Below are 57671 nucleotides of genomic sequence, written 5' to 3' on the forward strand. Positions count from 1 at the left end.
AAACAGCGTTTGGTGCTGGTCGCCAACATGCCTTCGGACATAAGTATACCCTCTACGGGACAGGAAGGAAAAAGTCTGACAGAACTCTTTAACAGTAAAGATTTTTCAGCGGCTTCATGGAGAAAAAATTCGCTATCATCATCCGATCCTGCTTTTCCCATGTGGGGGCAGATGAAGGATTCGATCGTTATCAATGAAAGCACGGGAGCTATTACAGTCAATATGTTCCGGGCAATGGCACGGGTAGACGTGGGAGTTGATATGGATATTACAACATCATCACTGGCCGGTGACTTTAAAATCAACGAAGTATATGTATGCAATGCGGCAGACAAGGGTTACCTCACACCGCACAGTGATTATATGAAAGAAAGCGGTATTGACGTTACCACGATAGCAAAGCCAAGGCCACATGCTGACAGGCATGCAGAGCAAAGTTACACTGTAAGCGATCAGCGCAAGCTTCTTGGGGCTATTTATATTCCCGAGTCAGACATCAAATCGTCGACTAATGACCCGGCTTTCCTGGTCGTAAAAGCAACTTACAAGGGACAGGCTAATTGTTATTACCGTATCGACTTTGCCAACAGCGGCAGTTTTATACCGGTTAAAAGAAACCATGCCTACCGTATCAATATTACTAATGTAAAGAGTTACGGTTACGGATCTCCAGAGGAAGCCAAGGATGCAGAACCATCCATCATCGGTAAAGACCTTATTGTGGAGGACGTAAATTCCGAGATCAATGAAATAGCCTACAATGATACCGATATGTTTGGTATCAGTGCCAGTGAAATCCTTTTCGACTGGGACGAGGTACTAGTGGGCAAGAGTATGGAAGCTTCGGCAAAAGATCAATATGAACTCAAGCTATTCACCACTTATGCAAGCTGGACAGCTACCATTGACGGATCACCCTCTTGGTTTACCCTCTACGATGGTTCCAATAAAACCTCGGTAAGTAAAACAGATGTTGCAGGAAAACTTTCCTCGCTCATCATCCGTGTGACGGAGGAGAACCTTAACGGTACGGAGCGCTCAGGAAGTATTACCCTCAAATCGGGCATGCTTACCCTGACAGTCAAGGTACGTCAGAGCGGGGGAGCCAACAGCCACCTGATACGCTTCGGGACAGGCAATACGGCATCCGTCAGGCTTCCTGTGCCCTTTGCCAAAGCAGCCCTGGGAGGAGGGGCGATCAACCCGACCGCTGCCCGCGTCTTATGGTATGAAGCCAAAGGGTCATCACCTGTTACTTTTACGGCCTCGCTTAGTGGCAACTATGTAACCGTAACGGCTACTTCCGATGGTACACAATTCGACGGCAATGCCGTGATTGCCCTGGTACAGGGTAGTGGCATTGGCTGGGTAGGTAGTGATACCCCTATGGAAGTAATCTGGAGCTGGCATGTATGGTCCATGGCGGGCACATCGGATATGGATGCAAGTTTCCACGACCCAAACCGATCTAAACTCATGCGTTCGGTACTGGGTAAATACACGGCAAACAATGGTATGTTCTATCAGTGGGGGCGTAAAGACCCCTTCCCGAAAGAACTAACTGACGCATCGCCAAGAGCAGTCGTGCGTGAGGCCATGACAACAGCCAATACAGAACCCTATGTTATACAGAACCCTACGGTATTCTATACCGGTACCCATTGGCTGACAGGTTCCTTTTCTGCTACACGCTGGACGGCAACAGGAGACAAAAGCAAAGCCGAATACAACGACCCTTGCCCCACCGGATGGCGCATACCCGTAGCCACTGACAGCTACGAGTGGACATTACCTGCTACAATCAACGAGTTCCAGAACGGTATCCTTGATGGCTCAACAGGAATACCGGATACATCGAAGAATTACCTGTGGATCAACTCAGGGACAAACTATCCTTACTGGACGGCAAGCGGCACTACGGTTAACGCTTCTACATCTACAGCTACAACTCCCGGTGCCAATATTCGCTGCGTGAAGGATATCAAACTGGTGAAATAACGGGTGAACGATTAGTGATTAACGATTAACGATTAATGATCATGAATAAAACTAAAATAATATATTCTCTGGCTTCTCTCTTCCTATTCTCGGCTTTGCCCCTGACGGGACAGGCACAGGTGGTGCTCCGGAACAGTGGGGAGATGTACGTGGGAAGAGTTGCTTCTGATACGGCTCTCTATATCATGGGAAACTTCAAGGCATACGACGTATCGGATATTGCACATCCGGGAAAGACCATCCTGACAGGTGATTTTATAAATGATGTGACCGGTACTTCCAAGGTCTTTAATTCCGGCACTCGCGCCGGCACCTTTGAGTTCAGGGGGACAGCGGCACAAACCGTATCCTTTGGGAGCAATGCCAGCAAACAGAACAATTATATACTCTTCCCAAACAACGTTGTTATAAAGAACACTAGTTCAGCGGGAACAGTAACGATTACCCCCTCGGCGGCTGCACAGGTGAAGAACGTGACCTTCCCAAACGGAAGGCTGGTGCTTGATTCAGATACTGTAAACGGAGACAGTAATGAGAGCCGCATAGCCCATTTATGGATAGAAGACGGGGCTTCGGCTATTGCCAATACCAATGCCAAAGCCAATATACAGGTAAACCTTGCCCTGGGCGAACGCCAGGGGCACCTGATTGGCTTTACCTCTCCATTCAAAACCATGTATGCGGATTATTTCTTTTTCCATTTCCTGTCTATCCCCTCGGAAACGGAACTGTTTAAAGGTAATAGTTATGAACTTTGGAACACCAATCCCAAACGCCCCCTGACAGCCGGGACAGGCTACATACTGGGGCAGGAGTTGGTGCCATATACTAACGATACATATTATGGCGCAGCACCCGGAGGTATCCTCCACAGCGACTATAATACCGCCCAGTTGGCAGACGCTGTACAGGATGGTAACTTTACCTTCAACCGTCATACGATTGCCTCAAAAACGATTGGAGCCTTCGTTGGCGAAACAGACCGTTTTACAGGCGAAGAATTGGTAAAAGACGATGTTACCATGACCCTCCAAAAAGGATACAACTACCTGGGGAATCCCTTTATGGTACCCCTTAACCTGGCAGACCTCATTACAACCGACCGCTCAGCATGGGGTATTACCGGCACGGATGTGGCACAGCAATACTATGTATTGTCACCCGGAGCTTACGGAAACAGCACAGACGGAGTTACCTTCAAATTCGGTGCCACCTACCTGGTAGGGCAGACCGAAGGAGCAACGACCCTCCACGAAAGGGGTAACCTTATTGCTCCCATGCAGATGTTCGTACTCAAAAATAATGGTGCGGCTTTAAGTACCTTTAAGATACCCGAAAGCAAACGTACCCACGGTGCAACACTATACCTCAGAAGCAGCAATACGGCATACGAACCCGTAGACGAACTGCTGCTCGAAGCACGCGATATGACAACAGGCGGTTTCGATCGCATGTGTGTAGTCTTCCGTAATGGAGCTACCCTCAAAGCAACCGACACCTACGATGCAGAGAAGCTGTTTAACCGTACCGGCGGCGTAAACCAGCTATACACTCGCTCGGCAGACGGCAAGGAGCTGACAACAAATGTGCTTCCGGCTACTACCACGAAGTTGCAAATGTACTTCGAACCTTCACTCGAAGCACAGGAGGTAGAGCTCGAAGCCAGCCGTCTGGAATCGCTCCGCTCGGTGTATGATGTTACCATAGAAGACAGTAAAACAGGCAAGAAAAGCAGCTTCTTCCGTAGTCCGGTATACCGCTTTACCTCTGCTCCCGGCGATAGCCCTACGCGTTTCGTCCTTCACTTTAGCGGCAATCCTACAGGAACGGAAGAAATAGTTGGTAGCGAACTGTCAGCCTGGTATGAAAACGGCCTTACAAATATTAAAGGCCTTGAGGGAGAAAATCTCTGGATTTACAATGCCCAGGGCTTACTCATAACAAAAGAAAAGGTAATAGCCCCTACTATGCAGATCAAGAGAAGACTGGATACAGGAGTATACTTTATCCGCACAGAGAACAAGTCAGTAAAACTATATGTAAAATAAGGGAATACACAGCATATGAAACGATTAATAATAACAATATTCCTGGCAGCCGTTTTTGCCGGTGCCGCTTCGGCACAGGTGACCATAGGCTCAACTGCCGCACCCGACAAGGCGAAACTGCTACAGATAGACAACTCCGGTGGCCTCGGACTACCAAGGGTAGCCTTAGTATCATCAACAACCTTACAGCCCTTTATCACCGAAACCCTTTCCGCAGACGATAAGAAAGCCCATACCGGACTGATGGTCTACAACCTCACCACAACAAGCCCTTTCAAAAAAGGCATCTATGTATGGGATGGAGAAAAGTGGACAGAAGCAGCCGAAGGAGCCGATAGCGGCTCAGGTGGTGGCAAGAAATGGTTCTACATGCCCGCCTTTAACCTGCCGATGACAAGCGTCGGAACGGGTAAAACTTTCAACCTATACACCGAATACCAGAAACAGTTCACCCAGTCATTGAATACTACGCTATACAAAACCAGCAATTCATCGGTAACGACCGTCCCCGCACCTGAGATCGGCACACTTTACACCCCGACACAACTGGATTATGTAGTCGTAAACTACGATGCCAGCGTGATAACGGTAAACAGCATCAGCCCTACCGGCCTTATGACCTACGAAGTACTCGACACCGACCCATCACCCACTTCGTTTATGACTATCGTTTTTGTAGTTAAAGAATAAATCAAAAATCAGCAATATGAAATACAGAATAATATATATAGCCTGCCTGCTCTCGATTATCGCCCTTTCCGGGCAGGCACAACAAGAGACCTGGACCTGGACCTTTGGGGACGGAGCTGGTTTAACCTGGAATAATATATGTACATTGAATGGACAAGGTGTATACGGCACAACAGAAAATAGTCCTTTAATCATGCCTATACAAGCAAGATCAGGGATGAAGACAAAAGAAGGTTGCTTTACAATCTCGGACCCACAAGGAAATTTACTTTGTTATTCAGATGGTAGTAAGGTGTGGGATAGAACACATGCAATCATGCCGGGTGGCGAAGCAGGCAACTTCTCTGGGGATGAGGACTCTGCTCAGAGTGGAATATTTTTTCCTTACCCAGGTAGTTCAAGTAAATATGTGATGATAACAATATCGCCATATTCTGATAATATTATGATGTATGGGATTATTGATATGAATCCGGCCACAAATGGCGGACATGAAAACGGAGCCGTTACTAGTACGGGTACATTTTCAGGACAGACAGGAAAACTGGGAGAATCTGTAAGTGCTATCCGTCATTCAAATGGTAGCGATTATTGGGTGGTCGCGCCAGGAACAGGAACAGGGACAACCGCTTTCAATGCCTGGCGGGTTACATCTTCCGGGGTGCAAGCCACAAGCCCTGTTAAATCCACGTTGCCCATTAACATTAAATCTTTTACTGATGGTGGAACGTATGGATATGTGAAATTTTCAAAAGATAGCCGTACGATTTTATGGGGTTCAGGTTATGCTACAATAACAGGTGGTTATGGTTGTTTCTTTTTGGGTGATTTTAATCCGTCAACAGGTAGCGTAACTAATATTAAATACAGGACACTAAAAAAAACAATTACACCTACACCGATGGTGCATCAGCCGGTATATTTTTATTCTGCAGAATTCTCGCCTTCCGGAAAATACCTGTACACAACTTCTAATGGTGTCGCTATCTATTCTTCCAGTCAAGATTATTGGGGGCTAATGGAAGTTTTTGATTTTGAAGAATTGAAAAACGACCCCGAAAACGCCATACCTAAAGCGTCTTATACAAGTAATATGTACATGGGAGCTGCTCAACTAACACCTGATGGAAGAATATTCATTTCTGAAAATAAAGAAGGGTTGGATATTATAGAAAATCCGGATGAGGCTGAAAACTTACGAATTTATCATATATCCAACACATCTCTTTTTTCAGATTATATTAGTGCGAGAGCCGCACTACCGAACTTCCTTGCTAATTATTTTTACGATTCCAATTTAATAGGGAATCGGCATTTTTGTCTCAATACCAATCAGTTATTTATCTTAAACATCACAAACACAGGTATTGATTTATCATATACCAAGTGGGATTTCGGAGACGGCAGTTCAATAGAAACTGGCGGTAGCAGTCTCATGCAGTCAAAGCCACATATATATACGGAAAGTGGATCATATACTATTTCTGTAAAATGTTATGATGCCAATGATACGGAAATACCCCATGGCTCTAAAACGCTGCAAATATATGTGGATCACTGCTCCATGCCGGTAAACCCGAATATACACCTGTATTAATGGTTAATTATTAATGATAAAACCATTAACCATTAATAATTAACCATTACAAAAACGTTCTTTGACATATTGGCTTACACCCTGCTGTGTTTCAGCACAATAAGGCTGTGAAGGAAATACAAGTCCTTTCGGATTTCTTGTCTTTCTATAAAAGTGTGTAAGCCAATTAAAAGAAAGCCTTATACGCTTTTTTTACGTGTAATTTTTAAAATAAAATAAATAGATTATGATACAGAAATTGAAACTTGTTTTACTGCTTGTAGCTGTGGCCGGAATAGGATCGGCTTACGGACAGGTAACGGTAGGCTCGGACGTAGCTCCGGCCAAAGCAGCGCTGCTGGAAATCAAAAGCCAGGCAGCCGATGCAACTACGAATGTAACGTCTACCAAGGGAGGCTTGGGTTTGCCAAGAGTGAACTTAGTGTCTACAACTACCTTACAGCCTTTCATCGGTACCAGCGATACGGAATGGAATAGTACCAATCAAGCTGCTACTAAGGCAGCGCATGCCGGACTGGTAGTGTATAACCTTACCACAACAGGCGACTTTAAAAAAGGTGTCTACGTATGGGACGGTGCCAAGTGGGCACAGATAGGAGCCGGAGGAGGTGATGCCACCGCTGCCGAAAAGTACTTCTACATCCCTTCGTTCAACATCCCACTCAAAGCAGTAGGACAAACAGACCAGATAAACCTGTATGCAGAGTATGTAAGACAGTTTACCCAGACAGGTAATACGACCTTTGTAAGCAGTAATGCTTCACTAACAAAAATACCTTCAAAAGCAGCAGGTACGTTATATACAGCAAGTGAACTGGATTATGTAGTAACCTACTACGACCCAAATACAATTGAAAACGTAACTGTTAGCACTGCAGGAAAGCTAAGCTACAAAGTGAAGTCACAAATCACCAGTCCCGCATCATTCCTCAATGTAGTGTTCGTAATCAAATAAAGAAAATATGAAGCGAATTATATATATAACTTGCCTGCTGTTGACAGTCATCTTTGCTTCCCATGCCCAGAAAGAGACCCACAACTGGTATTGGGGGATTGGAGCAGGCTTGACTTGGAATTCGACACGAAGTTTTAACGCTACAGCTGCTATACCCGGAGTGGCAGACTCTACACTAGTTGGACTTCCTGCACTTTTATCCGGAGGTCAAATGAATCAATTGGAAGGTTGCTTTTCTCTGTCTGATTCGGAAGGAAATCTACTAATGTATTCCGATGGTGTGACACTATGGAATAAGAATCATGGAATAATGGCTGATGATTTAAAAGGTCATCTGTCATCACCCCAATCGGGTATTATTTTTCCTTATCCGGGACACCCCAATCAGTATGTAGTTGCTTCTATAGGAGCTCAACCTAATGTAGATCAACTAATACCAATAGTTGCTTACTCAATTGTAGATATGAATCTGAATAGCGGATTAGGGAGCGTAGTTGAAAAAAACATTCAATTATTGAATGGAGACCCGGGAGTGAACGTGCATGGCATGAAAATGAGTTTGTCTGAAAGTATAACAGCGATACCGCATGCAAATAAACAAGATTATTGGGTTATAGTGCCTGGAAGTGGAAAGATGAATGCCTGGTTAGTCACAGCGGATAGTGTACACAAATCAACACCTATAATTAGCACAATTGGACCATCACTTACTTATAATGGTGCAAAAGGATACATAAAGATGACTCCAGACGGTAAACATTTTGCTTGGGGAACTTGGGTAAGTGGTAATTCTTTACTGTTTGGTGATTTTGATAATAATACCGGAATATTCAGTAATAAACATCTCTATAATAGTGCTAATTTCGCACCCTATGGTGTAGAATTTTCCCCGTCCGGAAAATATTTATATGTAATGAATATTGAGATGGGGAGCAAGAAACTACATGTGATTGACATGGAGGCCACTTTGGCTATTCCAGAATCTTATGGCCAATTCATGTACCCTCCTCAAAAGGTTTATGATTTAGATTTGCACGGAGGACTTCAATTAGGAGCTGATGGTAGAATTTATTGCTCATACTTAGCATCTCCGGGAGGGGATGAATCTGCACGAACCCGGGATCTTCATGTGATTGATAATCCTGAAGAATTTGATAATCTGAGAATTTACAAGTTGGAGAATTTTCTTTCGGAAGGGATGCAGTCGGGAATGGGATTGCCTTCATTTTGCGCCAGCTGGTTTTCAGTATCCATACAAGGGCCTAAATCATTCTGTGCAAATACTTCACAGACATTTGAATTAACTGTTAAAGGGAATTACGGGCTGAGTTATACAACATGGGATTTCGGAGACGGAAGCACTCTTATAACAGATAACACAAATACCACAGGTACGCAAACACAACCTCATACCTATGCAACTGCAGGAACCTATACAATTACTGTAAAATCGTTCCAGGCTAACGACACAGAAGTAGCGGACAAACGACAAACCTTAGAGGTAACCGTACTCTCTGCCCCAACTATATTATCCGTCGCTACTTCCGGTGCTTGTGAAACTCCAACTCTGACGGCCTCTTCGAAAGATAACAAAGCTACCTTCAAGTGGTATAGTACATCAACAGGTACAACTGCGGTTCATACGGGGAGTACCTATTCGCCGACCTTTAGTGGGTCAGCATCTTATTGGGTAGAAGCTGTCAACGAAGCAGGCTGCGAATCTTCGCGTGTAAAAGTAGATGTGGGTAATTGTGGATCACTTACAACCTCTTTGACAGGTTCAACCGATCTGATCATCAACAAAGAAGGATCGTATACAGTAACCATCGACGACACGACCGGAGAAGTAAATTCCAGCAAGTGGGATTTCGGTGATGGCAGTGCTTTGGTGGATGGAACAAGTAGCAGTCACTCCAAAAATCATACCTATCCCAAACGGGGTAACTATGTTGTTACAGTATCGTTCTACGATGCCGAGGGTAATAAGATAGGTGAGGAGACACTGCGGGTGAAGGTAGGAAGCGGTATGCTGCCCGTAAACCATAACATATCCGTAATGGGATATTAAAAGAGAAATATAGAATGAATGTAATGCAGCCTGCTACATCAGTTTGTCATAAAACAAATAAAAACCTTTTTCTAAAGGCGGAAGGCTTCAGGTTACTAAACCTGAAAGCCGATGCCTTGTATGCTCCCGCCGGACGGGAATATAACCACCTATTATTGCTTATGGAAGGAAGCCTACAGGTGAGCTGTAACCAGTTTGTACAGCAGATAATACAGGCTAATGAATGTATATTGATACCCCTGGGGGCAAATGTAAAATGCAAAGCATTGTCGGAATGTAAGCTGGTGTGCTTCTCTTTTTACAGCCTTCCGGCAGACTATAATGGTCCCTATATGGCAGATTTGCACCATGCTGCCAGCGAGATGGAATATACCTTAAAACCCATCCCTCTGCGCGAGCCAATGCAGAAATTCCTGACATTGCTATTGGGATACTTTAACGCAGGAATAGACAATTTAGACTTGCAAAGGGTGAAGTATCAGGAGTTTTTCCTCTTGCTACAAGCCTTTTACAGCATACAGGAAGTGGCTGCTCTACTCTATCCGCTGGTAGGTAGCGACCCCACTTTTCGTCTGGAAGTATTGCGCTACTACCGGAAAGTAAACAAGGCTGAAGACCTTGCCGCCTTGCTGGAAATGGAGAGCCGCGCCTTCAGCCGCCGGATCAAGGAAGAGTTCGGACTCTCTCCTTACCAATGGCTACTCAAACAGAAAGCCGGACATATCTACTTCAGCCTGAAAGAAGAAAAAGAGAAGCCCCTGGAAACGATCTGGCTGGAACACGGTTTCCACTATGCCGGACACTTCAGCCGCTTCTGCAAAGAACAGTTCGGGGTTTCCCCGCTAAAAATACGAAATGCCTCACGCCGCAAAGCGTGAAAGAAGATATCTTATCTTTCTTAAGTTAACGCCAAGTTAATTTAAGGTTAGTCTATGGAGAAGGGACGCCTGTGAAGGTATCCCTCTCATTTTTTTTGTAAAGAGATAAAATATCATTCATACGTGCATTATTTACGCTTCTTGTAGTTATCTTTGCAGCAAACCAATTCATGCTGACAATTATGCAATCACTCCATTTAATTAAAAATGATCCCTGGTTATCTCCTTATGCAGCAGCGATTAACGGACGGCATCAATACTACCTTGAACGGAAAAAGTGCCTGACAAATAACGGTAAGCAAACGATAAAGGATTTTGCTTCCGGGCATCTCTACTTCGGATTGCATAAAACACCCTCCGGATGGGTTTTCCGCGAATGGGCACCCAATGCCACAGCTATTTACCTGATAGGTGACTTCAATGGCTGGCAAAAGGATGAACGATATCGCCTGACGCGACTGGAACATGGCAACTGGGAAATCACTCTGGGCGAGGAAATGCTCCGCCACGGAGACTTATTCAAACTGCTGATGGAATGGGACGGCGGATGTGGAGAACGCATCCCGGCCTGGATACGCCGGGTAGTACAGGATGAACACACGAAAGTATTCAGCGCACAGGTATGGAACCCTGAGCATACTTATACCTTTAAACATACGGATTTCAAACCGGACACCTCTCCCCTACTCATTTACGAATGCCATATCGGCATGAGCACAAATGAGGAGAAAGTAGGATCGTACAGCGAGTTTCGCACAAACATACTGCCCCGGATACAGAAAGACGGCTATAATGCCATACAGATCATGGCTATACAAGAGCATCCTTATTACGGATCGTTTGGCTACCATGTGAGTAGTTTCTTTGCCGCCTCTTCCCGCTTCGGCACGCCCGAAGAACTGAAAGAGCTGATAGACGAAGCCCACTCGATGGGTATTGCCGTGATAATGGATATCGTCCACAGCCATGCTGTTAAAAACGAAATAGAAGGCTTGGGGCGCTTCGACGGTTCGTATAATCAGTATTTTTACTCCGGTTCGAGACGCGAACATCCGGCATGGGACTCTCTGTGTTTCGACTATGGAAAGGACGAGGTGCTACATTTCCTGTTGTCTAACTGCAAATTCTGGCTTGAGGAGTATCAGTTTGACGGATTCCGCTTCGACGGGGTTACCTCCATGCTGTACTATAGCCACGGACTGGGTGAAGCCTTTTCCAACTACGGGGATTACTACAACGGCCATCAGGATGGCGATGCCATTATGTATCTTACACTAGCCAACCAACTGATACATGAGGCAAAGCCACACGCCATTACCATTGCCGAAGAAGTAAGCGGTATGCCCGGCCTGGCCGCTAAAATAAGCGACGGAGGCTATGGCTTCGATTACCGTATGGCAATGAATATTCCCGATTACTGGATCAAGACTATAAAGGAAAAGAAAGACGAAGACTGGCACCCTTCGTCCATTTGGTGGGAAACAACCAACCGCCGCGCCGACGAAAAGACAATCAGCTATGCCGAAAGTCACGACCAAGCGCTGGTAGGAGACAAAACCATTATCTTCCGCCTGATTGATGCCGATATGTACTGGCACATGTCTGCCAACGACCATAACTTTGCAGTAGAGCGCGGAATGGCTTTGCACAAAATGATCCGGCTGGTTACGGCAGCTACCATCAATGGCGGCTACCTCAACTTTATGGGCAACGAATTCGGACATCCCGAATGGGTGGACTTCCCACGTGAAGGGAACGGATGGTCGCATAAATATGCCCGCCGCCAATGGGATCTGGTAGACAACCCGGATCTGAAGTATCATTTTCTGGGAGACTTCGACCGCGAAATGATTGAAATTATCAAGAGTGTAAAAGACTTCCAGTCTACCCCCATCCTTAAAATATGGGACAGCGATGGCGACCAGACATTAGCCTTTATGCGTGAGGATTTAGTATTTGTGTTCAACTTCAGCCCCAACCGTTCTTACACGGATTACGGCTTCCTTACCCCTAAAGGCGAATACGAGGTGGTATTGAATACAGACGATCTTCGCTTCGGAGGATTCGGTTTAGCGGATGATAATATCCAACATTTTACTAACTTTGACCCCTTGTATAAAAAAGAGGGAAAAGAGTGGCTGAAACTATACATCCCTGCCCGCAGCGCAGTAGTATTAAGAAAGAAATAAAACTATGTACACATTTAGACCAATATTAAAGAAGATAATCTGGGGTGGATCTGATATCTGCCCCTTTAAGGGAATTACGCCTCTACAAGACGGTATAGGCGAGAGTTGGGAGCTATCGCACGTAGAAGACAATTATTCGGTAGTGGATAATGGCCCGCTGGCTGGCAAAAGCCTGGACGAGCTAATCAATATGTTCGGGAAACAGTTGGTGGGTGGAAAAGTAATGGAGCAGTTTGGACATACATTCCCCTTGCTGATTAAGTTTATTGATGCTAAGGACAACCTGTCTATCCAGGTACACCCCGATGATGAGCTGGCCAAGAAGCGCCACAACTCTTTCGGAAAGACGGAAATGTGGTATGTGATCAATGCTTCTGAAGGAGCTACCCTTTATTCCGGCTTTTCCCAACCGATCCAGGCCGACGAATATGTGAAGCGCGTAGAAGACAACAGCATTATGGAAGTAATGCAGCGCTACGAAGTACAGCCGGGTGATGTCTTTTTCCTTCCCGCCGGACGGGTACATGCCATCGGCGCGGGTTGCTTTATTGCCGAAATCCAGCAGACAAGCAACATTACCTATCGTATTTACGACTATAACCGGAAAGACGCCAACGGCAATGGTCGCGAGCTACATACCGAACTGGCAAAAGACGCGATAGATTATACGTATCATGCTGATTACCGAACGTCTTACGAAACACGCAAAGATGCCCCCGTGCCTTTGGTGGACTGTAAATATTTTACCACCAATTTGCTGGACCTCGATACCGAAATCGTACGGGATTTTTCTTCGTTAGATTCATTTGTAGTCTATATCTGTATGGCCGGAAAAGCCATGCTGCGTGATAACAAAGGAGAAGCTCTAGAGGTACATCAGGGACAAACGGTATTAATTCCTGCCGACACAAAGACTGTAACGATTAATCCTTCACCGGATGCCAAATTTATGGAGACATATATTGGATAATTTTTTGTACTTTTGAAAGCAAAAGAAGAGACTGCCTTATAATACAAAAAGAGAATATCATGAAAAAGATCGCCTTGTTAATGCTATGCTTTGGATTTCTATCGGCTCATGCTCAGTTAAGGAATAATGACGTGTATGAAGAAACAGAGATGAATCACTCTATCGTCAGAGACATCATCCGTATTCCAGATATTGGGGGATATCAGACGCTCAAATGCGACTTTCATACGCATACCGTATTCTCAGACGGCAAGGTATGGCCGGATGTTCGTGTGAATGAAGCCTGGCGGGGAGGACTGGATGCCATTGCCATTACAGACCATATTGAATACCGCCCCCACAAGGATATCGTGAAAGGCGACCTGAATGAATCATTCAAGATTGCCCGGAAACGAGGGGATGAGATCGGTTTTATCGTCATACAGGGAACGGAGATTACCCGCTCCAAACCATTAGGGCACCTTAACGGACTATTCATTTCGGATGCTAATCCGATGGATGTTGAAGACCCACTGGAGGCAATTGATATAGCCATCAAACAAGGAGGCTTTGTGATGTGGAACCATCCGGGCTGGCCCGATGATAAATCAACCCTCTACCCTGTTCATGAGCAACTGATTAAAGAAAAGAAAATCCACGGGATAGAAGTCTTCAATTACATGGAGTATTACCCTGTTGCCTTTGATTGGTGCAAAGAGACAAACCTGGCTTTCATGGGAAATACGGATATCCATGAGTTGATATCCGAGGATTATGGAAGTCATAAGCTGTCCAGGCCGCTTACATTGGTTTTTGCTACGGAATATTCTGAAAAAGGAATCAAGGAAGCCCTGTTTGCCGGACGTTCCGCCGCTTATTTTAACGGACAACTGGCCGGAAAAGCCGAACATCTGACGGCTCTGTTCAAAGCCTCTCTGGTGTGGAAAGTCAAACACGCAGACATGGGGGCCTATGAAGTATCCAATATGTCGGATATTACCTATAGATTTACATGCAATAACAAATTATACATCCTCCCGGCCGGAAAAGCGGTAGGACTCGTGTTGCCTAAAGAAGGAAAGATTACCATATTAAACTGTTATACAGGAATGAACGAACACCTGGAGATTGATTTACCGCTATAAAGTTGCTTATACATGATGAAAAAGTGTTTTACCGTTTTATTGCTTTTACTATTTTTTGCCGGTCATACCCTTGCTCAAAAGGGGGATTGGTATAACGATGAAGGAGAACATACCTATAAAGGAAGCGGAACAAAAGAAAACCCCTTCCTGATATCGTCTGTTTCCGGTTTAACCTTTCTGGCCGACCAGGTAAATATGACACCCGGAAATCCTTATCACGGAGTTTATTTTAAACTGACAGAAGACCTTGATTTGGGAGCGCATTACTGGATTTCGATTGGCTGCGATGCGGCCCACCCGTTTCAGGGTAGTTTCGACGGAAACGGAAAAGTAATACGAAACCTGTATATAAACAATTCCAATTCGGAAGGCTATCCTGCCTCCGGCTTGTTTGGCTACCTGGGCAATGGCGCCCGGATTGAAAACCTCACCATCGAAGGAGGTAAAATCACCGGGGATGCCAGTCAGTCTATTTCGTACACGGGAAGCCTGGCGGGTTATATGTTCTGTAATGCCGTTAACGGAGAAGATTCCATCATTATACGAAATTGTCACAATAAAAACGTCACAATCATCGGCGGGGAAACCGAACATTCCAACACCGGTGGACTTATTGGTGAAGGATATGCTTTCTGCGACGGTGACGGTTCAGTTTATATCCTGATCGACAAATGCTCAAATAATGCCGAGATATCTGCCGGTACTTCCAACCTATCATATACCGGGGGGATTATCGGCAAAGGACGTGGGCATGGCTACTGTGACGGTACAGTGTCTTCCGCTGCTTCCTTTGTTATCACTTCATGTGTTAACAACGGATCTATCAGTGGCGGAAACACCCGGGGTGAGGAAGCTGTTTGTGCTACCGGAGGGGTGTTCGGATATGGAAATGCTTCGGGAGACGGCTATGGCTATAGCGACGGATCCGGCGTATTCACCGCTCATTTATGCGTAAACAACGGATTCGTTAAAGGTGGAAATGCGATCAGTGATAACGCTCTTTCATTTACCGGAGGGATATTTGGGTATGGAGATGGATATGGATATGGCGACAAATCAAGCATCAGCGATAATATTAACGACGGAAACGGATACGGCTCCGGGAAATTCATCATAACCTCCAGCTGTAACCGGGGTATGATAGCCGGAGGAAAGAACAGCGGGAAGAACAGCACGATAGCAACCGGAGGGGTCTTTGGTTTTGCATCCGGTTCTGCATCCGGAGACGAACAGGGAAAAGGCTACGGATATGGTTCTTTCAGCATGAGAAACTGTTATCATGCAGGAGATATCACTGCCGATAGTGGTTGCCTGGGAGGAATGGGAGGCTGGATAAGCACAAACGGAAATGGTCCCAACCACACCGTATCAGCCATCATACAAGACTGTTATGCAGCCGGAACTATCAACAAGAATGAACAACCTTCTGTTGCCATTACCGGAGGAATTGTAGGCCGGATCCATAAAGTGGACGAAGCAAAGACAAGCCCTGTGGTAGACCATTGCCTGGCTGTCCTTTCCTATATGGCAGGAGACCCACCTACAACCTATCGTATTGTAGGACAACTGATGCACGCAGAGACAAGCTCGCGCGTTTTATCAGGGAATTATGCTTATATACCTGAAGGTAATTGGGTAGATATTAATTCGATCCGCAACGGTAGCGAATGGGGTAGCTTTATGGATCTTCCCCCTATGGATTCGTGGAACAAAGCTGAAAATGCCTGGCAATTTCCCCGTTCTAATAATGTAATGCCTCGACTGAGAGGTATCCCGGGGCAAACAAATGTGGCAGTTCCCCAATAAAAAAGGCATCCTTCGGGATGCCCTTATCAGAGACTTTTCTCAACTGTAACTTTAATCTTTATACGTTCTCTATTAACCTGAAGCTCGGAGTCGTACGAATAAGTATGCTTTTCTAACTCTACTTCCTCTACACCGACAAAACCGTCTGCAGGCTTAAAAGTGTACACGCCATTCATAGTTACCGAATCTTTTTTCAACTCACTTATTTCAAAATTCGATGCCTGTTTAGTAATAAATGCACTACCTTCACCGGCTACAGTAACTACAAATTTATATGTATCTCCGCTTCCGATAACGACATTCAGGTCGGCCATCGTCCTAATGTCGCTTCCATCATCATCACATCCTCCTATAAACAAAAACAGGAACAGGATGAAAGGTAGTAATAACAACTTTATTTTACCCATCTGTAACATTGTTTATATATTATAGACGGTACAGCTAGGCAATTTGTTGCATTAATTAATCTTTTTTAAATCAAAACAGATTAAAGTGAGTCCATAAAAGGTTGCTCATGCAGCACGTCCGTAAAAGAAAAACAGAATACCAGCCACAATCAATCCCAGCCCCAATAGTCCATAGAATATACGGGCTCCGCCACGCCCCAGTAAACGGACAACTGTTGCTGCCTTTCGACTATTAAAATACCAGTCAAAATTTAAAAGAGACGACACAAATGAAAATAATCCGGCTAACACAAAGATGGCTAACACTAATAATTCTGAGGTTTCCATAATCTTACTTTATTATTACAGAACGAGAACCGTCCGCTTCCTCTGTAATTGAAACATTCACAACGTCTGCAGGAAGGAAATCGTCAATTTTTTCCGGCCATTCGATAAAGCAGAGCGCTCCGCTATAGAAATAGTCACTTACGCCCAAGTCTTCAGCCTCTGCCGGTTTGTTAATTCTGTAAAAGTCAAAATGATAAATTAATTCTCCGTTTTTCTCGCTACGGTATTCATTAATGATGGCAAAGGTAGGACTATTAATCACATCTTCTACCCCCAACTCTTCACAAATTGCCTTTATAAAGGTGGTTTTACCAGCTCCCATATTCCCATGGAAAGCGAAAACCGTTTTGTCATCCATCTGGACAATAAACTCTTTTGCCGCATCACGGATGGTATCTAAACTTTTAATCTCTATATTAATCATTCATTTATAAACTTAATCGTTCTTATTTGGGCGTCATGGTTATAAACGGCACCATCATCTCTTCCATGGAGACTCCCCCATGCTGGAAGGTGTTTTTATAATAAGAAACGTAATAATTGTAATTATTGGGATACGCAAAGAAGTGTTCGTTCAATGCGAAAATATATTTGCTGCTCAAGTTAGGAGAAGGAAGTCCCACAGTCTCCGGATCCCGTATTTCAAACACCTCTCTGGGATTGTAATTCAGATTTTTCCCTACTTTATACCGTAGATTGGTATTTGTATTTTTATCTCCTATTACTTTAAGCGGCTCGTCTACACGAATCGTACCATGGTCGGTGGTCAGTATCACTTTATAGCCCTTGTCTGCTATGCGACGAAACAGTTCAAGCGTTGTAGAATGCTGGAACCATGACTTGGTCAGGCTTCTGTAGGCTGCTTCGCTCTGTGCCAATTCACGAACCATCTTCATTTCGGTACGGGCATGTGAAAGCATATCTATAAAGTTTATAACAATAACGTTAAGCTGGTTCTGAGTAAGCGAGTTCACACTATTAAGTAGTTTCTCTCCATACTGCGAATCGTTTACCTTATTGTATGAAAATGAATATTTCTTGCGAAACCGATCTATCTGTGTCTGGATAAGCGGTGCTTCATTCAGATTCTTCCCTTCTTCACTTTCTTCGTCTACCCACAAATCTGGGAATAGTTTCTCTATTTGCACGGGCATTAAGCCTGAAAATATAGAATTACGTGCATACTGTGTAGCTGTTGGTAAGATAGCATAGTACATGCTTTCATCGAAGGTAAAGTAGTCTACCAACAAATCTTTTACGACCCTCCACTGGTCAAAGCGGAAATTGTCTATCAATATAAAAAACAGTTTCTCGTCGTTATCCAGGAGGGGAAATACTTTCTTTTTAAAAAGATCCGGACTCATCAGGGGACGGTTGTCGGGCTCCTTAATCCAATTTACATAATTTTTCTTTACAAATTTCCCGAAAGAATTATTTGCTTCTTGTTTCTGCATGCGAAGCATCTCGGACATTTGGGTTTGTCCGCTTTCCAGCTCCAGTTCCCAAAATACAAGTTTCTTATATACATCCATCCAGTCTTCCGGAGTGAGCGAGTCATTAATCTTCATGCCAATCCGGGCAAATTCCTGCTGATAGCTTACAGTTGTTGTTTCGGTGATAAATGTGTTTTTATGCACATTCTTTTTAATGGAAAGAAGAAGCTGGTTCGGGTTCACCGGTTTTATCAGATAATCAGCTATTTTATTGCCTATTGCCTGATTCATGATGCTTTCTTCTTCACTCTTTGTCACCATGACAACCGGGACATTGGGATTGATTTCTTTGATGAATGACAAGGTTTCCAATCCGGTAAGGCCCGGCATATTCTCGTCCAGGAAAATAATATCAAAGTCTTCTTCCTTGCAATAATCCAATGCGTCTTGCCCGCTGATTACCGGCACAACTTCGTATCCTTTATCCTGCAGGAAAAGAATATGGGGCTTCAGTAAATCTATCTCATCATCCGCCCAGAGTATTCTGTCTTTCTTTACCACCATAGTTTGTTTTGCAATAATAACGGATTTAATTCTTTTTCATTGTATAATCCGTAATGCCTAAGGCTTCATACGATTGCAATAAAGCTTCGTCATTATCCGAAATCATCAGCAGAATATCCCCTTCTTTCAATATCGTATCTCCTTTCGGAATAAAATAACGTCCTTCGCGCATGACCATAACCGCCAGTGTATGGTCGGGAAGCGTCAATTCCATCAGCTTGTTGCCATGCTCCAATACAGCTGATGTGACTTCTATTTCACTCATGGCACTTTTAATTCCGTCGGGTAGTTCGATACCGAAAACATCCTTTCGTTCCGGTTCATCAACCATTCCCAAAACTTTAGCAGCTGTCGTTACAGTTGTGCCCTGAATCAAGAGAGAAAGAATCGTAATAAAAAATACGACATTAAAAATCAATCCGGCATGTTCAATCCCGGCCGTTAACGGATACGTAGCAAAAATAATAGGGACAGCACCACGTAATCCGACCCACGATATATAACATTTCCCTTTAAAAGAGAAGTTCTTAAACGGAAGCAAAGAGAGGAATACGCTAACCGGGCGAGCTACAATAATCATAAAGACACCGACCGTTAAACCAATCACCGCAACAGATAACAGTTCATGAGGATTAACCAGTAATCCCAGCGTAAGGAACATCACAATCTGCCATAACCAGGTAAAACCGTCTAGAAAGGTACCGATACTCTTCTTATGTATCAGTTTACTGTTCCCCACCACAAGGCCAGCGATATAAACAGCCAGGTAGCCATTCCCTTTCAGTAAGGTAGTTATCGCAAAAATAAAGAATGTACCGGCCAATAATAATATCGGATACATGGAAGCATTATCCATATTGATATGATTAATAATCCATACCAACAGTCTGCCAAGTAAATAACCGGCAGCAGCCCCCCATACCAACTGTACCACTAAACTTAACACAGCTTCACCCAGGTTCATCCCTCCTGTTTGAATATATGAGATCATCAGCAAGGTGAGCATATATGCCATCGGGTCATTACTACCACTTTCCAACTCCAAGGTAGGGCGTAATTTCTCCTTCAGGTAAATTCCTTTACTACGCAGAATAGAGAATACGGAAGCCGAATCTGTAGATGACATCACCGCTGCCATCAACAGGGACTCAGGAAAGGTTAATATCGGCTGTTTTGTTGCCCAAAGTGCCATATAATAAATAAAGCCTCCGGTAATAAATGTTGTAGCCAATACGCCGAACGTAGCTAAAATAACCCCCTGGGTGGCAATGGGCTTAATGTCGGAAAATTTAGTATCCATCCCCCCGGAAAACAGTATAATAGACAACGCCAACATACCAATAAACTGAGCCGCATTCGGGTTGCTGAATTGAATACCCAGACCATCACTTCCGAATAACATACCGACTCCTAAAAATATAAGCAGAGAAGGAAGTCCTACGCGAAAGCCGGCTTTCCCTGCCACAATACTAAAAAACAAAATAACCGAAACAATCAACAATATTGATTCAGCACTATCAAACAATGCCTGTAAATCTTGCAACATAAATTGGGTAAGTTTTTAGTTCATTTGGTGGTTCAAAGTTAACAAAAATAGAAAAAAGAACGTACTTTTGTTGTCTATAAATTATATTGTAATGACTAAAATATACTTAATTATCAGCCTGACTATACTCTTTTTGGGAACAGGATGTAACAAATGCCAAACACATTTCATTTCAGATGCGCAAATCCGCAAACAAATAATGACTGATCTGCAATCTAAACGTTCTTTATTACCGCATGGTGATCTCTTCACAATATTGGACGAATCAATGACAGCGCAGGAGAATGAAGCCTTGTCTTTTCTCTATGCGTATATGCCCATTGGAGATATAACAGACTACAGTGGAGAATTTTACCTAAAGAACATACGCTCTTCCTTTCAGGCAAAAGAAGAAATGCCTTGGGGTAAGGATATTCCCGAAATGATATTCCGCCATTTTGTTTTACCGGTACGGGTGAATAATGAGAATCTGGACGAAAGTCGCCTGTTGTTTTATAACGAATTGAAAGAACGGGTAAAGGGTTTGTCATTATATGACGCTGTATTAGAAGTGAACCATTGGTGTCATGAGAAGGTGATTTACACTCCCTCCGATGCACGTACCAGCTCACCGCTTGCATCTGTGAGAACCGCATACGGACGTTGCGGAGAAGAGTCTGTTTTTACAGTTGCAGCGCTTCGCGCAGTAGGAATACCCGCCCGCCAGGTTTATACGCCGCGCTGGGCACATACCGATGATAATCATGCTTGGGTAGAGGCCTGGGTAGATGGTAAATGGAATTTCCTGGGAGCTTGCGAACCGGAACCGACACTAAACCTGTCATGGTTTAACGGACCTGCTTACCGAGGCATATTGATGCATACCAAAGCATTCGGCAGCTACCATGGCCCCGAGGAGATTATGACTTCAACAAACTGCTATACGGAGATTAATATAACGAACAATTATGCCCCAACGGCTAAATGCATCGTTTCTGTTGTAAATAAGGCAGGAGAACCCGTTAACGGAGCTGAAGTAGAGTTCAAGTTATATAATTATGCCGAGTTTTATACCGTTGCAAAAAAAGTATCCGATAGCGAAGGTAAGGCTTTCCTGACAGCCGGCAAAGGGGATATGCTTGTTTGGGTTACAAAGGATCATTCTTTTGGTTTCGGGAAAGTATCTTTCGGAAAAGATGAATTAATAAATATTACATTGGACAAGAAACCGGGAGATATCATTGATTTGCCATTAGATATTATTCCTCCGATAGATGGTGTAATTCCAGCCAATGTAACAGACGAACAAAAGGAAGAAAACAGCAAACGTTTACAAGACGAAGATCTTATCCGCAATAACTATGTAGCAACATTTTACACGGAAGAAAAAGCAGTAAAACTTGCCGACGAGCTGGGACTGGACAAGGACAAATTGGTATGGATGATGCAGGGAAGCCGGGGGAACTGGATGGAGATAGAACAATTTTTGCGTTCTTTACCAAGCAAACAACTCCCCTCTGCCATGATGTTACTGGAATCGATATCAGCCAAAGACTTACGCGACACACCCGCTTCTGTTTTAAGCAACCATTTGCTACAAACGAATGAAGAAAACAGCAAACAATTCTACGATTATGTGCAAAATCCCAGAGTTAGTAATGAGTTACTAACGGCCTACAGAGGTTTCTTCAGAGATGCCGTTCCTGCGGATTTAGCTTCACAATACAAAGAAAATCCTGAAAAGCTGGTTGACTGGGTCAAGATGAATATTACAGTAGATGATAATCTTAACCCCCAACAAATACCGGTAATGCCTGTAGGTGTGTGGAATGCCCGCGTGGCCGACACACATTCCCGCAATATATTTTTCGTGGCCGTAGCTCGTAGCCTGGGTATTCCTTCACGTATTGAGCCTGTTGCCGGAAAAGTGCAATATGCAAAAGGTCTCCATTGGGCAGACGTCGATTTTGAAACGGCTTCTTCCATGAATGTTGTACAAGGGAAAGTCGAAGCAAGCTACAAAGCAATAAAAGCACTAGATGATCCTAAATACTACAGGCATTTTACAATCGCAAAAATCCTGCCTGACGGACAATTACAAACATTAAATTTTGAAGATGGAAGCCATGCAGACATGGGCTTGGGAGATAGCTGGAGTCGTTTGCTCAAAAAGCCACTTCCATTGGATAAAGGGCACTATCTGTTGGTTACCGGAAACCGCATGGCTAAAGGTAATGTATTAGTTTCTATCACCTCTTTCAACGTAGAAACCGATAAAACAACAAAGATTGATTTAGCCGTACGTGAAAGCGAAGACGATATACAGGTTATTGGTAATATCGATGCCGAAGCAAAATTCCGTTTGGCTGAGACGGGTGATGCGACAAGTATTTTAGCTACTACCGGACGAGGTTATTTCATTGTAGGAATTCTAGGATCCCGACAAGAACCGACCAATCATGCCATGCGTGACATCGCTACTGTGGCAAAAGATCTTGAAGCATGGAACCGCAGCATGATACTCCTCTTTAAAGATGAACAAGGATGGAAGAACTTTGATACAAAGGAGTTTGGCACCCTCCCCGACACAATCACCTATGGTATTGATATGAATAATAACATCACAAATATGCTGACATCCGCCATGCAATTATCTGATGCTAATACCTTACCGATCTTTGTTATTGCCGATACGTTCGGACGAGTTGTTTTTGTTTCGCAAGGATATACAATCGGATTAGGAGAACAAATGATGCGTGTCATACACAAATTGTAAACGATAAATTGTAAGCAATAAATTGTCTACTATTATTATTTGATTATTTTTGCAGTAACTTACTTATAAAGAAACAGATTATGGCACATCACCAATTGGATGCACTAGATGAAAAGATATTAAAGTTAATCATAAATAATGCCCGTATGCCATTTCTTGAAGTGGCAAGAGAATGTAATGTTTCCGGCGCGGCCATCCATCAACGCATTCAAAAACTGACCAATTTAGGAGTAATAAAAGGTTCGGAGTTTATCATTGACAACACAAAAGTTGGCTATGAAACCTGTGCTTATATGGGATTATTCCTAAGTTCTCCGGGACAGTTTCCTGCTGTGACGGAAGCCTTGCAAAACATCCCTGAAGTGGTTGAATGCCACTATACCACCGGACAATATGATTTGTTTATAAAGATTTACGCAAAAAACAATCAACACTTACTAAGCATCATACACAAAAAACTTCAGCCTCTGGGATTAGCTCGTACCGAATCACTTATTTCATTCAAAGAAGCATTCAGAAAGCAAATACCCATCGACTTGAATGAGGAAGATATAATTGAATAATTGCGAATTAAAATTCGCAATTATTCGGAGTCCGTGGGAATGGTATTACATCACGGATATTAGCCATACCGGTAACAAACAGTAACAAACGCTCAAACCCAAGACCAAAGCCGGAGTGAGGCGCAGTTCCGAAACGGCGTGAATCCAAATACCACCAGATATCTTTTGTAGGAACACCCATATCTTCTGCATGCTTAGACAATTTATCAAAATCTTCTTCACGCTGTGACCCTCCGATAATCTCGCCGATCTTCGGGAATAAAACGTCCATTGCACGTACTGTCTTACCATCATCATTCTGCTTCATATAGAATGATTTGATTTCTTTCGGATAATCTGTTAATATAACCGGGCACTTGAAATGCGCTTCAACCAGATAGCGTTCATGCTCTGCTGCTAAATCTGCTCCCCAGAAAATAGGGAATTCAAATGTATGCCCGTTAGCTACCGCTTCTTCCAGAATCTTTACACCTTCCGTATACGACAGACGGATAAAGTTCTGCTTCAATACAAAATTCAAGCGCTCAATCAGCTCTTTATCAATCATATTGTTCAAGAACTGTATATCATCCATACAGTTATCCAAAGCCCACTGAATACAGTATTTGATGAAATCTTCGGCCAGTTGCATGTTTTCTTCTATTTCATTAAATGCAACTTCCGGTTCAATCATCCAGAATTCAGCCAAATGGCGGGGAGTATTTGAATTCTCAGCCCGGAAAGTCGGCCCGAAAGTATAAATCGCTCCTAAAGCCAAAGCTGCCAGTTCTCCTTCTAACTGTCCGGAAACCGTAAGGCTAGACTGCTTACCAAAGAAATCGTTGGTGTAATCAATAGAGCCGTTTTCGTCTTTCTTCAGATCATATAAGTTCATGGTTGTAACCTGAAACATCTGTCCGGCTCCTTCACAATCCGAAGCTGTCACGATAGGGGTATGGAAATAGAAAAAGCCTCTGTCGTGAAAGAATTTGTGAATAGCAATAGCCATGTGGTGACGAATGCGGAAGATGGCACTAAACGTATTCGTACGAGGACGAAGGTGTGCTATCTCACGAAGAAACTCAAACGAGTGTCCCTTCTTTTGTAACGGATAAGTTGCCGGGTCGGCTGTTCCGTATATCTGAATTTCCTTTGCCTGTATCTCTGCATCTTGCCCTTGTCCCTGAGATTCTACCAATATACCATTTATGCTAACGCAAGCTCCGGTAGTTATCGGTTTCAGAAAATCTTCCCCAAAGGTATCTACATCTACCACAATCTGAACATTATTTATCGTAGACCCGTCATTCAGCGCGATAAAATTAACCTGCTTGCTGCCTCTACGGGTTCTCACCCACCCTTTCACATTAACGGTTGTGCCGAAAGCTTTGCTTCGCAACACATCTACAATTCTTGTTCTTGCAATTGATTCCATATTTGTATGCTTACTTTAAAAAAGCCTCTCCCAACCTCCCCCAGAGGGGAGGCTTAGAGAGACTAAGAAATTATTCCTTTGTTTTCCCACGCAAAGGAGGGAGTTGTAGGAGGCAGTTATTCAAATGCCCCCATGCGAAGTGCATTCACTTCTCTTTCGTTCAGATAACGCCATTTGCCACGAGGCAAATTCTTCTTAGTCAGACCGGCAAAGTATACGCGATCTAGTTTCATCACGTGATAACCCAGTGATTCAAAAATACGACGTACGATGCGGTTGCGCCCAGAGTGTATTTCAATCCCAACCTGACTCTTATCTTCTTCACTTGCATAACTGATAGCATCAGCATGGATCTCGCCATCTTCCAGGTCAAGACCATTTGCTATCTTCTCCATATCTTCAATAGCTACATTCTTATCCAGCCATACATGATATATTTTCTTTTTCTTGTATGAAGGATGTGTTAGTTTTGAAGCCAGGTCGCCATCATTCGTAAGAAGCAAGACTCCTGTTGTATTACGGTCAAGGCGTCCTACCGGATAAATACGTTCCTGACAGGCATTTCTAACTAAATCCATAACGGTTTTACGTTCTTTCGGATCGTCGGAAGTTGTCACTGTATTCTTCGGTTTATTCAATACGATATAGAGTTTACTTTCTATCTGCACCACACGTTCGTTGAACATCACTTCATCCTGACGCGTAATTTTAGTACCCAATTCAGCAACTACTTCTCCGTTTACCTTAACTGCACCATTCTGGATGAATTCGTCAGCCTCTCTACGTGAGCAAACACCTGCATTAGACAGGAATTTGTTCAAACGAATCGGTTCATTCGGATCCGTAAGTACTTCTTTGTACTTCAACTGTTTTTGTACACTGTACTTCGCATTCGGATTGTAATCGGAGGTTCTCCGTCTTGGTTGTTGCGGACGACCATAGCCACCGCCTCCACGGTTGTTACCATAAGACGGTCTTCCGCCGCCTCCACGATTATCATACTGACTTGGTCTTGCATCACCTACACGAGGACGTCTTTTCTTCAAACCTTCACCCGGCATTCCGTCTCCCGAAGGAGTTGCAGAGTATGCCCTTGCAGGTCTGTCGTCATATCCACCCTGCTGGCGTGGACGAGAATACTGGCGTTGATCATTACCATAAGGACGGTCGTAACCACCACCGCCACCATAAGATGAACGGTTGTTGTTTCCATATGATGGTCTGCCTCCGTAACCTCCGTCACGATTTGAGCTACCATAGCCACGGTTTCCATCGCGGTTATCATAGCGGGGACGGGGTTGGCGATCGCCATAAGAACGATTGTCACCATAAGAGCGATTGTCATCATAAGATCGGTTATATCCGCCACGGTCATCCTGCCGGTTGTATGATCTTCGTTCATAGTTTCCATCAGGTCTATTATTATATCCCTGATTGTAAGGTCTTCTATCACCTTCCTGGTCTGTGTTTTCCCTTCGGATACTTGGTATCACTTTTCTGGGGCGCGGTTGAGATTCATCTCTTTCTTCTGTGCTCATTTGTTACAAATTAAATAATAAATTAACATAACTGAAGCCTCACGGCTTCCTCTTTATTTAACACTATATACCTGTATAAGTATGTGGCGATATCGCCTTTAATTCTACCTTTACTCTATCATTTACGTTTAAATTATCAATAAAGTTATTAATCGATTTTTCCGTTATCTCTTCGTTTGTCCTGGTCAAAGCTTTCAGGGCTTCATAAGGCTTCGGATATCCTTCACGTCTTAAAATGGTTTGTATCCCTTCGGCCACTACGGCCCAACATTGATCCAAGTCTTTATATAATGCTTCTTTATTTAATAACAATTTCCCCAGGCCTTTTGTTAAACTCTTGAACGATATTTCAATATGAGCCATAGGAACTCCTATATTTCTTAACACTGTAGAATCTGTCAAATCTCTTTGCAAACGAGAAACCGGCAACTTGACTGCCAGGTGTTCTAATATTGCATTAGCTATTCCCAAATTACCTTCCGCATTCTCGAAATCTATCGGATTTACTTTGTGCGGCATTGCAGATGAACCTACTTCTCCTTCTTTAATCTTCTGTTTGAAGTATTCCATAGAGATATACTGCCAGAAATCACGACTCAGATCTATCAGAATCGTATTAATACGTTTCAAAGCATCAAAAATAGCTGCCAAGTTGTCGTAATTTGATATTTGAGTAGTATATTCTTCGCGAGATAAACCTAATATGTTATTAACAAAATTATTCCCAAAAGCTTTCCAGTCATAGGCGGAATAAGCTACGTTGTGTGCATTGAAATTACCCGTTGCTCCACCAAATTTGGCTGATACGGGTATGGTTTTCAATAAACTCAACTGTTGCTCTAAGCGATAGACAAACACTTTAATTTCTTTTCCCAAACGAGTAGGAGAAGCCGGTTGTCCATGCGTACGCGCCAGCATGGGTATATCTTTCCAATCTTCGGCATATTTATCCAACAGGCTTATCAATTTCTCTATGCCCGGATAATAGACCTCATGCAGAGCGTCTTTTAAAGACAAAGGTATAGAGGTATTATTTATATCCTGCGAAGTAAGTCCGAAGTGAATGAATTCCTTGTACTCTTGTAAAGACAGTTGGTCAAATTTTTCTTTTAAAAAATACTCAACAGCTTTCACATCATGATTAGTTACCTCCTCGATTTCTTTTATTTGCAAAGCATCGGCCGGAGTAAAATCACGATACACAGACTGGAGCGCCTCTTTATTCTCTTTCGTTAACAGGGGTTTCAGCTGTGGCAGGAAATCTGCAAGAGCAATAAAGTACTCGATTTCAACCTGCACCCTGTATTTTATCAGAGCATATTCCGAAAAGTAAGACGCCAGTTCCTCTGTTTTATTCCTATATCTACCATCTACAGGCGAAAGGGCTGTTAGTGTCGACAACATCATATTATTTTCCTAATAGGAGTGCAAAGTTAATGTTTTTATCTGAATTAAAAGCAATCACTTCGTATTTAATCAATTAAAAAACAATAAATATAAAAAGAGAGGCACTATTCATTAATTATTCAAGTGTATATCTACGCTAAAAGAATCCGCAAGTTCAAAATTACCCGGTAGGGAGGCCGGCAATAAAAGTTCGAGAACAGGGATATTTACTAGCTCCCGAACTTTCCCGTCTTCCTGTTCGTTTTCGGTAATAATCAAACGAGAATTTGAATTATCATTGGAGAGCAAAAGAACAAAATTCACCATATATTCACCCTCATCACTAATCCCTGTACGGGGATGGTATACCAATTCTTCCGAACGTAAAATGGTATTATTAAACGTATATCCTCTGTCGAAAGAGGTAATCTTACATCCATACGGCATTTTATCCGGGCTTTCAACTGTTGAATTAACAGCTGTTATATGAATTGATTTCGTTTTCTTAACCATATCAATAGAAAATTCATTTGAGCTTGCCGGCAAAACTTCAACATTAAACGACGAACCATAAAACAAATGAGGCAGACAATCGGATACTACATTTCCCTGACACTTTATCGAAAGATGGCAATCTTCTATATTCGTTACACCTTTTTCTAAAGCACAAAGGGAATAAGAATCTGTTAGATTACCCCAGACTACAAAACTATACACACCCGGCTCAAGATCCAGGTCTATTACATTTTTATTCCGAAGCTCGCTTACATTTAAATAATACTCATCCTCCAGTCGACCGGCCGAGTTAAATATATACAGATTCACTTTATCAACTTCTGAAGCGAAGTTATCAGAACCATCTATGCTTTTGGAATATTGAAAACTGAGGCTTACGGTATTCTCTGTTTCATCTTGCGTATTACATGAAAAACACATAAAAACGAATAATAACACGACTAAACGATAAATAAATAATTTCATTGTTATTCAGGATAATTAGTTAAACAAACACTTAGCTTTATGTCTTTTGTAAAAAACATCTGCAATAATAGTAAATATTACCGACCAAAAAAAATATTTAGACTTAAATAACAGTAGTACGGTATTTTTCAGCATGTTAAAAAAGGACCTTATTGTATTTTTCTCATCCATATACCTTCTTTACAAAGAAGATTATACTTTATTATCTATCAGATAATTACAGAGGAGTAAAAAACGCACGTATGCATTCTTCCAATCGCATGCATGCGTTTTCCGGATTGCACCCATGCGTTTTGTAAAATGTACGCATGCGTTTTAAAACACTCAATAGTTATTGTTTTGTGTAGCTAAATTGGGTAATAACGAAAAAGGGATACCTTCACAGGCCTCCCTTCTCATAGACTAACCTTAAGTTAACTTGGTGCTAACTTAAGAAAGATAAGATATTTTCAGTTTCTTTATTTTTATTGGTTTAGTTTTCTACGTAAATGACGTGGCGAATCTTTAAAGTATTCCTTACAAAAACGGATGAAATGCGCCTGGTACTTAAATCCCATCTTTTGGTAGATGCATTCCATTGATTTTGACGTATCACGTAAACTAAAAAGAATATGCTTTGCTTTTTGATCAAGTAGCCATTGATAAGGAGGAATCCCAAACTCTTCTTTGAATTTACGGGAGAAGATTCTTTTCTCCATATCAGATGTATGGGCCAATTCTTCCACGTTGTTTGCTTTCCTGTAATTCTTCAAAATATGTAATCTGAAGTGAGGAGACTTTCCTATCAGCGGGTGAAAAAAAGAAGCTACTTCCTTATCTGTGTAAAAATATTTCAGGATAAGGAACAATTCCTTTTGTTTCAATTCCAGTAAAAGTTTTTCATTTATTTCAAAATCATGATCGTACGTTTGTAATAGACGAAAGAAATGAGCAAAAGGACTCTTAATAGTAAGCGGGGCAAAACTGTACGGGATAGAAGAACTAATACGCAACAATTTATTCAAATAAGTATAATCAGAACTATACGGTACATTTTCGAATGTAACAAACATGACACGTACATCTGATAATGATTTACATATTACATCTGCAGCTATGGGAATAAAAACGAATTCGTCTTTTTTTAGTGATACGATTGATTCGTTACAATTCACTGTCATAGAGCCTTCAAGTAAGAAAATAATATGGTTATAATCTCCGCTCCCGGCTGTAAAAGTCAGCCCTTCTCCTACTTCCCTATACTTGAATCCTGTTTGAGAAGGATGTGTTCCTAGCAGAGGCGATTCTGCAATATATGATTGAAAACTACTCATATTTAACTATTTACTTATTTACCAACTATTCCTCTTATATGTGGATTAACCGGAATACTACAATCACTTACATTGACTGTAAGCGTTTGTCGCAGATCAGTTATTTCACTAGCTCCATTATAAAACTTAACAGTTATCGTATAGCTTCCTGGTGTTGAATATTTTATATTAGAATACTCTTGTATAGCACCCTGGCTAACATTCGTATTCGGAGATTCATTGGCTCTTCCGTCACCAAAATTCCAAACAGTATGTGTTATATTAGTAGCTGCTCCCCCTCTTGAAACTGTTAATCTATAACTTCTCGGAACATCGGCACAAATATCTGTTTCTCCTGTTATATCTGCCGAAAACCAGGATGGAGAAAAAGAAGGCAAGCCCACATGTCCACCTGTTCCAGTGAGAAGAAAACTGTAAAGTTTATAAATTTTTAATGTTTTATTTGCACTCGTTCCAGGCGATTCGGGGTTGGTTATCAACAATATGTGCCTCGTTATCGCACCTGCCAACCTAGTAACTTCCACACTTGATCCCGCCGTAGCAGGTGTTTCAATATAATAATAAGTCAGATAAAGATATCCATCCGGTCCCATTTGAACACCACCCACTCCTATATAGCTTCCACTATTACCTTCTCTTATTCGCTGACCATAAAGAGGTCCTGTGCCAGGATTAATTTTGAGTGCTTCGAAATCAAACACATATAGACTTGGGGGAGCTGTCATATATAAATACTTACCCGACTGAGAAAATTCAGCCCTACTAGGACTACCTTGACCGCCAGGAAGAGACCACAAGTTTATATTAGAAAATAGTCCCGTCGCACTATCAAAATCTCCAAAAATAAGGCTCGTGCCTGCAGCTCCTGCTCCAGCACCACACCAAACAAAAGAATCCCCCTTAGGAGAAAATTTAAATGCTCCTCCAACCGTAGGGTCAACACCAATGCCCCAACCTGTATCTATATTCACAAACGTTTTTACCGGAGTAGATGTATGAATACCATCTTTCGTAACCAGCCAGGCATTAAAACAGGTTGCCCCGCTAACCCCATGTCCTGGAGCTACAATCCAGAAATCCCGTTTGTTTTTATGAGCAATTACATTTAGACTCTCACCTAAGATTCCACTATGCCCTGTTAATGGTATGTTTTTTATTGGCTGATTATTACTATCTGTAACAACACGTCCTCCATTTTGCATATCTATAACAGTATATCTTACAGATGTAGTAGTTGACAGCAAGGGTATAGATAAGGCAATAAATTTACCAGCATTAGCTGATCCCGGAAAAGGCAATACCACACCAGACTGATTGGAAGAATGATGACCTGAAAGCTCTGTAACCGTAGACAGGTTTTGAGGGAAATGTATCTTCATCCCATCCGAATAAACCATAAACTGTCCGGTTTGAGGATCTGATAAAGCAAAACAGCCTTCGTATGTAGTAATATCTGTCTTTATTGGCTTAGGTATAGATAATGAATTTATTTCATTAGTAGGAGTACTGGCAAAAGCCTCAGTAATAAAATTAAATTTATATACCGCCATCCCGGTCATTGATGCTGGTGTAGTAGGCGTGTTCCAACTCAACCCTGCATTGTACCCAAACGCCCAGTTATAAGCCTCTTTTTGTGCCTGAATGCCTACACATAGAAAGACAAACAGAGCTATTAATACAATTCTTTTTATCATAGTCTTATGGTTTTACTACGACAATTACATTGATATATGATGAAGTAGTTGAAGGATCATCACTATACGTGCTATAAGTTAATTTACCAGCATTCGCGCCGGTAAGCATAGTGAATGAGCTAAATAATGCAGGATCATAATAAGTTACAATAAACTCAAGTTTAGCGCGATCATATAAGGTACCTCCTATAGGATTTGTACTACCTGTACCACCATCACTACTTATCCAACTTGTTTGTCTGCTAAAGTTTTTCACATATACATCGTTATACATATCAATTGTTTTCTGTGCTATTGAAGGTTGAATATTAAAAGAAGGTAAATAAAAATAAGAGGGTGCCGAAGTACCGCTACTGCCACTATCTTCACCTACTTTTATCCATTTTGCTCCATTCCAAACATAAATACCATCTGATAAAGGAGATGTAGCATTTACATTATAAACAGTTGCCCCTCTGTAGTAAGTTGCAGCTACACCTGTCGAAGTACTCAACGGCTCAAGACTATTCACATTCTGTAACGATACACGTGGTAACACAATTCCTTTTGTAGAAGTATCTGCATTATGACTTTCTCTCTCTTTCAAATCTAAAATAGCACCTGATAAAGGCTCAAGTCCAGACCCTATTGTTACCTGTGCTGATACTCTTAACACCAAAAGAGTAAAAAATGCTATTAATAATACTTTCTTTTTCATATTTATTATTTTTATTTTATTTCCTATTTTTTACTTATTTATAAACCGAAAACTTAATCGCTTCATTTCTACCATTTACTTTAATCAAATAAACACCTGTTTCCAAACGTTTATTCATCTGGCAAGGAGCTATTTCCGTTATACGTGTTTGATAAAGTTGTTGCCCTTTCATATCATATACCGTAACAGTATTCCCTAAGTCTTTCTCATTCAATCCATATAAAGAAATAAAACCGGTATGATAAGAGGCATACATATGGTTACTCTTTATCTCCTCTATACTTGTAGGAATTGAACGGAAATGAAGAACAAACCGGTCCGCTCTGTCTGATGGATGAGAAGCAAATGTATAAGATGCTGTTTGGGTTAAATCTGTTTTTTTTCCTGTTTTAATATCTTCCAAAACAACCTGGCCTACAGAATATAATGTGTTCAGACGATGTGCATTCAACTCTATTTCCTGAGATTGCGATGGAGGATCAAGATACATGATGATATCCTTCTCTTCGGGTGAAATCACACTTGTAGTTAGCAGTTTGCTATCAGCAGAGCGAGTATATATCTGATTGACTCCTCCGGTTCTGTTGAATATTTTCTCGGCATCATATTGATCTGTAGCAGCCAAACTTGCATTACTTCTGAAGACAATACAGATACGATCGTAACCTCCTGTTTGTAAATCTTTTGTTTCGATCAACAATTCGTCAACCGGCTCATTTTCCATACTACGAAGGAATTGAGTCACACCATGTGTTCGTTTCCCTCTAGGAATAATCATATTGGTAGCCACGCCATCGTTCTTTAATACGAACATCTGCATTGGAGCAATCAGGTTTCCTCTTCCATATAAAGTTGTTGTACTTCCTTCAGCTTGTCCCACCAAATAGCTTGTGGTAAAAGTAAAAGTGCTACCATTATCTGTACTGCTCCCTTTGCTTCCAGAAGACAGAACATAATAATTCTTTCTGATGTTAGTAGATGTAATTCCCCAATCAGAGCGATTATCTGTTAGTAAATCAGACAAATCTAAAGGAACCAGGAATGGGTTTCCCAAATAGTTATATCCATTACTTAAAGAGACAGGAACACTTGCATTTATCAATTCTTCGCCGGAAAAGCCATCAATAGCTTTACTAGCCAGTATGGCAGCAAAAGAAGAAGGCGCTGCGTGGCGACCAAATTTGAATTTATCCTTTATAACCTGATTAAAATCCGCCTCCGGATTAGGCGATTTCCAATCAGCATGCAATGTATTTGCATAATAACTGCTTGAATAAGGAACCAAGCCTTGTCCTAATATATAACCGGTACCCGCTTTCAGTTCTCTTAGTGGATTTGTGATCCATAAGTCTGCATTATACCCATTAAACAAATCTACTTCAGAAGGAACTGAGAGAAAATTGAAAAAGAAATAATCAGCATGAAGCGTTTTGAAAGGAGGGGTAAATCCTGCTAAACGCCCTTGAGACGTTACATTTCCTAAATCCAAATTCACCTGTATATTCGCCTGAGACGAACTATTTTTAATCGTTGTCGCTCCATCTTCCAGCCATAAGTGGGCTATTTTAGTTTCATTATTCGCAGCCGTTTTTGAGTCAACAACAATAGTTCCGTTATAATAAACGACATTTTTTATATTCGCCCCCATATCAGCATCTATAGTTACGGCTTTATCTGTTATCGCTCTATTATCTATTTCTATATTTTCAGGAAACTTGATATAATTGACAGCTTTGTTTGCCGAGCCGCGAATCGTCTGTTTTTGTGCTCCTTGGAATCTAAAAGCGCCGTTGCGTGTCTGAAAAACATTCCCACTGGTTACATTATTAATAAAATCACCAGTTAATATAGTCTTACCTACATGGTCTATTTTTGAATCGCCTCCTACCTGAAGTGCGCCACTTATATATAAACTTGCATTAGTGCTACTGCCACCTACATATACATGACCCATATTGTATAATACCTGAGCATGCAGGAATGAAACCGACAGCAAGCACAGACCAAGTAATATTACTCTATATTTATTCATACTATGCTATTATGTATAATTATAAACCTTTTACTAATTCTATATCTTTAATGCAGCGAACAGAATTACCCATAGTAGAACTGGCCGATCCTGCAGCTCTACCGATAGAGCCATCACTTTCCACAAGCCATACAGGATAATTACTTCCACTTTCCGGTGATGTTACATACCACAAAAATCCTTTATAACCTGGTCCACTTTGTTCCCAGTTGCCGTTTAAATGGCTTAAGCGTCCATTTTCCAGTTCTGACACCGTAGGAGGATTAAGCGTCCATTCATCTTGATCACTCCTTATAGGTACACGCCATCCTGTGGGGCATGGATCATAGTGAGTTTTGATATCGGTTTTCCAATAGTCTCTTTCCGGCGCATTAGGAGTAGCCAGCCAACTACTGTTGTATCTATTTTCTGTTGTATTATGAAAGAAGGTAGTAGGACGCTGAATTACATAATCTATAGTATTTAAATCCGATACTTCCGTAATCTTGATTACATGTGGCGAAACATTTGTATAGGATCGAGGGAAGGGATCTTTCCGTCCCCATTGATAGAACAACCCATTGTTATTGCTATGTTTACCCAGCACTGTATACATAAACTTATTCGTATTCGGATCATGGAATCTTATATCTGTATCTACACTTTCAGGCATACTCCATATATGCCAACTCCATAAAATTGTTTCAGAAGAACTTCCTCCAACCATACCGATACCATTGCCAACAAAGAGGGCAACAACTGCATTACCATAATATGAACCATTTGAAGTTGCTGTTACTTCTATATAGCGATTGGATGCATTTCCGGTTCCCTTGATCTCAGCCTTAAAATCAACCGGAGTTCCAACTGTCACTTCCTTCCATAAGATTTTTGTACGTAAAGAATTTGGATCTATCCCATCCAAATCAGAACCACTTGCTACTTTAGCAAAAGACAATGGTATTTTTGTTGTTGCTGTATTATTCTTAAACCGCACCATGTAACTATTAGCTCCTCCACTCTGACGAACGTTTACCGTCATAGTCAAATCACCTGCTTTAATCGTAACGAGACCCGAACGCTCACTCCCTGTTAAGTTGTTACCTACCATACTAATACGAAGTGTGTTTTTATCTACTTTTTGAATATTAAACCAGCTGGATGCTTTAGCTGCTATCCAATCGTTTCCATTTCCATAAGTAGTTAACACCCGGATATCGTAATAGTTATTAGCATCTGTAGACGTTTTTCCTATCCAAGGCATATTCCAGTCAAAAAGAACTTCAGCAATGCTTACTCCTAACATGTGTTGATTATTATACACAATGTTATGGATGGGTGCATTATTTTCACTATCAATTGTCAATTCGGATACGATACCGGAAGATGGCGCATCAGCGTCTTCAGCTTCTTGTATTGTTGTAAAGCCGTCACCTTGCACAGAAAGGATATTAAAAACATACTTGTAATTTCTTAAAACGGATATATAATTTCCATCCTTCACAAAATCCAAACGGTAGTACGTATAAGCCCCTTTATTATATTTTGCTTCTAATACTATATATGTTGGTGTTGTATTAGAAGCTGATTTTGCACTATTTTCTCCTATATACATCTCTCGTATTATACCTCCGCTTACGTAGGGCAAATTAAAATTAAAGTTGCCTTGTCCTGTAGTCGGAATATTCGGACTTGTTACTTTTGTATTATCATCGATTGTCAGGCTGCCTGACGGAGCTATAAAGCCTTTTTGTTTTGCGTTGTAGACATATACCTTATTAATCTCAAACTTATCATTGGACAAACTTGCGCTTTTTATTACATCAACCCCTGCCGTTGCACGTAGTAAATAAATATCCGGCACCTGAGTTGTTGAAGAGGAACTCAAATCTACCAATGTAGCAGATTGCCCCCACATAGGAAAACCGGTAACTGGCGTAGTTGGCTTAAAGCTTTCCGCATTAAAAATTAAGTTATCTATCAGATATTGCTTGGAGGTTGTGCCCTCTGTAAGGGTTAACCCGTTTATTAACGTTGTAGCATTAGCCAGAATAACTAAACGGACTGTTTCACTTTGCTTTGCAAGTGTGATCGTAAATGTTTTCTCCCGTCCGGTTCCATTAATAGTTGTTGCCGTTGCTCTTTGCAGAAATATTTCATTGCCTTGCGTATCTGGCACTCCTTTCTTAAATACCAGAACATCTATCGTTGAAATAGCATTTTCTTGTGACTCGGTCAATGCGTAAGACTCTGGAGTCTCTGTCCCCGGTATCAACACTTTCAACGTTAAATTTTTGTCACCACCTTCTTCTGGTCCGGGAGGATCAATATTGGTTTCCGAGGTACAGGAAATCAGCAACAACAATGATATGAGTATAGTCCATGTCTTCATTATACCTGTCTTTTTATTTTCAAATCAATTTTATCGTAACTTAAAATTATGGATTAATCATTATCTCCTTAGTCAGATTTCCGGCTGTAATCTCTATCAACCTACGATTAATATTCCCGGGATTAAGCGGAGTTAGTGTCAATGTATTCCCACTCCTGCTTATAGTCAGATCAGTAGCCGGAATAGTAGTTGAATAGTTCCATCCATCATAATAATCCGTATTGATATTAATCTTTCCTATATTCGCTGTAGAAGCTAATGTTATAATACTCTTATCTATATTTAAATAATAGTCTCCCATTTGAACCGGAGGCATTTCGCTGTCTGACCATGAAACGATAATAACCTTCATGTTCTGATCTTTATTATTTTGCTCAAATGCCTCATCAGGAGTGGAGTATCCTTCCCCCAGTACGTCGCTGATTATAATTGCATACTTATGGTTGCGTAATATCGGTTCATAAGCGCCATTATCCAAGAAGTCTACACGATAATAGGTTGTCGTCTGAGAGCCATTAAACTTTCCTCCGATCACCAGACATGTAGCCTCCAAGTGGTTATCAGTTGCTGGGGCAGCAGCTTCGTGCAAATAGATCTGATAAACCAATTCTTGCAGGTAAGCAGTTGGTTTATATAATCCAGTAGTGAGTTCTTTGTACTTACAGGCATCATTATAAGGAGCCCTGTCTGTTGGAAGCGCCCCCGGATAAGTAATTATATTAGGTATGGCAGGAAGAGACGGAGCAGTTGCAATCAAATTTGTTATATTTGCAGATATGGGAGCAATACGTCCGTTTGTATATCGGTTATAAACATACGCCTCCTTTAATTTAAATTTTGTTATTGAAAGATTAGATACAATATCAACACTTGCTACTGCCCTAAGCATGCTTACAGAAATAGACAAGCTCTTTTCTATCGGATGTGTTGTTGAAGATTCGCCCCACATGGGTAATGGTTTAAAATTGATACCTGTATCCCACTTTCCGGTATTCTCAGCAATAAGTTTTGGCAACAATACATCTTTTTCAACCCCCAAAGTATTAATATGTTGAGCAATTGAAGAATTAGCATTTGCAATTAATACAAAACGATGACTATCCGTTGTTTTTTTTAACTTCACTGTAAATTGTTTATCCTCCCCAACCATAATAAACTCATTGGTTGATGCAGCTTGAGCAAATGTCTCGGAACCACCACTGACTTTAAAAGCCAAAACTGTAACCTCTTTTAATTCGCCTTCCTTGGTATTATTTAAAGCATATGTAGACGGCTCTTTAGAGAAACTGATTACAAAATCGGCTTCCACATCTCCTTTTTTCAACTCTCCCCCACCAGTGGGTATCTCTGACTGTACACAGGATCCTAATATCAGCAGTGATAAAAGAATATAATATGCAAGGCCTACTTTCATATAATTATTTATTAAATGAACCATTTCTCTATAGTTTTAATAGTTAATACAAGACGATACCGTCCTGCTTCACAATCCGCCAACCATTAACATAAATAATAATTGTACCCGGAACTTCTGGATTCAGTTCATAGCGAATATCGAATGTGAAATGTTTTTCAAAATCTATATTTGCTCCAGCGGAACTTGCTGCCAAAATAAGTTCCACCAGGTTATCTTCAACAAGAGGGAAATCGGCATCACTTCTGCTCACATTTAACATTGGGCTGCGATTACCGGCTATGCGCATGACTGTCAAGCCTGAGAATAATTCATCATTATTCATATTTCTTGAACAGTTGGCTGTATATTTAAACTTCTCACAAGAAGCAAAAGAATTATCAAAATTATATCTTCCGTTATCATCGGAAATGTTAAACTGGTATGAGTTTAGTAAAGATACTTCATCCAAACCAGCTACTTCTACATTGATCCTGTATGTATTCTGCACCATATCCAGATCAATTGTTTGTGATTTCATTGCTGAAATCGGATAGGTATTATTGTTATTATAAGTCGCAAAAAACAATGGAGTAATCGAATCAGTCACCAGACCATTCTTTATTGTATTCAAATAAACCTCCACCTCATTAAAAGACGTTTCACCAGGAATAAATTTTTCAGACGAAATAGAATAAATATCTTTCAAACTTCCCCAGGCAATGAATCGATAATCACCTGTCGACAAACCCGATACGGTCATATAATAGTCGAAACTCATCTGAGGGTACTCATCAATAATTTCTGTAACATACTTTCCGTCCTCATCGAAGATGAATAAATTCATACGTGTTACCTCATCCGGATTTATCCCTTCTTTATATTCAATACCGTATGTAGCAGGCGTATATTTAAAATATACACGTTTCTCTGTAAAGCAATCTGACAAATCATCGTTAACACAGGATTGCAGAAGAAAGAAGAATACCAATGCTAGCGGGAATAAATATATTATTTTATATAATCGTCTCATTTTCTTTCTGTTGTTTGTTTTCTGTAGTCAGAAAGGTATTTAGTCAAAACAATAGAGTAAAAGACAAAGGCAAGGCAATCTTGCCTTTGTCTCTATATCTGGTTAATAATTATTTTTGCAGAGTGACATCTTTAGTAACACCATTCCACTCAACAATATTAACAGTAACTGTTAATTTACCATCGCCATCAACATCATCCTTCTTATCATCTAGAATTTCACCCTGAGGATATCCTAATGAGTTAATTTTAGTAACATTTAGCTGGTAATAATCATTACGGATTGTTTGCTTAGTATCAGCCGCACCAGTAAATACCCAATAGAAGCAAGTCTGATCTTTAAACAACTCAACCTCAACATTATGAGGAGTGCCTAGAGGTACAACATCAAATACTTCGTTTCTAAAGGCAATAGCTTCTGACTCATTCTTAAAGAAATAAACCTCAGACGCATTACGTACAACATATAAGTTGTTAGGGCTAGGAACCGACCAAGCTACCTGTGTTGGCGCTACAAGAGAACCTGCTGTATAAGTAACAGTGAAAGGAGGTTCAAATTGAACTTTTATACAAGCGTAAGTAGATGCACCATACGCTGCCACATCAGAAGTATTTTCAAGAACATATTTTGAATTCGTTTCTGTAAAATTAGTAGTTACCGGTTTAAATTGAGATATTTCCCAAGTAGCACCTCTTCTTGTTACAAATTCATTTGCAAAATTCTTTCTGAAAGCTGCATCTAGATTTGGTTTTGAACCACTCATTGGGGTAGTATAATTCGGGTCATGATTACCTGGGTTAGGCAAATAATAAGTAGACATATTAGCTTGTCCCATAGCAAATGCCATTGTAGAGATATTATACTTAATATCTTTTTCTGTAACAGTACCACTTAAAGTCGTTTTTACATTAACCTTGGCAACCAAACGCTTAACATCTACAGTAATGCTTGTTTCTGTATCTGCTATAATCTGAGCCTGAACCCCTGAAGTAGCTGAAGAAAACATATGAAATCCTTCATTCGTTGGAGTAGCATTTATACCGGCAAACATAGGATATGTCAGCTTAAATGTATCTAGAGCATTTGACAAAGAAGAAGTAGGACGCAAATCCAACATCTTTCTTGATGCTGCAGGAAGAGCTGCTGTATAGTAATTTGAACTAGCTGGAGCACCAAAAACTCCATTTCCTAAGTTAACTCCTACATAAACAGTTACTGCTCCTGAGGGTAATGGAATTTTTTCAACAGTTAGCTGAGATGCGTTTACTACAGTATCCTTTATTGTTCCATTCTGGTGTACAATCGAAACTAACACATTCTTTACTTCTTTTTCTGAAGCAATAGCTGGAACATCAGCGTAGGTCTCTGCTCCATTGACGAATTTTAATTCCAAAACACCCATTTTGTCAGCTTTCTGAATCTCAGTCGGCCCATTCGTTTCTTCACTGGAGCAACCAGTAAAACCTGCTGCTACAATAGCAGCCATCATAAAAAACTTAAACGTCTTTTTCATTTTCACTTGAATTTTTAATTAATAAAAAAAGTCTATTTAATTGTGAATTGTTAATTGTCAGCTGTTTATAATTAATTGCGAAGCAATTTCTCCGCTTCTTCTTTCCTTCTTAGCTCTTCCAGGTTCTTCAAGGCTGTATCCAGATTGCCTTCCGATGCTCTCTGGAACAAACTCTTCGCCCTGGCGGTGTTACCTCTCATCATTTCCAACAAGCCCAGGTTGTTGTAATATTCGGCAGTGTTACGCTCTGCACGTTGAAGGTAACGTTCAGCTCTTGTCAGGTCTTTCGTCAACAAGGCTAAAGCTGCTGCATTCAGGTTTGCCACAGGATCATCCGGAAAGACCTTTACTGCCGTATCAAATACTTCCATGAACTCTTTGCTACCCTCCGGATAAGTGTTCGCCACCATAAACATTTCGTTCAAGCTCAATTGCTTCGGATGAGTCTTGATTACCTGCTTGGCTTCCTCTACATTGAAGTTCCTAGCATTGTAATCGATCCGGGATACTACACGTCTTAACTGAGGATACAGCGTGTGTAACAACTGCTGGTAAGTTCTGCCGCCATTCAAGGCTTTCAAACGGTTCTTGCGTTCATTGCCACCGTAATAGTTGATGATCGACAGGATAGTCCCCTTCGGCTCAATATAAGACTGTTGTACCAATCTGGGCAAACCTTCCCAATCTTCACCGCCATAACCTACCTGGTAGAGGTGTGAAGGTACACCGGCTCTCATTGACAAATAGTTTCTGAGGGCTTCGGCTCTGCCTCTTGACAACTGGTTGTTGAAATTCACATCACCTTCCGGCGAAGCGTAACCGGTGATTAACACTCCTGTTACGGTCAGGTTCTTATCCGTACGGATTTCGTTGATGATCTGTTCTATCTTCGCCAACTCCCTGGGGTTGTTACCAAAGCTGGGGTTGATCTCTGTTCTGGCTACAGGGAAATCAAGGAAGATATCGCTCGACTCGTTTCTGGCCTTCACTTGTTCTACCTCCGGGCGGATATAAGCTACATTAGGAAGCGTACGGTACTCTTTTGCTCCTTCCAGGATGATACGGTTTGCCACCTTGTCTGAGCCTAATACTTCAGCATAGCCGGCACAGCCGCATAAGTCCGTTTCAACTTCCATACGCGCATCACGCATCCAGGGTTCAAACGCTAGAGACTGACGGTAGCGGTAGACCTTACGGTTTTCCGGTGTTAGTGGGATTACGGCATAATGCTTGTTCTTTATCTGGCGTTCCCAGCCATTCAGGGCTACTTCCCGTTCGAAGGCCTTCTGCCGCTGGCGGCCATTGATAAGCAGGTTCTTCATCTTTACTTCACGCCCCTGCGAACTGATCAGTTTAGGAGTCAGCACCAGATAACGCTGGGTGTTCAACTCCAAGTCTGTCAGGTCAAGGTCCATTACCAGTTGAACGGAATCTTCCACCTGACGCAAGCGCTGGATCTTTACCGGTAACTGACCATCAAAGATCACTGATTCGGTTTGAGCTTCTGAGGGAGTTATTAATACAAAGGACAGAACCCCTACACATATACTATATATTAGCTTCTTCATTTTCGGTACGGTTTATTTGATGATATAAATAATACTGATTCCTGCTTTGGTAGGGCCAAAGTAGTTCTTCGTATAATCGTCTATCTTCTCGGCACATTTCTCACAAGGGTACTTGGCGTGATCCAGGTAAGCATAACCCACACCAACCGTAGCCTCAATGCTCCAACGTTTACTGAGTATCCACTGGTAACCGTAAGAAATACCGCCGCCGTACAGGTTACCCTCATAGCGGTGATCGTTCAGACCAAAAATCTTCAGACCTCCGACATTATAGCCGGCTACATGTGCATGCAAACCAAAGAAGTGGCCGTTGAACTTTTCGCATAACCAATAACGGACTTCAGGCTGTCCACCCCAATGCTTCAACTTACGATCCTTCGGGAAATCCCATGGGTTATAGTTGACAGGCAATTCTAGCGTCCACTGAGGAGCCAAGCCGATCTCAAGACCCAGGTTGATCGTACTGGTTGCATCGTACAGTAAGTTCGTCTTTAGGGCTATGCCCTGAGATTTTATAAAAGGGGAAAAAAACATTAGCAATAGCACAGCTATGGCTGTTCTTTTTATCCACTTAACGGTTATCCAATTCCTAGTTTTCATCAGTTAGTCATAAAAATTACACGATTCATCTTAGATATTCTTTATCCTGTCTCTTACTAAGTGACAGACTCAATAGTGAAATCCAATAAATTTTTACAAATGTCCATCATTTTTAGATATGTATAATTCTTAATTTCCGTAAAAAAATTCACAATTATCAATAGTTTCCATTTTTGAGAAAATAACTCCTCAGTTTTCCGGGAGGCATACCAAATTCCTTTTTGCAGAAATCATTCATTTGAGAAGAAGAAGTAAAACCACATTCTTCACTAATTTCTTTCATGGATTTAGAGGATTGCCTGATTTCTCTAACTAAGTGATCCGTTCGCTTTTCCTTCATCCATTTATAAGGAGATGAATTAAAGGCTTTTCTGAACTCTTTTTCAAAGCCAGAGAGGCTTAAATTAGCCTTTTGAGCAAATTCTTTTACTGTCTTTATCCTAGAGTAATTTTTGAGTATAAAATAGGTGAAACTAGTATTAGAACTCAATATAGGTGCAAACAATGCAGTTAACTCCTGCTTGAAGTAGCATAACTTCATCAATAAAAGTAACTCCTTTATTTTCAACTCAAAAACCTTTGGGCAATTTATTTTCGAATCAAGATATGTTAGCAGGCAGCGAATATAATCTTGCATAGGCTCCTTTATTCTTAAAGGTGTAGAATATGGTGTATCAAGTATTTCTTCGTTGCTGTTTACCACGTTATATAAAAGAGATTTGTCTCTAAGTATTTGTTCTCCAATAGAGAAACTTAACAAGTTAGTATCTTTATCGAATTCTACTTTATAAATATTGCCGGGAGAAAGAAATATAATATCTCCTTCTTTAAGATATATAGGAGGAGCGGCTCCTATGAATAACCTGGCTTCTCCTGAAAGTAAAATTAAAATTTCCCCTTCATTTAATAGCTTCTCAACGGACTCTCTTTTAACATAATTTAGAGATTTTACGGTATGACTGCCCACCTTATCTTTACAGTGGCAGTCTTGCTCTTGTTGTTTACAAAATAGCCTCATAAAATATTGTTAGTCAATGTGTTTATAAAAAGTTTTCCATTTCTCTTTTTCTTTTTGTTTCTTTTCTATTCTACAAAAGTCTTTGAAACCAGCGCCTCTGCGTGATTTCTTTCATATTCCAGTTAATTTTTTGTTTTCTTTTTTGTTTTCTCTTCTTGGAAAAGTAAGAATTAGTAATAATTTAATCACAACACATATAGAGTGTTACACTCATGAAATCTAAAAATACCGTCACTTAGTAAGTGACAGTCACGTTCACCAACAGCTAAATCTTCACAAATATACCAAAAATAATTCATCATCTTGCTATTTTTATATTAAACTTGGTTTTGCTTAAATTTTGTTGGCCAAAATTCAAGTAATAAACCTCTATATTTTATTAAATTTTCCTTTATTTGCATAGCAATACATATAAGAAAAGCGTTTTTCTTATATGTTAATTGTAATCAGAAGAAAGCATGTGTAACTTCTGTTGAAGTTAACACTATGCCTTAATGGAATATTCTATACGTGACGTATAGCACGTACTACTTCTTCGTTTGCTTTATCCAGTATTGTACGATTAAATGAGGCTAGATAAATCCGCGTTGTCTTTTCGGAAGTATGTCCAAGCCCTTCACTAATAACGGCTAAAGGAAGATTTGTCTCCTTGGCTATGGATGCCCAGCTATGACGCGCCACATGTGTGGTTAGTTTATTATCAAGCTCCAACATGCGTGACAGAGCCGCCAAACGTTTGTTTTGCAAACGAAGTCCGCTTTCATATTGAAGACGAGGAGAAACATCCTTGTTTGTGATAATAGGGAGTAAATAAGGCGAGTCTGTTGTCTGAGATGAAAATAGTTGAAGTATTTCGTTCAATGTATCGGTTACTTTCATTTCTATTAACTGACCTGTCTTCTTTCGCCTGTATGACAGTATTCCGTCATGGAGGTTCTCTTTACTCAGATACGCCATATCAACAAAGGCCATACCACGGGCATGAAAACTAAAAAGGAACAAATGTAGCGCCTGTTTAAACCGGTCGGGCATGGAATTTATAGTTGTTTGATCACATTCCAGATCATTCAATATAGCCATTTCTTTACGGCTTAGAGCCCTTTTCCGAGTCGAGTCCAGACCCGTATATACATGCTTAAACGGAAAATGGTGAACCGGAGAAAATATACCTTCGTAAATAGCCTTGTTGTAGATTGCCCGAAGGTTACGCATATAAAAGGAGATCGTATTTAAAGTAAGACCTTCATCGCGTAAATGAGACTCAAAGTTTTTCAACAAGCGGGGAGTTATATCTTCAAAGGTTATTGAAGGGTCACCTGAGAAACTAATAAACCTGTCAAAGGTTGTATGATAAGCTCTCGCTGTGCGCACCTGTCCATTGGACAGTAATGCGTCTGAATATTTTTTTACATAAATAGCAAGATTATTCCCTTGCTTATATTGACGGTAAGCAGAAGCCAACGCCTCTGAGCTTAGAGATCCTTCGCTTTTCAGACTGTTAATTGTATTAAACAGATGTTGGCGATCAGCGGCTAATTCTCCTCGTGCCCATGTCAAATATTCAATACGCTCCGGATTATTATATAAATTAATAATTTCCTGCTTTTTAGAATCCCATTCATTAGGATATAAACGAATGGATGTAGAGACATTACGGACAGTCCGGCGACAAATTATTCGAATAAAAATGCGACTCATATGTTCTTCAATAGAAGAGGAGCGCATTACAAATTTAATAGAGACCATATTTTCTCATCTTATAGGGTTAGACCACGAATTCAAGAATAAAAACAATATTATTTCACATTAACACTTAAAAACAATGCAAAGATATGGAAACAGATTGAAATAATATGAAATTATAAACAGTAACGCATCATTTTATTCGTAAAAAATGAAAATTCAGACCTAATTTTACTATTCTTTTCACATATCGAACAGTTTTGTTTTCTTTTTTAACCTAAAATGCGAATATTTTAAAATTGCGGTTTAATTGTTAGAAAAACAGGATAACTATTCTTGTCGGTTTTCTTTAAAAATATCAAAAAATCGGCTGAGATAATACCTACAGTAATATCTCAGCCGATTTTAAAAGATACTGAAAGTTCGTTTGTCTATTACTGCGGGCGACCTGTCTGGATTACTTTTTGTATGGTTCCGTCGGGATTGTAGTATAGTTTGTCTACGCAGATAGAGCGGAGGTTGCCTTGACCGGAGAGTACTTTGTTGTGGTAGAAGGCATACCATTGGCCTTTGTATTCTACTATTGAGCCATGATTGGTGTCGCAGCCTGTCGGATCCATGTAGATGCCTTGGTATTTCCAGGGGCCTAAGGGGCTGTTGCTGGTGGCATAGTTCATGCGATTGCCTTCTTTGGGGTTGTGATTGTCTGAGTACGAGAGGTAATAGACACCGTTTCTTTTGTGTACCCAGGTGGCTTCGTGGAAATCCTGCAGGCCTTCCATAAAGGTTAATGGCTGAGCAAGCTCCATCATATTGTCGGCAAGGGGAGCTCCGGCGCATCTGCCGCCTCCGCCATAGTAGAAGTATACAGTTCCGTCGTCGTCGGTAAATACGCAGGGGTCTATCATGGCGAATGTATCGTCACCTAAGCCTTCTACGTAGCCTTGAACAGTGAAGTCGCTGGCCGGATTCTTACTGGTTGCTACGCCTACTTTCCATGTATTGTTCCAGTCTGTTCCGCTCGGGTGAGGGAAGTAATAGTAATAGGTTCCGTCTTTATAGGCGCAATCAGGAGCCCACATAAAACCACCTTCTGGCCTTCCCCAAGGCACCTGGCTTGAGTTCAGGATTTCGCCATGATCCGTCCAGTTGAGCATATCGTCTGTTGAGAATACATGGTATCTGTCCATCAAATCACAGCCACGCGGAGGGTCTATATCGTGGGAGGCATAGACATACAGCCTGCCGTCGTCCCATACATGGGCGGAGGGGTCTGCTGTGTACAGATGACGAATGAAAGGGTTTTCTGCCAAAATTACCTCTTCTGTCTGAGGTTTTACTTTGCAAGCTGTCAATGCTACGAAGACAGCCAGGATTGAGAATACTACTTTTTTCATACTTGTGTGTTGTAAATTAATTATTTCGTTCTATTTTACATTTAGTTTGTTCAGCACCCATGCCTCTACGGCCTGCATCTGTTCGTTAAAGTGCCAGTGGGCTGTTTCGGTATATAGCATTAGTGTTTTTTCTGCCGTAATCACATTATAAGCCGAGTACATCGTTGTGGGAGGACAGGCGGGATCGTTATATCCCCAAGTCAGACAGCCGGGCACCTTGATTAAGCGGGCAAAGTTCACCACATCATAATAGCGGGATGTTTCCAGCTTTTGCTCCCATCCAATCATCTTCGGATCTTTCAAGCCCGGCGAGCCTCCTGCGCGTCCGTGTTTATATCCGGTGATGTCGCACATGCCCGGATGGCGGGAGGTAAAGCAAGTAACCCTCGGGTCGAGAGCAGCCGTTATAATAGACAAGGCTCCCCCCTGGCTTCCGCCCATGCTTGCCAGATTTTTCTTATCGAAGTCATTTAATGTGAATAGGAAATCAATGGCTCTTACACAGCCTGTCAATACCCTTTTGAAGTAATAGGTATCCTTATTATCCAGGTTGTAATGCGAATAGCCTCGCAAGGCTCCGGCTGCCAGATTATTGTAAACCTCCTGTTGCATATTCACCGGGATTCCGTGTATGCCTATCTCCAGGGTTATCACTCCCCGGCTTGCCAGCGATTTATAGCCCGAAAACGAATGGAGGCCTGCGCCGGGCAGTTGCAATACTGCCGGATACTTTCCTTCTTTCTTCGGGACACATAGCATGCCGTAGATATAGCTTCCGGGCGCATTGTTCTGAAACCTTACATGGTACACATTCAGATCCGGAGTACAATACTCGGGCATCAGTGTCATCAGAGGCTCTAGGGGCACATTGGCGGCTTCCTGTTTTGCCTGATTCCAGAAATCCATAAAGTCGGCCGGTAGCGTGGTGGTCGGTTGTATTTTTGCAGGTTCATATCCCAGGTTTACATACTCCGAGTAGTTTCTGCCGTCTACTTCTGTGCTAACGCGGACGGTCTGAAAGCCGGGTGTTTTCATACCCGGCACTTTCATACTTACTTCCTTTTTCTTTATGTCCAGCGATGTTTCTTTTTTAGGGGGGAACATTTCCGGGCCGTACGAGCACTTGACTGTGATATTACTTAAGCGTACGTTATTTTTCAATACATAGATACTGACTTCCGCCTCCTCTCCTACCCGATATGTCCAGTCCGCATGATTGGGCTCGATGATAATCCTGATTAATTTCTGCGAAGGCTGGGCAAATAAGCCCGAAGCAAACAGAAAAGCAGAGAACAAGGCTACTATAACTGTTTTCATCTCTTTAATTATTAATGATGATTGTATGGAACGATTGCGGTTTCAACTCCACAGAAATCACGTCCTCTCCTATTTTAATGGCAGGAGACTGTACTTTATTTTCTTTATTCTGCATTACCAGGACAATACTGCCATCCGTATTCTCAAACGCTAACATATTTGTGTATTCACCGGAAACGTTCAAGCGCTTGGCACCGGGGCGTACATAGTGGCTGAAGTGCTTCATCAGGTAATATTCGTAGTTGTATTTGTACGTCCGGTTGGCGGGATTAACAGTAACCAACGAATTCTGGCTCCATCCCCAACGGCTAATGCCTCCTTCCTCAAGCGAGGTATTCCAGTAGGTATATACATTTGTCCCGTTAGACAGGTAATGCTTCATCAAATCCCAGGCGTAACAGCAATACTCCCAGTCGTTTTTGCCGTTACCACATTCCTGTTCGGTCTGGTAGAGCTTCAGCGACGGATAGTCGGTATGTACTTTCTCAATGGCGCCTTTTCCGGCCCACTGGAAACCAACTCCCTCCAGGTAACGTTTGCTCAGTTTGTCTGTCAGCAAGGTATCTGTCAGCAAGGTGTTGGCTCTCTCCATGGTTCCGAACATAAGGTCTACGCCTATGCCTTTCATCTGTGGGCCGAGGTATTCGCCTACAAAGCGGCTGATACCTTTGGCTGTCCAGGTGCAACTTGGGAATATCTGGCAAGAGTTAAACTCATTCTGGGGCATTACCATAAAGATGTTGATTCCCTCTTTCCTGTAGGCCTCAACGAACTTGGAGAAATACAAAGCGTATGCTTTGAAGTATTTTTCCTCCTGAATAAACATATTGCTGCCCTCGGCTCCCTGTTGGTCTACAGCTAAACCATTCCTGTATTGCTCTGCCAGACCGGCATCCGGTACGGCGCAGGCATAATGCTTGTTGTATTTCATCCAGCTGGGGGGCGACCAAGGCGAAGCCCATACCTTAACGTCGGGATTATATTTCTGAGCCTCTTTAATAAAGGGGATCAATGTCTCGTAGTCGTTGGCTATAGAGAAGTTCTTCATCTCAAAATCACCTTCCGTCTCATTGTACGAGTACCAGTTACGGGAGAAATCATTCGCGCCTACAGGCATCCGGCAGATGGTAAAGTTCGCACCATAGCCGGGCGTAAACAATTCACGCATGATGGTGAAGCGGTCGTATTCGGACAGCATACTCAAAGAAGTCCAGCCCAACTCATTGAAGCAGGTTCCGAAGCCTTCGATGGTCTGCAAAGGCTTGTTCCTGTCTACAACAGTAGAGGCATTTCCTTTCTTCCAGGCGATGCCTTGGGCGTCTTGAAGCTGCCAGGATGCATCCTGTGTAGAAGTTACCCACTCGGCTTGTCCGGCTTTCAGCGGCTGAGGCACAGGAGCCAGGCGGGTATCTTTTGTCAGACGGATATCGGCAGAAGAAGAACCTACCATGATCTGATATGTACCTGAAGGCACGATAAAGCGTTCTTTCCCTTCATCCCAGTAGCGTAGGTTGTCTTTCTTTACCTCTATCTCGATAGCTACCGTTTCGCCCTTGCGAATGTGTGTCCGGCGGAAGCCTTTCAATTCCTTCATTGGTCCGTTCTCAATCGGCAGTTTTACATAGAGTTGGGATACTTCATCGCCATCCAGTTTTCCGGTATTCTTTACCTGGAAACGAACGCTTACGGTCTCTCCCTTATCTTCCACTTGCAGGTTGCTATATTTATATGTAGTATAACTCAATCCATAGCCAAAGGGATATAACGGTTTACCTTTGAAGTATTGGTAGGTCCGGCCTTTTGCCACATCGTAATCGTCAAAGGGAGGCAATTCATCCAGGCTATTATAATAGGTAAGCGGCAGACGCCCGCCGGGGTTATAGTCGCCAAACAATACTTCGGCAACGGCTGTACCTCCCTGCTCGCCCGGATACCAGGCATTCACGATGGCGGGGACATGTTCTTCCATCCAGTTGACAGCCAGTGAGCTACCAGCTACCAACACGACTACGGTATTCGGATTTACTTTATATATTTCTTCGATAAATTCCTGCTGATCGGCAGGCAGATGTATATCGTAACGGTCTTGCCCTTCACGCTCGATGGATTTGTTGATACCCATTACAGCTATCACCATATCGCTGGAACGCGCCGCCTTACCCGCTTCGCCATACATATCGATCCGTTCTTTTTTGGCTACTTCCGGAACGCGCCATTGCAGGCGGCAAACGGCATAGTCCCTGTTATCCCAGTACTCCGCACGCAGGTCATAGGTCTGCCCGGCTACTAAGTTTACTACCGCCGTATCTGTCTGCACAGCATGTCCGCCCCAGCTATCGATCAGCATCTTGCCATCCAGGCTTAAGCGGGCGCCATCGTCAGACATCAGGCTAAAGGTATAACTTCCCGAAACCGTTGGGCGCAATTTCCCTGTCCAGCGAATAGAAAGCGGAGACTTGGGCAAGAAAGGACCCGGCGCCTGGTTGGCAGGTTCAAAATTAATCCATTCTTCTTTTCGTACCACAGGCGTACCTTTCAGTTCCGTATTGTCGAAGTATTCCACTTGTAAGCCTTCGGGGAAATTTGCTCCCTGCACAAGCTCCATACCGTCTTTTGCCGATTTCCAGGAGGCGTAATTAATCTCTATCCCTTTGTCTGCTACCCGGCGGCGAATCCCTTCCAATATAGAGATCGGTTCGTTTACCGGCGCTCCGCTATAATCGCCAAATTCACTGCTTCCGGCATTAATACCTACTACGGCAATGGATTTTACCTTTTGGGTATTAATAGGCAATGTGTTATTCTTGTTCTTCAGCAATACGATGCTCTGACGGGCAGACTCCAATGCCAGTTCTTTATGCGCTTCGGAGCCTACAACAGCAGGCGATAGCTTGGTATAGGGATTCAAGGCAGGATCATCAAACAAGCCCAGACGCATACGGGCATGCAACACCCGGTAAGCCGCCCGGTCGATATCTTCGTTCGATACCATCCCCTGATAATACGCATTCACAAGGAGCTGACGATATACATCGTCGCCACACTCCAAATCGAGCCCTGCTTTGATAGACAGGGTAGCGGCGGCTTCCTTGGTCTTTACATATTTATGAGCCGACACCAGCAGGCTGGGACCTCCACAGTCGGACACTACATATCCGTCGAATCCCCACTCTTCCCGCAGTACTTTGTTCAATAGCCAGGGGTTGGCGGTACAAGGTACATCGTTCAAGGCATTGTATGCCGACATGAAGGAGGCAGCTTTGCCCTCTTTCACCGTCATTTCAAAAGCGGGGAAATAATATTCCCTCAACTGTTTCTCGGATATCTGCGGGTTGCAAACAAAGCGGTTATGCTCTTCGTTATTGGCTGCAAAGTGTTTGGGCGTAGATACTACCTTCAGGTAGCGCGGATCGTTGCCTTGCAATCCTTGCACAAAGGCAGCGCTCAATACGCCGGACAGGTAAGGATCTTCGCCGTAGGTTTCCGGTGTACGTCCCCAACGAGGGTCACGCGCCATATTAACCGTCGGCGACCAGAATGTAAGCAAGTCGCTGAACTGCATGTTCTGTAGCCTGCCTCCGTCTAACTCGTTCCAACGGGCACGAGCCTCGTCCGAAATGGCAGTAGCTATCTTGTAGTGAAGTTCCGGGTTCCACATACTGGCCATCCCGATAGCCTGCGGAAAAACGGTGAACCTACCCGGACGCACCACGCCATGCAAGGCTTCGTTTCCGTGGTAGTAATGCGGAATACCCAGGCGGGAAATGCCGGGCGAAGTAGCCGTTAGCAAACTAATCTTTTCTTCTACCGTAAGTTTTGACAATAAGTCTGTTATTCGTTCATGTACAGGAGCCTTCTCGTCCAGATATACTTCTTTTTTCTGGGCGGAAAGCGCCAAGGGAATAATGAGTAACAAACCAATAAAAATCCTTCTCAAACTTTTCACATTAAACTCCATATCTTTTCTGTTTTTCATACGTACAAAACCTTCATTCCATGCGTGCTTTCTATTGGTCGATAGCTATCGGTCAGTTGGCTGACGGCCGTAGGCCAATTAACCGACAATTGTCAACCAATTGACTGACGGCTATCAGTCAACAATTTGCACGCTTGTCTTGTTCTGAAATAGGTTGTCATTCAACTGAAGTATACTTATGTCAGAAACGAAACATGGAGGCGGTATTAGTTTTGATGCGATTCGGCGCTATGCAACTCAGTATAAGGCTGAAGCTTTGCGTTTGTTTTTCTCAAATGATTTATCTTTGACCCGTATGAAAAAGGAAAAAGACACAAAATCGTTGGAGAAAGAGATCTTGCGCTTGCAGCAGGAGTTAAAATCGGCCAACATCAAAGCTGAAGGGCTACTGTATACGTGAGCCCTGCTTTTGTCAGTCCCTTGAAGATATCGAAGGAAGGATCCATTGCCGGTTGTGCGTAGCAGCTTAGGACAATAAAAGACATCAGAAGGTAGGCTACAATCCTTCCCTTTGCCTTGCTTTCCATTGTTTCCAAGGGCGAACTGCTGCCGAACATTCAGACTGAGTGGATAGACTCATTTAAGTCTGATTTGTCCAATCAGTTGGTCGATATCCTCTTAGATATCTATGCGCAGTCCGAAATACGGAGGCATTCACACTTCAGCATCCTGTTGGCTGATACCATCTTTATCCATGACTCCCTGAACGAAGATGCACTAAGCATCAAGTGTGCCCATCTGGTGCAAATGGGTAAATACGGACTGGCTCAGAAGGCCTATACCCTCTTCCAAAAAGAATACAAAACCCTCTTCAACTCCTCTTTCCCTCACTCCTTTGAACAGGTAATCAACAAGTGAGAGTCGTAGTACATCAAAGTTTTACTTTGTAGAAGTTCTCGCTCAGGGTATAGCTTACAGTGAGCCCGATGACGTCTTTCTGGAGGGTATTACCCTTTAGCTGTAACTTGTCGTAGAAGAAAGAAGCACTAATCTGCCCATTCGACACCGGAAACCCTAATCCAAGTGTTGCCCGCCAACCCAGACCTCCCTTTCCGTTGATGTTATAGTACGGCGTGGAGAGGTTAAAACCGGCCTTATAGCTCATCCGCTTCCAGTAATTTTTGATTCCATAGCCTTGGGGCGAATAGCAAAGGCCGGAACGAAGCTCGTGCGCATCTTTGAACACAACCCGGCTGGCGCCCGACTTCAATGCACTGTACTTACGGAAGGTATAGTCGAGGCCATACGTCATATGTTTATATTGTAAAGAGCCACCCAGTCCGGCAAACTGAGGTAGATACTGCGTGATCTTTCTGTTCGTCGTTTCTGTTTCGGATAGCGAAGAGGTGATGGTCTGCTTATTCTCCAGCTTTATCTTTTGCTCATAGCCGTATACGGCACCAAGCGTTACTCTTGTATGTTTATTCAGGGCACGCTGATACTGCAAGCCGAAATCCGCATAGAAAGCGCGTGCGTCCATGTACTGCTTGAGGGACATATTGTCTTGCGTTTCCTTCTGGGTCATCGTCCCGAAGATATAGCTGATATTAACGCCCAATGAGAGATTCCAGGGGAGTAAAAACGCATTAGAAACAGAGGCTTTGGATAGTCCGCCGTCCCCCTCAAAGGTACTTTCAATCGTACTCGAGGCAGTACCTTCCAATGGCTGGGAGCTTTTGAAGTAATAGCCCACCGTAGAGTAAGGCGTAAGGCTTGCTGCCATATACCAGCGGGGTATAATGCGACCTCCCATCATAAAGGCAGACACATTGCCGGTAAAAGCGTTGTTCGATTTACCTCGCGACTGATAGTTTTCACTCTTCAGGAAGGCTGAGACCTCTGCTATCAGCCGGCAGCTATCCATCCCCGTCAGTCCGGCAGGGTTTTCTACATTAATCAGCATCGGCTGGCGCATCCCGTAGGCCACGCCTCCCATAGCTGCATTCTGTCCGTATAGCCCGGATACCATCTCTCCAAGGCCAAACATGGAATAGGGCGACGAGGTCATTGTATTTTGTGCTGCAACAGGCAAGGCCGGAAGCAACAAGAGGAAGATATATTTAATAGCTTTCATATATTTTGTATACTAGTTGTAAGACGATAGGGTTTTTACTCTGCTGATCACCTATAAGCAGGTTGTTGATTGTTTTGGTATAGCCATCCGTATCGAATACCAGTTGCAAATTATGTTTGTACATACCCTCCGCCCCCATTTCTTCTTTGATAAAGTCGGTTATATCAAAGTAGTAATAGGTTTCATCATCGTACGTGTCATTTTTTAGTAAAGTTCCGGCCTGTACTTCTTCGCCCAGGTAGTCTGTTACCGCATTGGTTATCACATTGTTTTCGTCGGCGATGTAGAGATAGATATTCTCAGGTAGCGGGTTATAAGTAGAATAGGTGCCCTTCGCCGGGTATATCTTCAGGTATGCTGCTTCTACCAAGACCTGCTCCCCTTGAGTCCTCAGGTTATTCAGATACGGAAACTCTACACGCGTGTACCAGCCCATACCTCCGGCCAGCAATGCCATATTGTCAAGGGAATCAGACGGTATCACAGCGCCTTTGGCGGGATAGGACTCCATGCGGGTGCCACTACGGTCTTGGGTGATGTGGTTAAACTGGTCGCTCGTTTTAGGCCAAAACATTAGCTCCTGACTATTCTCCAGCTCATCGGCTATCCGGTAACGCAGCGAGAGGCTAGCCGAGGTATCCGCCAGCGAGAAACCTAATAGTGACTGGTTCGCATCGCCCTCCGGAACGATTGCAATACCCTTAAAATAGTCCTCAAAGCGGTCACTCGATACTGCCTGATCCCGCGCGTGGAACTTTTGGAGCAAATCCTTACCCAGTTCGTCTGAAAGGCGGATCTCAATGAGAGTCGTATCGTTTGGTTTCGGTTTGAAGGTATAGGTACCGAGAGGCTCGGAGCTATAAGTTACCGAGTTATGATTGTACAGGTAGCCATTACTATTCAGGATAATCTTTTGGGTGAGGGCATAGATATTCAGTCGTAGTTGTTGAGTTGTGTCGCCCAGAAAATAGCGATTAGGTGAGATCTGCAACATCAGCGAATCAAGCCGCACGCTTTCATCCGAGTCCAGATTATACGAGGGGCGGTTGTAAGGGATAAAGGCAGCGGCTGAAACCGTTCCCCACACCGGATGACCGTAACACCCCACCAGTGCCACTTCCTTGCCGGAGGTCTCCAGCGAATCAACCGAGATCGAAGCCAGCCTCACGGTACAGGTGTCGACACTCACGTTTCTGAAAACTGACTCTACCAGAGAGTCACCGTAGCTATTATTCTCATCATAACAAGAGGCCAGCAGTCCGGCCGTCAGCAGCAATATTACAATAGATAGGTGTTTGTACATAAAATTATACGTTCATTAGTACTACATAGAAGCGGGTACAAAGAAGAGCCAAAAGTTTGCATCCTCCAAGTGTATCCTGTCAACGCCCCGTTTCAATCGGTCAGTCCCCATCCTGTGGTCTTTAAGTGCATAAGGCCTATGATTACCCCTTGTATCTGCGCGTTGACCGAGGCAAATGGCTCGTTGACCGATTTAATTTGCCGGGTAAGTAAAACTCTTGTTCATTTGCCCTCAAAACAACCCATAAATACATATAACGAGTATGACACAACACAAACTGATAGCTCTGTTGATTGCCTTATTCCCGGCATTTTTTTCTTCATGTGGTGATGACGATGACGACGACTTGATCGGAAAGTGGTACCGCGTATCCGACATGGACGGATTGGCACGCAGCGATGCCTCCTCATTTACGATAGGCAACAAAGGGTACCTCGTTTGTGGTTACACCGGCTCAGAACGCCTCACCGACCTGTGGGAATATGACATTGCGCAGGATTTTTGGACACAAAAGGCAGCCTTTCCGGGTACAGCACGTAATTCTGCCGTAGGATTTAGTGTAGGGAGCAAAGGATATCTTGGAACGGGCTTCGACGGCGAGAATTACCTCAATGATTTCTGGGAATACGACCCCGCCTCGAACAATTGGACACAAAAAGCAGACTTCCCGGCCTCCGCAAGGATAGGCGCCGTAGCCTTCGGACTATCAGGCAAAGGATACATAGGATGTGGATATGATGGAAACTACCAGAAAGATTTCTATGCCTTTACTCCTTCCACCAACAGCTGGGAGCAGATCATAAGCATTGGAGGTAGTAAACGTCAGGGCGCTACAGCTTTTGTAATGAATGACAACGTGGCGTATGTCTGCTGCGGACAAAATAATGGCGATCACATCTATGACTTCTGGAAATACGACGCTTCAACCAAGCAGTGGACCCAGTTGCGCGATATCGCCAACACTTCAGACGATGATTATGACGATGATTATAACATAGTACGGGCAAACGCAGTAGCTTTTGTCATTGATGGTGCGGCTTACATAGCCTGTGGTGAAAACAGCGGAAGCTTGCGTACCGATACCTGGAAATATTACCCCACAACGGATCTGTGGGAGAACGTTTCCAAATTCAAGGGATCCGCCCGTACAGTAGCGGCTTCTTTCTCCACTGGCGAGAGAGGATTCGTGGTATCAGGAAAGAGTGGCACCTACCGTTTTGATGACATATGGGAACTACACCCTTATGAATACGACGATGATGAATATTAAAGGCAAGAAGATTGCAGTAGGATTGCTACTATTCCTGATGCTCATTCTATCATTTACACTTCACCGGGGATATATGGGAAACCCCGGTGGCCGGCAACCGGAGTTGCAAACGTTTCAATCGGGGGACGGATGGGGCTATCGCATTATGTTTGATACCAAGGTACTAGTCTATCAGCCCACCG

43 protein-coding genes and 1 pseudogene (1 of these 44 running past the window's edge) are annotated in these 57671 nt (G+C 42.5%); 17 read left to right on the forward strand and 27 right to left on the reverse strand.

Annotated features, from left to right (window positions below):
- The 11 genes from M2470_RS16785 to M2470_RS16835 form a co-directional block, all read left to right on the forward strand.
- Window positions 1-1998 (forward strand): hypothetical protein (locus M2470_RS16785; protein WP_280764399.1); only part of this gene is annotated, 1998 nt, incomplete at its 5' end.
- 41 nt (window positions 1999-2039) lie between these two features.
- Entirely contained in the window at window positions 2040-4046 is a 2007-nt protein-coding gene (locus tag M2470_RS16790) for a T9SS type A sorting domain-containing protein (RefSeq protein WP_280764400.1), read from the forward strand.
- Between the two features lie 15 nt (window positions 4047-4061).
- Window positions 4062-4736 carry a hypothetical protein gene (locus M2470_RS16795; protein WP_280764401.1) on the forward strand — a complete coding sequence of 225 codons (675 nt, stop codon included), beginning with the start codon at window positions 4062-4064 and terminating at the stop codon, window positions 4734-4736.
- Between the two features lie 16 nt (window positions 4737-4752).
- A complete protein-coding gene (locus M2470_RS16800; RefSeq protein WP_280746167.1) occupies window positions 4753-6333 on the forward strand; it encodes a PKD domain-containing protein in 1581 nt (526 codons plus the stop codon).
- A 226-nt stretch (window positions 6334-6559) separates the two neighbouring features.
- A complete protein-coding gene (locus M2470_RS16805) occupies window positions 6560-7288 on the forward strand; it encodes a hypothetical protein (RefSeq protein ID WP_280746168.1) in 729 nt (242 codons plus the stop codon).
- A gap of 7 nt (window positions 7289-7295) precedes the next feature.
- Window positions 7296-9356: a PKD domain-containing protein gene (locus tag M2470_RS16810; RefSeq protein WP_280746169.1), complete on the forward strand. Its 2061-nt coding sequence runs from the start codon at window positions 7296-7298 to the stop codon at window positions 9354-9356.
- Between the two features lie 14 nt (window positions 9357-9370).
- Window positions 9371-10234: a helix-turn-helix domain-containing protein gene (locus M2470_RS16815; RefSeq protein WP_280746170.1), complete on the forward strand. Its 864-nt coding sequence runs from the start codon at window positions 9371-9373 to the stop codon at window positions 10232-10234.
- A 182-nt stretch (window positions 10235-10416) separates the two neighbouring features.
- Window positions 10417-12423 carry an alpha amylase C-terminal domain-containing protein gene (locus M2470_RS16820; RefSeq protein ID WP_280746213.1) on the forward strand — a complete coding sequence of 669 codons (2007 nt, stop codon included), beginning with the start codon at window positions 10417-10419 and terminating at the stop codon, window positions 12421-12423.
- Window positions 12424-12427: 4 nt separating this feature from the next.
- Window positions 12428-13393, forward strand: coding sequence for a type I phosphomannose isomerase catalytic subunit (locus M2470_RS16825; RefSeq protein WP_280746171.1), 966 nt, complete (start codon window positions 12428-12430; stop codon window positions 13391-13393).
- A gap of 59 nt (window positions 13394-13452) precedes the next feature.
- On the forward strand, window positions 13453-14517 hold the full coding sequence (locus M2470_RS16830) for a PHP domain-containing protein (RefSeq protein ID WP_280746172.1): 1065 nt from the start codon (window positions 13453-13455) through the stop codon (window positions 14515-14517).
- Between the two features lie 12 nt (window positions 14518-14529).
- Entirely contained in the window at window positions 14530-16323 is a 1794-nt protein-coding gene (locus M2470_RS16835) for a hypothetical protein (protein ID WP_280746173.1), read from the forward strand.
- A 26-nt stretch (window positions 16324-16349) separates the two neighbouring features.
- Here the strand turns inward: M2470_RS16835 and M2470_RS16840 are convergent, their stop codons facing one another.
- The 5 genes from M2470_RS16840 to M2470_RS16860 all read right to left on the reverse strand — a co-directional run bounded on the left by M2470_RS16840 (window position 16350) and on the right by M2470_RS16860 (window position 20600).
- On the reverse strand, window positions 16350-16730 hold the full coding sequence (locus M2470_RS16840; protein WP_280746174.1) for a hypothetical protein: 381 nt from the start codon (window positions 16728-16730) through the stop codon (window positions 16350-16352).
- A 105-nt stretch (window positions 16731-16835) separates the two neighbouring features.
- The gene (locus M2470_RS16845) at window positions 16836-17057 is read right to left on the reverse strand and encodes an immunity 17 family protein (RefSeq protein ID WP_280746175.1); all 222 of its coding nucleotides are present in this window, start codon (window positions 17055-17057) and stop codon (window positions 16836-16838) included.
- Between the two features lie 4 nt (window positions 17058-17061).
- Window positions 17062-17481: a tRNA (adenosine(37)-N6)-threonylcarbamoyltransferase complex ATPase subunit type 1 TsaE gene (tsaE, locus tag M2470_RS16850; RefSeq protein ID WP_280746176.1), complete on the reverse strand. Its 420-nt coding sequence runs from the start codon at window positions 17479-17481 to the stop codon at window positions 17062-17064.
- Window positions 17482-17503: 22 nt separating this feature from the next.
- Window positions 17504-19054, reverse strand: coding sequence for a bifunctional response regulator/alkaline phosphatase family protein (locus M2470_RS16855; RefSeq protein ID WP_280746177.1), 1551 nt, complete (start codon window positions 19052-19054; stop codon window positions 17504-17506).
- A 25-nt stretch (window positions 19055-19079) separates the two neighbouring features.
- Entirely contained in the window at window positions 19080-20600 is a 1521-nt protein-coding gene (locus tag M2470_RS16860; RefSeq protein WP_280746178.1) for a potassium/proton antiporter, read from the reverse strand.
- Window positions 20601-20691: 91 nt separating this feature from the next.
- Here M2470_RS16860 and M2470_RS16865 point away from each other — a divergent pair, with 91 nt between their 5' ends.
- Together M2470_RS16865 and M2470_RS16870 are read left to right on the forward strand one after the other, a co-directional pair.
- The gene (locus tag M2470_RS16865; RefSeq protein ID WP_280746179.1) at window positions 20692-23355 is read left to right on the forward strand and encodes a transglutaminase domain-containing protein; all 2664 of its coding nucleotides are present in this window, start codon (window positions 20692-20694) and stop codon (window positions 23353-23355) included.
- Window positions 23356-23435: 80 nt separating this feature from the next.
- Window positions 23436-23918 (forward strand): Lrp/AsnC ligand binding domain-containing protein, encoded by a 483-nt coding sequence (locus tag M2470_RS16870; protein ID WP_280746180.1) that lies wholly within the window; start codon window positions 23436-23438, stop codon window positions 23916-23918.
- Between the two features lie 7 nt (window positions 23919-23925).
- Here the strand turns inward: M2470_RS16870 and asnS are convergent, their stop codons facing one another.
- The 20 genes and pseudogenes from asnS to M2470_RS16970 form a co-directional block, all read right to left on the reverse strand.
- Entirely contained in the window at window positions 23926-25332 is a 1407-nt protein-coding gene (gene asnS / locus M2470_RS16875; protein WP_280746181.1) for an asparagine--tRNA ligase, read from the reverse strand.
- 116 nt (window positions 25333-25448) lie between these two features.
- Window positions 25449-26870, reverse strand: coding sequence for a pseudouridine synthase (locus M2470_RS16880; protein ID WP_280746182.1), 1422 nt, complete (start codon window positions 26868-26870; stop codon window positions 25449-25451).
- Window positions 26871-26933: 63 nt separating this feature from the next.
- A complete protein-coding gene (gene purB / locus M2470_RS16885; RefSeq protein WP_280746183.1) occupies window positions 26934-28277 on the reverse strand; it encodes an adenylosuccinate lyase in 1344 nt (447 codons plus the stop codon).
- 111 nt (window positions 28278-28388) lie between these two features.
- Window positions 28389-29237, reverse strand: a complete 849-nt coding sequence (locus tag M2470_RS16890) for a FimB/Mfa2 family fimbrial subunit (protein WP_280746184.1) — start codon at window positions 29235-29237, stop codon at window positions 28389-28391.
- A 464-nt stretch (window positions 29238-29701) separates the two neighbouring features.
- On the reverse strand, window positions 29702-30550 hold the full coding sequence (locus M2470_RS16895; RefSeq protein ID WP_280746185.1) for an AraC family transcriptional regulator: 849 nt from the start codon (window positions 30548-30550) through the stop codon (window positions 29702-29704).
- A 14-nt stretch (window positions 30551-30564) separates the two neighbouring features.
- A complete protein-coding gene (locus tag M2470_RS16900) occupies window positions 30565-32244 on the reverse strand; it encodes a PKD domain-containing protein (RefSeq protein WP_280746186.1) in 1680 nt (559 codons plus the stop codon).
- 4 nt (window positions 32245-32248) lie between these two features.
- Window positions 32249-32941 carry a hypothetical protein gene (locus M2470_RS16905; RefSeq protein ID WP_280746187.1) on the reverse strand — a complete coding sequence of 231 codons (693 nt, stop codon included), beginning with the start codon at window positions 32939-32941 and terminating at the stop codon, window positions 32249-32251.
- A gap of 34 nt (window positions 32942-32975) precedes the next feature.
- Window positions 32976-34973 carry a T9SS type A sorting domain-containing protein gene (locus tag M2470_RS16910; RefSeq protein ID WP_280746188.1) on the reverse strand — a complete coding sequence of 666 codons (1998 nt, stop codon included), beginning with the start codon at window positions 34971-34973 and terminating at the stop codon, window positions 32976-32978.
- A 19-nt stretch (window positions 34974-34992) separates the two neighbouring features.
- Window positions 34993-37344 carry a hypothetical protein gene (locus tag M2470_RS16915; protein WP_280746189.1) on the reverse strand — a complete coding sequence of 784 codons (2352 nt, stop codon included), beginning with the start codon at window positions 37342-37344 and terminating at the stop codon, window positions 34993-34995.
- A 46-nt stretch (window positions 37345-37390) separates the two neighbouring features.
- Window positions 37391-38758 (reverse strand): hypothetical protein, encoded by a 1368-nt coding sequence (locus M2470_RS16920; RefSeq protein WP_280746190.1) that lies wholly within the window; start codon window positions 38756-38758, stop codon window positions 37391-37393.
- A 43-nt stretch (window positions 38759-38801) separates the two neighbouring features.
- Window positions 38802-39770 carry a FimB/Mfa2 family fimbrial subunit gene (locus M2470_RS16925; protein ID WP_280746191.1) on the reverse strand — a complete coding sequence of 323 codons (969 nt, stop codon included), beginning with the start codon at window positions 39768-39770 and terminating at the stop codon, window positions 38802-38804.
- Window positions 39771-39879: 109 nt separating this feature from the next.
- Complete coding sequence (locus M2470_RS16930; protein ID WP_280746192.1) at window positions 39880-41283, reverse strand: Mfa1 family fimbria major subunit; 1404 nt, start codon at window positions 41281-41283, stop codon at window positions 39880-39882.
- A 71-nt stretch (window positions 41284-41354) separates the two neighbouring features.
- On the reverse strand, window positions 41355-42851 hold the full coding sequence (locus tag M2470_RS16935; RefSeq protein ID WP_280746193.1) for a DUF3868 domain-containing protein: 1497 nt from the start codon (window positions 42849-42851) through the stop codon (window positions 41355-41357).
- Window positions 42852-42863: 12 nt separating this feature from the next.
- Complete coding sequence (locus M2470_RS16940) at window positions 42864-43451, reverse strand: DUF3575 domain-containing protein (RefSeq protein ID WP_280746194.1); 588 nt, start codon at window positions 43449-43451, stop codon at window positions 42864-42866.
- A 157-nt stretch (window positions 43452-43608) separates the two neighbouring features.
- Window positions 43609-44469, reverse strand: coding sequence for an AraC family transcriptional regulator (locus M2470_RS16945; RefSeq protein WP_280746195.1), 861 nt, complete (start codon window positions 44467-44469; stop codon window positions 43609-43611).
- A 504-nt stretch (window positions 44470-44973) separates the two neighbouring features.
- Window positions 44974-46215, reverse strand: coding sequence for a site-specific integrase (locus M2470_RS16950; protein ID WP_280746196.1), 1242 nt, complete (start codon window positions 46213-46215; stop codon window positions 44974-44976).
- A 371-nt stretch (window positions 46216-46586) separates the two neighbouring features.
- The gene (locus tag M2470_RS16955) at window positions 46587-47549 is read right to left on the reverse strand and encodes a family 43 glycosylhydrolase (RefSeq protein WP_280746197.1); all 963 of its coding nucleotides are present in this window, start codon (window positions 47547-47549) and stop codon (window positions 46587-46589) included.
- 30 nt (window positions 47550-47579) lie between these two features.
- A complete protein-coding gene (locus M2470_RS16960) occupies window positions 47580-48866 on the reverse strand; it encodes an acetylxylan esterase (RefSeq protein ID WP_280746198.1) in 1287 nt (428 codons plus the stop codon).
- A gap of 4 nt (window positions 48867-48870) precedes the next feature.
- Window positions 48871-50292 (reverse strand): glycoside hydrolase family 30 protein, encoded by a 1422-nt coding sequence (locus tag M2470_RS16965; protein WP_280746214.1) that lies wholly within the window; start codon window positions 50290-50292, stop codon window positions 48871-48873.
- Window positions 50284-52812, reverse strand: a pseudogene (locus M2470_RS16970) (glycoside hydrolase family 3 C-terminal domain-containing protein); the annotation flags it as partial. The gene M2470_RS16965 and the pseudogene M2470_RS16970, both read right to left, overlap by 9 nt.
- 208 nt (window positions 52813-53020) lie before the next feature.
- Here M2470_RS16970 and M2470_RS16975 point away from each other — a divergent pair.
- On the forward strand, window positions 53021-53242 hold the full coding sequence (locus M2470_RS16975; protein WP_280746199.1) for a hypothetical protein: 222 nt from the start codon (window positions 53021-53023) through the stop codon (window positions 53240-53242).
- Window positions 53243-53358: 116 nt separating this feature from the next.
- Entirely contained in the window at window positions 53359-53700 is a 342-nt protein-coding gene (locus M2470_RS16980; RefSeq protein ID WP_280746200.1) for a hypothetical protein, read from the forward strand.
- A 13-nt stretch (window positions 53701-53713) separates the two neighbouring features.
- Here the strand turns inward: M2470_RS16980 and M2470_RS16985 are convergent, their stop codons facing one another.
- Window positions 53714-54916: a hypothetical protein gene (locus M2470_RS16985; protein WP_280746201.1), complete on the reverse strand. Its 1203-nt coding sequence runs from the start codon at window positions 54914-54916 to the stop codon at window positions 53714-53716.
- The gene (locus M2470_RS16990) at window positions 54903-56219 is read right to left on the reverse strand and encodes a DUF4270 family protein (protein WP_280746202.1); all 1317 of its coding nucleotides are present in this window, start codon (window positions 56217-56219) and stop codon (window positions 54903-54905) included. The genes M2470_RS16985 and M2470_RS16990 overlap by 14 nt, the downstream gene beginning before the upstream one ends.
- A 262-nt stretch (window positions 56220-56481) precedes the next feature.
- On the opposite strand from M2470_RS16990, the gene M2470_RS16995 reads away from it, so the two are divergent.
- Together M2470_RS16995 and M2470_RS17000 are read left to right on the forward strand one after the other, a co-directional pair.
- Window positions 56482-57489 (forward strand): kelch repeat-containing protein, encoded by a 1008-nt coding sequence (locus tag M2470_RS16995; RefSeq protein WP_280746203.1) that lies wholly within the window; start codon window positions 56482-56484, stop codon window positions 57487-57489.
- A protein-coding gene (locus M2470_RS17000; protein ID WP_280746204.1) for a DUF4907 domain-containing protein crosses the window boundary here: on the forward strand, window positions 57476-57671 show its 5' portion. Its footprint extends 140 nt past the window's final position; only the first 196 of its 336 coding nucleotides appear in the window; the start codon lies at window positions 57476-57478; its stop codon lies beyond the right edge, outside the window. Before M2470_RS16995 ends, M2470_RS17000 begins: the two co-directional genes overlap by 14 nt.

Source organism: Parabacteroides sp. PH5-46, assembly GCF_029892785.1.
Taxonomy (GTDB): domain Bacteria; phylum Bacteroidota; class Bacteroidia; order Bacteroidales; family Tannerellaceae; genus DFXE01.

Bases quoted from the DNA above. Each gene is read 5' to 3' on its own strand.
- asnS (WP_280746181.1), bottom strand. From the start codon at position 25,332: ATGGAATCAATTGCAAGAACAAGAATTGTAGATGTGTTGCGAAGCAAA.
- M2470_RS16945 (WP_280746195.1), bottom strand. From the start codon at position 44,469: ATGAGGCTATTTTGTAAACAACAAGAGCAAGACTGCCACTGTAAAGAT.
- M2470_RS16800 (WP_280746167.1), top strand. From the start codon at position 4,753: ATGAAATACAGAATAATATATATAGCCTGCCTGCTCTCGATTATCGCC.
- M2470_RS16985 (WP_280746201.1), bottom strand. From the start codon at position 54,916: ATGAAAGCTATTAAATATATCTTCCTCTTGTTGCTTCCGGCCTTGCCT.
- M2470_RS16915 (WP_280746189.1), bottom strand. From the start codon at position 37,344: ATGAAGACATGGACTATACTCATATCATTGTTGTTGCTGATTTCCTGT.
- M2470_RS16895 (WP_280746185.1), bottom strand. From the start codon at position 30,550: ATGAGTAGTTTTCAATCATATATTGCAGAATCGCCTCTGCTAGGAACA.
- M2470_RS16905 (WP_280746187.1), bottom strand. From the start codon at position 32,941: ATGAAAAAGAAAGTATTATTAATAGCATTTTTTACTCTTTTGGTGTTA.
- M2470_RS16930 (WP_280746192.1), bottom strand. From the start codon at position 41,283: ATGAAAAAGACGTTTAAGTTTTTTATGATGGCTGCTATTGTAGCAGCA.
- M2470_RS16890 (WP_280746184.1), bottom strand. From the start codon at position 29,237: ATGAAATTATTTATTTATCGTTTAGTCGTGTTATTATTCGTTTTTATG.
- M2470_RS16795 (WP_280764401.1), top strand. From the start codon at position 4,062: ATGAAACGATTAATAATAACAATATTCCTGGCAGCCGTTTTTGCCGGT.
- M2470_RS16805 (WP_280746168.1), top strand. From the start codon at position 6,560: ATGATACAGAAATTGAAACTTGTTTTACTGCTTGTAGCTGTGGCCGGA.
- M2470_RS16815 (WP_280746170.1), top strand. From the start codon at position 9,371: ATGAATGTAATGCAGCCTGCTACATCAGTTTGTCATAAAACAAATAAA.
- M2470_RS16910 (WP_280746188.1), bottom strand. From the start codon at position 34,973: ATGAATAAATATAGAGTAATATTACTTGGTCTGTGCTTGCTGTCGGTT.
- M2470_RS16855 (WP_280746177.1), bottom strand. From the start codon at position 19,054: ATGGTGGTAAAGAAAGACAGAATACTCTGGGCGGATGATGAGATAGAT.
- M2470_RS16845 (WP_280746175.1), bottom strand. From the start codon at position 17,057: ATGGAAACCTCAGAATTATTAGTGTTAGCCATCTTTGTGTTAGCCGGA.
- M2470_RS16790 (WP_280764400.1), top strand. From the start codon at position 2,040: ATGAATAAAACTAAAATAATATATTCTCTGGCTTCTCTCTTCCTATTC.
- M2470_RS16840 (WP_280746174.1), bottom strand. From the start codon at position 16,730: ATGGGTAAAATAAAGTTGTTATTACTACCTTTCATCCTGTTCCTGTTT.
- M2470_RS16920 (WP_280746190.1), bottom strand. From the start codon at position 38,758: ATGAAAGTAGGCCTTGCATATTATATTCTTTTATCACTGCTGATATTA.
- M2470_RS16950 (WP_280746196.1), bottom strand. From the start codon at position 46,215: ATGGTCTCTATTAAATTTGTAATGCGCTCCTCTTCTATTGAAGAACAT.
- M2470_RS16870 (WP_280746180.1), top strand. From the start codon at position 23,436: ATGGCACATCACCAATTGGATGCACTAGATGAAAAGATATTAAAGTTA.
- M2470_RS16810 (WP_280746169.1), top strand. From the start codon at position 7,296: ATGAAGCGAATTATATATATAACTTGCCTGCTGTTGACAGTCATCTTT.
- M2470_RS16975 (WP_280746199.1), top strand. From the start codon at position 53,021: ATGTCAGAAACGAAACATGGAGGCGGTATTAGTTTTGATGCGATTCGG.
- M2470_RS16900 (WP_280746186.1), bottom strand. From the start codon at position 32,244: ATGATAAAAAGAATTGTATTAATAGCTCTGTTTGTCTTTCTATGTGTA.
- M2470_RS16995 (WP_280746203.1), top strand. From the start codon at position 56,482: ATGACACAACACAAACTGATAGCTCTGTTGATTGCCTTATTCCCGGCA.
- M2470_RS16935 (WP_280746193.1), bottom strand. From the start codon at position 42,851: ATGAAGAAGCTAATATATAGTATATGTGTAGGGGTTCTGTCCTTTGTA.
- M2470_RS16925 (WP_280746191.1), bottom strand. From the start codon at position 39,770: ATGAGACGATTATATAAAATAATATATTTATTCCCGCTAGCATTGGTA.
- M2470_RS16940 (WP_280746194.1), bottom strand. From the start codon at position 43,451: ATGAAAACTAGGAATTGGATAACCGTTAAGTGGATAAAAAGAACAGCC.
- M2470_RS16865 (WP_280746179.1), top strand. From the start codon at position 20,692: ATGACTAAAATATACTTAATTATCAGCCTGACTATACTCTTTTTGGGA.
- M2470_RS16860 (WP_280746178.1), bottom strand. From the start codon at position 20,600: ATGTTGCAAGATTTACAGGCATTGTTTGATAGTGCTGAATCAATATTG.
- M2470_RS16835 (WP_280746173.1), top strand. From the start codon at position 14,530: ATGATGAAAAAGTGTTTTACCGTTTTATTGCTTTTACTATTTTTTGCC.
- M2470_RS16990 (WP_280746202.1), bottom strand. From the start codon at position 56,219: ATGTACAAACACCTATCTATTGTAATATTGCTGCTGACGGCCGGACTG.
- M2470_RS16820 (WP_280746213.1), top strand. From the start codon at position 10,417: ATGCAATCACTCCATTTAATTAAAAATGATCCCTGGTTATCTCCTTAT.
- M2470_RS16880 (WP_280746182.1), bottom strand. From the start codon at position 26,870: ATGAGCACAGAAGAAAGAGATGAATCTCAACCGCGCCCCAGAAAAGTG.
- purB (WP_280746183.1), bottom strand. From the start codon at position 28,277: ATGATGTTGTCGACACTAACAGCCCTTTCGCCTGTAGATGGTAGATAT.
- M2470_RS16825 (WP_280746171.1), top strand. From the start codon at position 12,428: ATGTACACATTTAGACCAATATTAAAGAAGATAATCTGGGGTGGATCT.
- M2470_RS16830 (WP_280746172.1), top strand. From the start codon at position 13,453: ATGAAAAAGATCGCCTTGTTAATGCTATGCTTTGGATTTCTATCGGCT.
- M2470_RS16960 (WP_280746198.1), bottom strand. From the start codon at position 48,866: ATGAAAACAGTTATAGTAGCCTTGTTCTCTGCTTTTCTGTTTGCTTCG.
- tsaE (WP_280746176.1), bottom strand. From the start codon at position 17,481: ATGATTAATATAGAGATTAAAAGTTTAGATACCATCCGTGATGCGGCA.
- M2470_RS16955 (WP_280746197.1), bottom strand. From the start codon at position 47,549: ATGAAAAAAGTAGTATTCTCAATCCTGGCTGTCTTCGTAGCATTGACA.